Raw genomic sequence first — 57,671 nt, 5'->3', positions numbered from 1 at the left:
CGTTTCCAGTCTGCTCGTGCCGCGCGGAATATGCCGGCCGTGGCCGGGTGTGAGCCATCGTGCCAACGGCACGTGCGTCCAATACTTTCGTTTAGGATTTCCTGAGCGAAGGACTGGCCGGGCCGGCGATGATGCCATCATGGAAGGTTCTGGATTCCTCCAGATAACCGTTGGCCGCTGAGCTGGCATACGTCCCGGCATTGCGCACGGCGATCCCGAACTTCACCCGACCATACCTCGGCATAGGCACGTCTAGCTGTCGGTGTCGTAGTCGTCGTCTCCGCCAAGTGCGAGCTTCTGGAGCGGTTGTCTCGCGTGGCGCGGGGCAGGTTTTCCGCTCGGCGACGACCAATTGCGGGATTCAATCGGGTTCAGAAAAGGGAAAAGCGGTGAAACTCTACTACAGCCCTCTCGCCTGCAGCCTGGCGGACCACATCGCTCTGGAAGAGGCCGGTGTTTCCTTCGAGCGCGAAAGTGTGAACCTCAAGACCAAACGGACAGGCTCCGGGGATGATTTCACTACCGTCACGCGCAAGGGCTATGTTCCAGCCCTCGTGCTGGATAGCGGCGAAACGCTGACGGAAAATATCGCCGTCCTCGACTGGATTGCGTCGCAATACCCGCCACTGGCAGTGGCGGGGCCGTTGGGCCGTACCCGCCTTCTCGAAGCGCTGACCTACGTCTCAACTGAAATACACCGAAGCTTCAAGCCGATGTGGCACCAAAGCAGCGATGCCGAAAAGGCCAGGGCGAGCGCGACGATTACGAGCCAACTCGAGTTCTTCGCTGACGGGCTCGAGACCGACTATCTGTTCGGCGACAAACCCAGCGTCGCGGATTTTTATCTTTTCGTGATGCTGCTTTGGGCGGCCCGCTTCCAAGTCCCTGTTCCCGCGCCTTTGCAAGCCCTTCGCGTCCGAATGGCTGCCCGACCGGCCGTGCGCATCGCAATGGATCGTGAGGGCCTCGTCTGAAGCTGAGGGCGACTTCGAGCATAAGACCAGATGCAACATGTCCTCTCGCCCAAACAGAAGATCAGGAGTCATTCTCATGCTGCCGTTCCTGCGGATGCTACATCTACATCCAGCCGCTTCCAAGCGCGGGGACGGCCTAGGTCTCGAATTTCTGAGGAGGGAAATCGAGGAAACGCTTGACCTGACCGGCATTCAATCAGAGTTCGCCGCACTGCCTCCTGGCCGAGTGTTACAGTGGTTGGTCCGCCGCCCGCAGTCACCATCGAAATAGGCAACATTTCCTGTCGGCCGATGAGGCGGGCGGTCCGGTCGTTCCTGCTTGTTGGTCATTACAGAGGCTTCATCATGAATGCGAGTAAGGCTCCCGACACGGTCGATCATCGCCGCCGGCGCATTGTTGGTGCTGCAGCAATGACGTTCGCCGCCACCGAACTCGGCTTGAGCGAGCCGGCGGCCACTTGGACGGTCGAGGCGAGGGCATCTGCTACGCAAGCCACGCAGAAATCATTCGGCTCGCTCGGGCAGGTCAATGCCGGAAATCTGAGCGTCGGATATGCGGAGCTGGGGCCCGCCGAAGGTGCCCCAGTGATCCTGCTTCATGGCTGGCCTTATGACATTCACACCTACGCCGATGTCGCTCCCCTGCTTGCCGCAAAGGGGTACCGCGTGATTGTGCCCTACCTGCGCGGCTACGGCACTACGCGCTTCCTGTCGGACGAGACGATGCGCAACGGCCAGCAGTCGGCGCTCGCCGCGGATACGATCGCCCTGATGGATGCGCTGGGGATCGAAAAGGCCACGATCGCCGGCTGCGACTGGGGCGCTCGAACGGCCAATGTCGTTGCCGCGCTCTGGCCTGAGCGTTGCAAGGCGATCGTCTCGGTGAGCGGCTATCTCATCGGAAATCAGCAGGTCGGCATGGTGCCGCTGGCACCGGAGGCGGAGCTTCAATGGTGGTATCAGTATTACTTCGCCACCGATCGCGGCCGCGCCGGCTACGAGAAATACACGCGCGATTTCGCCAAACTCATCTGGCAACTCGCTTCGCCGCAGTGGAATTTCGACGATGACATCTTCCAGCGCAGCGCCGCAGCACTGGACAACCCGGATCACGTCAGCATCGTCATTCACAATTACCGCTGGAGGCTCGGCCTGGCACAGGGCGAGCCGGAATATGACGTTCTGGAAAACCGGCTGGCCGAAGCTCCCGTGATCACAATGCCGACCATTACCCTTGAGGGCGATGCCAATGGCGCACCCCATCCCGACAGCAGTTCCTACGCCAAGAAATTCTCGGGCAGATACACGCACCGGATCATCACCGGCGGTATCGGCCACAACTTGCCTCAAGAAGCCCCGCAAGCCTTTGCCCAGGCTGTCATCGACGTCGGCGAATACTGATCAAAATCCATGACGTGCCCCCGACCGTAAGGAATAAAACGGGAAGAGTCCTGGTTCTCGGCACAGCCTCCGGTCCGCTTAGGCGAGAACAGCTCTCCCGCCGACCCAGACCGACGCGATGTTGGCCCTGGAAGCGGAGTAGACGATCTTCTGAAGGATGCCGTCGCCGTCGTCGAGTTCGTCCCACAGGTGAATTGTGCCTCTGGGCGCGGCGGTGTCGACCAGGATCGCATCGAAATGGTAGCCAGGCGAGAATCGCCCCACAGGCAAGCCGAGTGCCGCGCCACCGCCTGCCGTCGCCAGGTGGAAGGACTCGCGAAAGTCGACGCGTGCTGTTCCGGCCGTGCCGCGCGTCTCGGCCGCTAGCGCCGGGTCGGTGCCGGTTTCCAGCATGCGCGACGACATGACCGTCGCGCGCATCGCATCGAACATCGAGGCGCTCGGTCCCCCGGAAATGTCGGTGCCGAGCCCGACCTTGACACCCTTCTCGAGGGCCGCCCTCAACGGGAACACGGCGCCTGCGAAGTAGGCGTTGGAGACGGCGCAGTGCGCCACGGCCGCCTTGCGCACGCGGATCGTCTCCATGTCGGCAAGCGTAATGAAATTGGCGTGCGCGAGCACGCTGCCGGCGCGCAGCAGGCCAAAGCGATCAAGACTAGACGTGTCGCTGATCCCGTGGCGCTGCAGCACGTAGCCATGCGCCCAGTCGCTCTCCGAGCAATGCGTCTGCACATGGCAGCCGCATTCCTGCGCAAGCGTGCCGAGCCCTTTGAGGGCGGCGTCGGTACAGGAGGGGATGAAGCGCGGCGTAATGACCGGCTTTACCCGTCCCGTGGCATTGTCCGGATGCCCATGCACGTAGTCGATCAGAGCGCGCGTGCCATCGATGGCCGCGTCCGCCGAGGTATCGCGATAGTAGGCCGGGCACTCGTCGGGATTGTCCATCGCCACTTTGCCGACCAGCGCACGTTGCCCCCGTTCGAGGCAAATGTCGACGAGCAGCCTTGTCGCGTCCTGGTGGATGGTTGCGAAGTAGAGCGCTGTGGTCGTGCCATTAGCGATCAGGTCGTCGACCAGCAGGCCGTAGCTGCGCCGCGCGAAGGCGAGATCGGCGTAGCGCGCCTCCAGGGGAAACGTGTGTTTGTGGAGCCAGGCCTCGAGCGGCACGTCCAGCGCCCGGCCGAGCTGCGGATATTGCGGCGCGTGCACGTGAAGATCGACGAAGCCGGGCAGCAGATAACTCTGCGCCGGCAAGGTCGCCAGCGAACCGGTCCGGCGCGCGGCCTCCAGCGCCTCGTCATAGCCGGCATCATGCGGATGCAGCACCGAGGCGATGATGCCTGATTGATCGACTGCGATCAGGGCATGGCGCAACTCTTCCACGAGCCCGCGCTCCGGCGCGTGAAAGCCGCTGGCCAGAAGCGTCTTGCCGCTCAGGTCGCTCACCTGTCCTCCGCCGAAGAACCGCTACGCACTGCCGTCGCGAAGCGCCAGAGCGCGATTGCCCGTCCGTCGATGCCGATGACAATATCGGAAGGGCTGCCGCTCATGCGGCTTGCGCCGTCGTGCCGTAGGTGATGCCCTTCTCCTTCAGCCAGCGGCGATAGGCGATCGACGAGCCGTCGGCCCGCGTCGGGATTTCCGCGCGCGGCTCGAGCGGCAACAGAAGTGGCCGCTGGTTCTCCAGGATGATGCGGTCCTGCAGGAAGATGAGCTGCTGGAACTGCACAAGTTCGGTCGTGGTCGATACGTCGTCGATCAGGAACATGACGGGGTGCGCGCGGCAGCGGTCCGGATCGAGGGGCTGCACGAACAAACAGATCACGTCCCACCGGGTAGCCGAGTTGGGGCAGGTCTTGTAGAGCATCACCGCGAAAGGATTGGCGACCCGGTACATGTATTGGGTCATGATGCCACCGGTCGCCGAGAGTGCTGCCTGCGGCTGGAAGAATTCGCAGTTGGTCGCCCACACCTCATCCACGTCGCGGCGGATTTCGGTTGTGTAATGCCGCACTTCCGTGTGCGGCTCGGCGCCCAATATGCCGGTATGGACGAAGGGGAAATGCGCCATGTCGAGGAAATTCTCGACGATGCGCAGGCCGGACGCCTTTACCGCGATCGCTCCGCAAACGACAGGCCGGCGGTCGTCCTCATAGGCCTCCGGGATCGACAGCACATCGCCGGCCGGCATGCCGAGCGTGATCCATAGATAGCCGTAGCGTTCCCTGGCCGGGACTTGGCTGCCGTCGCCGGCACGCGACACATTGACCGCGCCTGCCGTATCGCGGGCTACCAACAGATCGATGCCCAGAAGCCGGTTCGGCATCGTGCCGACCGGAATCTCGTTCAGCGCGTCAATGCAATACCATTGGTCGAGGGCCGCCTGCTCCGCAGCTCGCCTAATGGTCATTGTTGCGTCCTTCCTGTGCTATCTCACTGCCGATAGATGCGGTCCATCACGGCCCGGTGGTCGGCCATCGCCGCCTCGACATCGAAAGAGGCGAAGTCGCCTCTCGCGACAATCTGCCGGCCGTTGATGTAGGAATAGTCGACCTTGAAGGGTCCGCAAAGCACCAGCGCGGCGAGCGGGTCGCGCTCGGTGCCGGAAAGGCCGAGTTGGCTGCGTTTGACCGCGATGAAGTCGGCGCACATGCCGGGCGCGAGATGGCCGATGTCATTGCGGCCGAGCAGGGCAGCGCCGCCGCGCGTCGCCATTTCGAGGGCCTCGCGCGCGGACAGCGCCGTCGGCGTGCCGCCGAAACCGCCGCGGCCGCCGGGCTTTTCGGAGAGGTAGTGGTGCGGCGCGACACGCTGAAGCATCAGCGCCAGCCGCGCTTCCATGAACAGGTTCGACGTGTCGTTCGAGGCCGAGCCGTCGACGCCAAGGCCGACCTTCACGCCCTTGTCGAGCATCTCTCGGATCTTCGCGATGCCCTGGCCGCAGCGCATGTTAGCCGACGGGCAATGGGCGACCCCGGTGCCGGTTTCGGCGAAGCGGTCGATCTCGTCGCTGGTCATGAAAATCGAGTGGGCGAACCAGACGTCGTCACCGAGCCAGCCGACGGATTCGGCGAACTCGACCGGCCGTTTGCCATAGATTTCGAGGCAGTACTTCTCCTCGAAAAGCTCTTCGGCAAGGTGCGAATGCAGGTTCACGCCCTTGTGGCTGCGCGCCAGTGATGCCGCATCGCGCATCAACTCCGGAGTCACCGAGAACGGCGAGCAAGGAGCCAGGATGATTCGGCTCATTGAATGCCGCGACGCGTCGTGATAGCCGCCGATCAGCCGTTCGGCATCCTTCAGGATATCCTCTTCCTTTTCGACGCAGCGATCCGGCGGCAAGCCGCCCTGGCTTTCGCCGCGCGACATGGCTCCACGCGCAGCGTGGAAACGCAGACCGATATCGCGGGCCGCACCGATCGTCGCGTCGAGCGTGCAGTTGTTGGGCAAGATGTAGAGGTGATCGGAGCTGGTCGTGCAGCCCGAATGGATAAGCTCGGCCCTCGCTACGCGCGCCGAGACACCTATCGCATCGTCGTCGAGCTCGGCCCAGATCGGATAGAGCGTCTTCAGCCAGACAAGCAGTTCGTCGTTCTGAGCCATCACACGGGTGAGGTTCTGGTACATATGATGATGCGTGTTCACCATGCCCGGCATGACGACATGGCCCGATAGGTCGAGCACCTCGTCGGCACTGGAGGCACTGAGTTCCGCGGTGGTGCCGACCGCTTCGATGACGTTGTCGTCGATCATCAAGGCGCCGTCGGAAATCTCGCGGCGCGTATCATCGAAGGTGGCGAGCAGATCGATGTTCTTGACAAGCAGGCGGGGCATGACGGTCTCAACGCATGTCGCGGAAATAGGGTTCGCCGAGAGCAGCCGGCGCGGCCATTACCCGGCGCATGCGCTGCCAGGCAAGCACCGGCACGATGATCAGGGCGATCGTGCCGAGATAGGGCAGCATCGACAGGATCGGCGCCGCGATCGGCCAGTTGCGTGCTTGGCCGACGAAGCCGAGCGAGGTGATGAGACCGAACAGCAGAGCGGCCAGCACGGCGTTGAGGGGCCGGTAGCCTGCGAAGATGACGAGAGAGACGGCAATCCAGCCGCGGCCGGCCACGACGCCTTCCGACCAGGAGGGAACGAAGGCAAGCGTGAGGTAAGCGCCGGCGCCGGCCGCCAGCGCCGAGCCCGCGGCGACATACCAGAAGCGGATGCTTAGTACCGAAATGCCGGCGGCGTCGGCTGCCGCGGGGTTTTCGCCCACCGCGCGCATGTTCAGCCCGTGGCGCGTGCGGAACATGATGTAGTGCAGCACAACCGGCAGGACGATGTAGATCAGGTAGACAAGGATGTTCTGCGTGAAGATCGCGCGACCGAGCAGCGGGATGTCGCTAAGATAGGGAATAGCGATCGGCGCGAAGGTCGCCGGCGCCGGCATGCCGGAATAGGCGCGACCGATCGTTGCGGCCATGCCGGTGCCCATCAGCGTCAGCGCCAGGCCGCACAACACCTGGTTCGCTTTAATGACGACGGTGCCAAGAGCGAAGACGCAGCCAATGAGGAAACCGACGGCAAGCGCAAGGACGAAGCCGAGCATAGGGTGCGGCGTGGCGACGACGACCGCGATGCCAGTGATTGCACCGAGCGCCATAAGCCCTTCGACGCCAAGATTGACGACGCCGGCGCGCTCGGAGAGCGTCTCGCCCAGCGCCGCCAGCGCCAGCACGCCGCCGGCGAGAATGGAGGTCTGGATCAGTCCGGCGATCATGTCCATGGGTGTTTCCTCAGCTCGCGACCGGTTCGGTCCGCGTGATGCGGTAGTGAGCGAGTTCGTTGCCGATCGCCGTGAAGAACAGGATCAGTCCGGTGATGGCGAGCACGGCCGAGACGGTGATGCCTTGCGTCTGCAGGATGATGCCCGAATTCAGGATGACGCCCATCAAAGCCGCGCCTGCGAGCACGCCAAGTGAGGAACCGCGCGCCAGCACCGCGACCATGATGCCGAGATAGCCGAAATTGTTGGAAATGCCGCCCTGCAGGCGATGCACCGTGCCAGCTACTTCCAGCATACCGGCGATGCCGGCGATCGCTCCCGACATCAGCAGGACGACGATCAGGCGGCGGCGGAACGGCATGCCCGCATAAAGCGCCGCGCTCGGGTTCGACCCAGCGACCCGCACCTCGTAACCCCAGCGCGTGTAGTTGAGCAGTCCTGCGATGACAAAGGTGAGCAGGATCGCCAGCGGGAAACCGTAGTGCACGATACCCCAGAATTCAGGCACGTCATGCGGCAGACGTGCAGTGGTCGCGAGCGCATGGCCGCTCGGGTCGAGCCATGGTCCGGTGGCGACGTAGTAGACCATCAGCGTCGCCACGAAATTCAGAAGCAGGGTGGTGATGAGTTCGCTGACATCGGCGTAGGCGCGCGCCAGCGTCGGCACCAGTATCCAGAGCAGCCCGCCGAGCGCGCCAGCGATGAACATAACAGGCAGGATCAGCCAGGTCGGGCCGGGAATGAACAGCGCGACTGCCGTGGCGCTGAAGGCGCCGGCATAGAATTGGCCCTCCGCGCCGATGTTCCAGGCGCCGATTCTCAGCGCTACCCAGACCGACAGGCCGGTCAGGATCAGGGGAGTGACCAGAAGTCCGACATCTTCCAGCCCGAAGCTCGAGCCAAAAGTCGAGTTGAGCACCTCCCAGGCGAGTTCGACGGGAGCATTGCCGCGAGCGGCCAGAACCAGGCCGGCGACCCCCAGTGCCAGCACGATCGCCAGGGCACGTGCCGCAAAGGCAACGGAGGGCTGCGCGGATGGAACGCGCTGGAGCTTGATCGCCAAGGTCAGTGCTTCCCGGCAGCGGCCTGGGCGCCAGCACTGGACCGCATCTGCCCGCCCATCATCAGGCCGATTTCCTCGATGTCGGTGGAGGCAGTCTCCACCGCGCCCATGATCCTGCCATGGAACATTACGGCGATGCGATCCGACAGGTTGAACAGCTCTTCCAGCTCCTCGGAAATGAAGAGCACACCGACGCCGGCATCGCGCAATTCGACGAGATAGTGCATCATCGTGTTGATCGCGCCGACATCGAGGCCACGGCTCGGATAGGCGGCGATCAGAACCTTGCTTGCGATGCGCATCTCGCGGCGTGCGACGAGGCGCTGCTGATTACCGCCGGAAAGGTTGCGCATGGGCATGCCGAAATTGGGCACCGCAACGGATGCCGCTTCGGCGATCGTGCGCGCAAGAGCAGCCGCTAGGCGCGGTCGGAACGCGAAGCCCTTTGAAACAGGCGCCGACGCATATTCGCGGATTATGGCGTTGTCGGTGATTGAAAGCGCCGGCGCCAGACCGCTGTGCAGCCGGTCTTCGGGAATGTGGCCGACGCCGAACTTCGCGTAATCGACCGCGCCGGCGGTCGTGACGCCCTTTCCGCCGAGCAGTATCTGGCCCGAGTGGATCGGCCGCAAGCCGGTGACGACCTGGGTCAGCTCCTTCTGGCCGTTGCCGGCCACACCGGCGATGCCGAGAATCTCGCCGGCATGGATGTCGAGCGAAACCTCGTCGAGAAGGATGCCGCCCACGTCGTCACGCGCGACGACGGATTTGAGGCTGAGCACCGGCTCGGCGGAGATGCCGGCCGCGCCTGGCTGCCTGGCACGCAGATTGCTGAGCACGATCTCACGGCCAACCATCAGGCGCGCCAGCATCTTCTCGCCGCAGTCCGCGGTATTTTCGGTGGCCACCTTGCGGCCGCCGCGCAGCACGGTGATGCGGTCTGATATTTCCAGGACCTCGTCGAGCTTGTGGCTGATGAAGATCACCGCATTGCCCCGGGACACGAACTGCTTGAGCGCCTTGAAGAGCTCGCGCGCTTCCGCCGGAGTAAGCACTGCAGTCGGCTCGTCGAGGATCAGAACACGGGCATTGCGCGCGAGCACGCGTAGGATTTCCACGCGCTGCTGCTCGCCGGTCGAAAGATCGGCGACGCGCGCGGATGGCCGTACCGCGAGGTTCAGCTTCTCGGCCAGTGCGGCAGTCCGCGCCTCGAGCACCGACGAGCCAATACGCTTGGGCGTTTCGGACCAGCCGAGATGAATATTCTCGGCGACCGTGAAGGCGGTCACCAGCTTGAAATGCTGGTGGACCATGCCAATACCGGCGGAGATCGCATCGACTGGAGATGCGAAATGCTTGGCATAGCCGTCGACGACGATCTCACCGGCATCCGGCTGATAGATGCCGGTGAGGATGTTCATCAAGGTCGATTTGCCGGCGCCATTCTCGCCGAGCAAGGCGTGGATCTCCCCCGGCATCACGTCCAGGTCGACGTCCTGGTTGGCAACGACGCCGGGGAAATATTTGCTGATGCTCTTGAGCAGCACGAGCGGCGGTGCGCCGGAGCCAGGCTCGTAACGTCCCGGGGAGGTGGACGGCACCTCCATGCCGCCGTAGCGGTGCTCGCTCGAAGCATGATGAACTGGAACAAAATCATTCATCCCGCTTAGCTCTTTGCCTTCTGCCGCATAGTCTATCCGAAAACTCTGCAATCTTTCAGGATTACGCTTGGAGGCCGCTGACGCCTTCGATCGACCAATCCCAGTTGTAGAGTTCCGCTTCGGTCATGCGATGGCCGGCAGCCACCTTGACGTTGCCCTTGGTGTCCTTGATCTCGCCCTCGAACGGGCTCCAGCCGCCGAGAATCTTGTCGCGCACGGCATCGGCCTGCTTTGCGACCTCGGTGGGCACCGTCTCGCCCCAGGCATCGCGGTCGATACCGCCGCCCATCGGCAGGATGGTCTGCGATGGCGTCCACTTGCCTTCGAGGCGCAGGCGCACCTGGTCGACATAGAATTTCTTGAAGTCGATGGCGATCGAGGAGACGTAGGCCTTCGGCCCGTAGCGGCGGATGTCGGTATTCCACATCACGGCCTTCGCGCCGCGCTGCTCGGCCACCTGCAGATAGCCTGCTTCGTCCATGATGCCGAACAGAAGGTCGGCGCCGTTGTCGATGAGCGCGGTGCCGGCCTGGGTGGCAGCCTGCGGATCGAACCACGAGTTGATGACGATGGTCTGCATCGTGGCGTTGGGATTGACCGAACGGGCGCCCATCAGGAAGGCATTGGTGCCGGAAAAGACCGACGGAACAGGGAAGGAGGCGACGTAGCCGAGCTTGCCGCTCTTGCTCATCAGGCCCGCGGCGACACCGGTGACGTAGGTTGGGTACCAGTGGGCGAGATAGTAGGTCGAGAGATTTTCGAGCGGGTTGCGGCCATCGCATTCATAGAAGGCGACGTCCGGCGAACGCTTGGCCACGTCGTAGAGGAAGTCGCCATAGTTGGAGGTGGCAAACACCATGTTGGCACCTTCCGAGACGAACTGGCGGAAGGTGCGGGTCGCGTCGGCCGAATAGGGGATGCTTTCGACGAACAGCGTCGTCAGCTTCGGGAACGCTTCCTGCACGGCCTTCATGCCCTGGTCGTGGCTCCAGGTCCAGCCTTCATCGGTCACCGGACCGGTGTGGCCGAAGGCGATGACCGCGTTTTCCTCGGCGACGGCGGCGAGCGGCGTCTGTGCATTGGCGGGCGTGATAAGGCCGGATTTCGGCAGGAGCAGCGAGGCGCCGGCCGCGGCGCCCATGTTGAGGAAGCCTCGGCGGGAGAGATTGCGCAGGTCGATCATGCTTCGGTCCTTTGTTCCGTGTCGTGTTCAGTTCGGGAGAGACAGTTCGGTTTCCATGAGGCGGTCGATTTCTGCCGACCAGTCGGCCGACCATGCCTGCTTGATGTCGTCATCGAGCCATGCTGCGGACAGGCCAGCCAGCGCGATCCGCTTCAGTGCCGACGGCCCGAGCGCAAAATTTTCGGCGATCAGCGCGTATTCGCGGTCGAGCGTCGTGGCGAACATGGGCGGATCGTCGGAGTGGATCGTCACGGTAAGCCCGGCCTCGATCATGCGGCGGATCGCGTGGTCGGGCGCGGTGAGGTCACGCCAGACGGTGGTGGCCAGCGTCGTGCTCGGACAGCAGGTGAAGACGATGCCCATCTCCTTGCACTGCTCCATCAGCGCCGGATCGTCGACGACATGGTAGCCGTGGTCGACCCGTCTCAGGCCGAGGACGTCGACGGTATCGCGGACATAGTCCGCCGGGCCATCCTCGCCCGCATGGTTGGTGACATTGAGCCCGGCAGCCCGCGCTCGCTCGACGATGCGCGCAAACATCGGCGGCGGGTTCGGGCGTTCGTCGTAATCGAAGCCGATGCCGATCACCTCAGCCGGGCGCTCGGCCAGAACCATGTCCAGGAAGCGCTCGCCACCTGCCGCGCCGAGCGGCTTCGCATGCGCCGGTATCAGCTTTGCCATAAGCCCATAGCGCTCCTTTGCGCGGTGAAAGCCGTCGAGGATGCCTTCGAGCATAGTCGAATAGGCCACGCCATGAGCCAGATGCGCATGCGGGCTGAAGAACAGTTCGACGTAGCGCGCACCGGCTTTAGCGCAGCGCTCCAGTGCCTCGAAGGTGATGCGAGAGAAATCGTCCGCAGTCCTGATCGAGGCGCAAACCAGATCGTAAATCTTCAGGAAATCCAGCAGGTTGCCGTAGCTGTAGAGCTCCGATGTCAGTCTGCCGTCCGGCAGCGGCACCGCGTTCAGCGCCGCCAGCTCGGCGAATGTCTCCGCGGATACGGCGCCCTCGAGGTGCAAGTGCAACTCGACCTTCGGCATGAGCTGAATGAAACTTGACAACGACATCGACGCTCACTCGCCCGGATCGGCAACCCCAAAGCCGTACCTGGTTTTCTTGGGCGACGGACGGCTGCCGAGTTGTTCGATAATCGCGGCTTTTTCCAACTGTCCGATCACCTGATACGCAACAGATGTCAGGGAAACGGGGCTTGCACAAGCCAAAAAATGATGCCTAACTAGACACATTCTAAAACTGCTTAAAAAATGTGCAGGCCGGGAGAAATATAGGCATGAAGCACCTACGGGAAGCGCAGAACCCTGCGCCTCCGCCTCAAACAACGCGCCTGCGCTTCATCGGCCGACTGGTGTCGTCGAGCTTTGGCGAGTTCGCCGACAGGCGTGCCGCTCGGCTCAATCTCGATCTGCTGGTGCACGAAGCCGCGGACGATTTTTTTGTCGTCCAGGTTTCGGGCCAGCCCGATCTCATCGATGCCTTCGAGATGGCATGTAGCTTGGGGCCAATCGACTGTCTGGTGATGGACTGCGAACGGGCCGAAATTTGGGAATATTCCAGAGGGAAAGACGCAGAATGACGATACAGGCTGGATGGCACCCAGTGGCGCTGTCGGGATCGATCGAGCCGGGCAGTTCGGCCGGAATCCGCCTTGGCGGAAACGAGCTGGTGGTCTGGCGCGACAACAGTGGCGCAGCGCATGTGTGGGAGGATCGCTGCCCGCATCGCGGTATGAAGCTGAGCTTCGGTTTTGTCCGCGGCGATCATATTGCCTGTCTTTATCACGGCTGGCAGTACGATGCGGCCGGCCAGTGCCGATACATTCCGGCCCACCCCGATCTCAGGGTGCCGGCGTCCATTACCGTGTCTGCCCACAGATCGGCCGAGGCGGCTGGGATAGTCTGGACGGCACTGGATCCGGCAGCAGCATTGCCCGAATTGCCTGCCTTGGCAGAGGAGGTGGTGCCGGTCCGCAGCCTGCATCTCGACAGTCCCGCCGCAATGGTGATCGATGTCGTGAGGGCCATGCCGCCCAGGCCCTTCTCCCGCGGATCCGGGCTCGCTGAGCTGAAGGCGCTGAGCGGGATGCTGTTCAGCCTGACGGTCGGCGAAGACACGCTGCTTCTTGGCCTGCAGGAACTGACCGACAAACGATCGGCCCTACACATCGTGATTGACGGACCGGCAGCCAAGTATGCCGGCAAGGGGCAGAAGCATTTCTTCGCTTGGACGAGCGAGCTGCGTCATCATCTCGAGACCGGGCGTACCGGCGCGACCTCGACGACGCGGGCTGCATGATGGCGAGGATCACGCTCTACAACTACGAGCTGGACGAAAACTGCTACAAGGTGCGGCTGGCGCTTTCCATGCTCGGCCTGGAATGGCAGACCGTTGCAGTCGATGCATTTCCGGGGGCGGAGCAGAAGACGCCGCCATTCCTGGCCATGAACCCGGCGGGCAGCCTGCCCATTCTCCGCGACGACGAGGTGACGATGTTCGGCGCCGAGTCCATCATCGTCCATCTGGCGCGCAGCCACGATTCAACGGGTGCATGGCTGCCGGCGGATGGTTCGGATTTCGCCAAGGTGATGCAGTGGCTTTTCTTCGCGGCCGGCGATCTCGGCGTTGCCAGCGCCGCGCGCCGCCATGCCATGTTCGGCGCCGGCGGCGACGAGGCTGCGCTGCGGGCCGGTGCCGCGCACGCACTCCGCGCCATGGACGACCATATGACCGCGCGGGGTTTCGAGAAGAAAGAATGGTTCGCTGCGGACCGCCCGACCATCGCCGACATCGCGCTTTTTCCGGCGTTTGCGCTGAGCCGCGATTTCGGCGTCGACCATGACGAGTATCCGGCGCTGCGCCGCTGGGTGCGTCGCTTCCGCGCGCTTCCGGGCTTCACGACCATGCCGGGCATCCCCGATTACCATTGACGCCCAACATTCGACGAGAACGAGGCAAGCAACAGAATGACCTCTCTCACGCGCTTTTCCGTCCAGCCGCTCTCGTCCATGACCCGGCGGCTGGCCGGCGTCGCTTCCGGGCGAGCCGATCCCGATCTGGTCATTGCCGGCGCACGCGTGTTGTCGACCTATTCGGAGCGCGTGCTTCCAGGCCGCGAGATCTGGTTGTCGGGAGGGCGGATCGCCGCTGTGAAGCCGGCCGGCACTTATAAGGGTGGCAGCGCCAGGATATATGACGCCAGGGGCGGCATCGTCGCCCCCGGCCTGGTCGATCCGCACATCCACATCGAATCCTCGATGGTGACGGCCTGCGCCTATGCCGAGGCGGCGCTGCTCAACGGCACCACGACCCTCTTCTGCGACAGCCACGAGATCGGCAACGTCATGGACGTTGCTGGCATCGAGGCGATGCTGGAGGACGCGCGCCTGGCGCCGTTGTCCATTTTCCTGACGGTTCCGAGCACCGTCCCGGCAACTTCGCCGTTGCTGGAAACGGCCGGTGGCGACCTGACAGCCGAGAAGATCGGCGCATTGTTCGACAAATGGCCGGAAGCCGTGGCGCTAGGCGAGAAGATGGATTTCGTGCCAGTGGCTATGGGCGATGAACGCAGCCATGCCATCCTCGCTGCGGCGCTGAGACGCGGCCGCCCGGTGTCGGGACACGTCTATGGACGCGAATTCGTGTCGGCCTATGCGGCCTCCGGCGTCACCGACACCCATGAGGCGATCGACCGCGAGATCGCCGACGACATGCTCGAGGCCGGCATCTGGCTGTTCCTGCGTGGCGGCCCGCCGACGACACCGTGGCACAGCCTGCCCGCAGCGATCAAGACGATTACGGAACTCGGAGCCTCGCATAAGCGCATCGCGGTCTGCACCGACGACCGCGATGCTGACGACCTGATGCTCTTCGGCCTGGACTGGGTGACGCGCGAGGCGATGAAGGCCGGCATGACGCCGGAGCAGGCCTGGTCGATGGGCTCGCTGCATGGCGCGACGCGCTTTGCAATGGAAGGCGAAATCGGAGGCCTCGGTGGTGGCCGCCGTGCCGACCTGGTGCTGCTCGACGACGGCTTCGATCCCGTTAGCACGTGGTATGGCGGCGAACTCGTCGTCGATGACGGCAAGATCATGCCGCTGCTCGACCAGGCCCTCTCGACCCGCTACCGCTATCCGGACACGGCCTACCACACAGTGAAGCTGCCGAAGCAGATCAAGCTGACGCCGGAGCTGCCAACCGGCAAGGTGGTGGCGCATACCATCCGCACCGAACTGCCGGGGATCACGCTCGGCCACCAGAAGATCACGCTCGATCCGTCCAACGATTGGCAGAACCATTTCGACCGCCACGGCCTGTGCTTCGTCACTGTGGTCGAGCGCCATGGCAAGTCGGACGGCAATGTCGCCTACGGGCTGCTCAGCAATTTCACGCTGCGACGCGGCGCCGTCGCATCGTCTGTCGGTCACGACAGCCACAACATCATCATCGCCGGCCTCAACGAGGCCGACATGCAGGTGGCGCTGCGGGCGATCGAGGAAACGCAAGGCGGCGTCTGTGTCGTCGTCGACGGCAAAGTGACTGCCATGGTTGAACTGCCGATCGCCGGCCTTTTGTCCGACAAGCGCGTCACTGAGGTCGCGGAGGAGGTGAAGATCCTCAAACGGGAATGGGAGGCGGCCGGCTGCTGCATTCCCTATATGGGCTTCAACCTCATCCCGCTCTCGGTCATCCCCGAAATCCGTATCACCGACAAAGGTCTCGTGCTGGTGCCGGAAATGGAGATCGTCCCCGCCTTTGAGGCCGCCTGAGTGGATCCCTTCCGACTTGGGCTGGTCTCACCGCGCATCCATTATTTCCAAATGGTCGCGCGGCTGGGCTCGGTTCGCCAGACCGCGCAGGCGCTCAACGTGGCGCCATCCTCCATCAGCCGCGTCATCAAGGGCCTGGAGGACGAACTGGGCACGCCGCTCTTCGAGCGTGTGCGCCAGCGACTGAAACTGACCAGCGCAGGCGAGCTTCTGCTCTACCACGCGCGTCAGAGCATCACCGAGTTGGCGCGCGCCTCGTCCGAGATCAATGATCTCAGTGGCCTCAACCGCGGCTCGTTGTCCGTGGCGATCGTGGAGAGCGCGGCGCGCGGGCTCGTGCCGAACGCGCTGAAGGAATTCTGGAAGCGCCACCCGCAGATATCGGTCGACGTGCATGTCGCCGGGTCGCAGCGCGCCTGCGATGCGGTTGCCGACGGCGAATGCGATCTGGCGCTTGCTTTCGACGTGCGCGTGCCGCGCAACGTGCGCAAGATCGCGAGCACGCCTCTGCCGCTGGGCGTCGTCGCTCATCCGGGCAGCCGCCTTGCCGGCCGCAAGGAAGTGAAGCTGTTCGATCTTGCCGGCGAACAGGTCATCGTCTCGGACAACAGCCTTGCTTTGGGCATTTCGATCGACGATGCGATCGGGCGCTCCATGATCGACATCACGCGACGGTCACGGACCAACTCGATCGGACTGATGACCGAGATGGTGCGCCTCAACCTCGGCGTGGTGCTTCGCACCAAGCTCGGCATCGAGCCGGAAGTGGCTGACGGATCGCTCGTTTTCGTGCCGTTGCGCGATTCTCGCATGAACCCGCACCGGCTGATGCTGCTCGCCCGGCTTGAACGCGAAATGTCGGATGCGGCCTCCGCATTCGCGGCGCTGCTGGCCCGCATGGTCGAGGCGTTGCATGATTAGTTGTTGCATTTTGCGCATCGATAAAGAGAGTAATTTGTCCCTATCTCGAACAACTGAGCTTTGCGAGACTTCCCGGCCGAAGGGGATGTCATGAAGCAGAGTGCGGTCGACGCGGTCATTCGGGGGCTTAAGCGGGCGGGAGTGAGCATCGTCTGCTATCTGCCCGATTCGTTGTTCAAGGAGCTCTACCCGGCCCTTGATGCCGATCCGGATATCCGCACGATCCGCGTCACCAACGAGGGTGAGGGCGCGGCGATATGTGGCGGGGTCTTCCTGTCGGGCAAGCGCGCGGCGCTGGTCATGGAAAATTCCGGCTTGCGCGCCTCGGTCGAGCCGCTGGCCCGCATGGGCCTTGGAGCCGGCATCCCGGTCATGATGCTGATGAGCTATCGCGGCGAGCTCGGCGAGAACAACTGGTGGGCAGTCCCGCATGGCATCACCATGGAGCCGGTGCTGAACGCGCTGCGCGTGCCGTACCGGATCGTCACGGAGGAGGCGAAGATCGAGCGCGCCATCCTTGACGCCTATTCCTGGTCCTATGCGTCCTATTACCATTCGGCTGTGGCGCTCGGCGGCGAGGTGGTGCGGTGAGACGCTTCGACTGCATGAAGGCGCTCGCCGCGCGGCTGAAGGATGAGCTGGTGGTCCTTTCGCTCGGCGGCAGCGTCGACGAGTGGTACAACGCCGCGCCGCATATGCGCGAGGCGAGCCTGTTCCAGCAGCAACTCGGCTGCGTCACGCCGCAGGCCTTCGGGCTCGCCGCCGGCCTGCCGCACCGCCGCGTCATTTCGCTCGATACGGATGGCGGCCTGCTCTTCAACCTGGGCATCCTGGCCACGCTCGGAAACGAGCAGCCGAAGAACCTCTTCGTCGTGGTCTGGGACAATGAGTGCTACCAGTCGATCGGCGGCCCGCCGACCCATACGGCGCTGGGCCGCGTCGACCTTGCCGCGATCGCGCGCGGCGCCGGCCTCGAGAACGCCCATACGGCGCGCACGGTGGAGGAGTTCGACGCACATTGTGCAAGGGGGCTCGCTGTGGATGCGCCCTATATCGTGGTCGCCAAGGTCTCGGGAACGGTCCAGCCGGACATCAAGCGCAAACACAGCGACGGCCGCGAGGACAAGTATATCTTCGTCCGCCATGTCGAGGCGAGCGAAGGCATCGTCATCATGGGCCCGAGCGAGCACAACTGACGAGATCATGGGCACCCTCGGACCTGTCGTCCCCCGACGCGCACTGAAACGCAGCTACGATTACGTGGTGGTCGGCTCGGGTTCCGGTGGCTGTGCGGTGACGCGGCGACTGGTCGATGCCGGCGCCGACGTCCTCCTGATCGAGGCCGGCCCGACGGGTCTTGGGTTCGAAGAGATCGAGGACCCCGGCAAGTGGGTGCCGCTTGGCCGCAGCACCTATGACTGGGGCTATGATTATGCTCCGACACTGAGGGTGAATGGGCGTACCATCGGCATCCCGCGCGGGCGCCTGCTTGGCGGCTCAAGCGCCATCAACGCGATGATGTGGTATCGCGGCCATCCGCAAGATTACGATGCCTGGGAGGCTGGCGGCGCCAAGGGCTGGAGCTTCGCCGACGTGCTGCCCTATTTCCGGCGCTGCGAGGACTGGCGCGACGGTGCAAGCGAGTTTCGCGGGGCGGGCGGTCCGCTCCACATCGAGCGGCCGGCGGCACTGCACCCGGTCGCGCATGCGCTGATCGATGGCGCGGCCGAGATCGGCATCCCCGTAATCGACGATCCGAACGGCCCCAGCAACGAGGGGGCGGCGGCCGCGAATTTCAACATCTGCGACGGCAAGCGCTGGAGTTCGGCGACGGGCTATCTCGTGCCGATCCTGGATCACCCGATGCTGACGGTGCTGACCGGATCCGCGGCCATCGGCCTGACGGTCGAAGGCAGCCGATGCGTCGCGGTCAAGCACCTCGTCGGCGGCGAAATCTGCGAAACGCGCGCGCAAGAGAGCATCGTGCTCGCGGCCGGGGCCATCGACACGCCACGCCTGCTGATGCTGTCGGGCATCGGCGATCCGATCGAACTGCAGCGCCTTGGCATTGCGCTCGTTCGCGCCCTGCCGGGTGTCGGCAGGAATCTTCAGGACCATCCGCTGGCGCAGGCCTGCGTCTTCCGCGCGAAACGACCGATCGGACCGATAGTGGGCAATGGCGGTGGCTCGATGGTCAACTGGAAGTCGCGGCCGGACCTGCCGCAGCCCGACCTGCATGCCTTCCCCGTCCAGGGCAACAGCGCCGAACCGGCGATCCGCGCGCGCTACGATCTATCCGGCGATGTCTTTTCCTTCGGTGCGGGCCTGATGCGCTCGAAGAGCGTCGGGCACTTGAAGTTGCTCGACGGCAAGCCCGGCGGGCCGCTCGAAATCCAACCGAACTTTCTGGCGGAACCGGAAGACCTCGACGCCATGGTCACTGCGATCGAGATGGTGATGGAGATGGCGGCTGCAAGGGCGAACGCCGGTGTCTTCCGCAACTTTGCCGCACCTGACCGCCGACTGACCCGCACCGAGACAATCGCCTTCATCCGCGAGGCGTGCACGACGTTCTTCCACACCTGCGGAACAGCCAAGATGGGCGAGGACGCGATGGCCGTCGTCGACAGCCGTCTCGCCGTGCACGGGCTGGACGGTCTGCACGTTGCCGATGCCTCGGTGATCCCAACGATCCCGACCTGCAATACCCACGCGCCCGCCACGATGATCGGCGAGCGCGCCGCCGATTTCCTGCTCGCGGCGGCAGCTTGAGGATGTCATGACCGACGGACCGCACACGGAGTACCCGCGATGACCCAAAGCCTCATCCTTGCTGCCGACACGCTGCTCACCATGGATGAAGATAACCACGCGTTGCCTGATGGCGCCGTGCTGGTCGAGGATGGTCGTATCGCCGCGGTCAGCGCACTCGCAGCATTGCGCGCTGCGTATCCGGCCGTGGCCGTGAAGAAACTCGACAATGCGGTGCTTTTGCCTGGGCTGGTCAATGCGCATGCGCATTCCGGTTTTTTGCGCGGCACGGCGGAGCACCTGCCGGTTTGGGACTGGCTGACGCTCCATATCAATCCGATGCATCGCGTGCTGCAGCCGCACGAGGCCGAGGCGGCATCGTGGCTCTGCTACGCGGAATCCGTGCTCGGCGGCACGACCACCGTCGTCGACATGTGGCGGTTCATGGAAGGCAGCGCCAGGGCGGCCGAGGCGATCGGCAACCGCCTGGTCGCCGTGCCTTACGTCGGCGAGCATCCCGACTACAACTACTTCGACACGCTCGACATGAACGAGGCGATGATCGAGGGCTGGCATCGCAAGGCGGGCGGCCGTATCAATGTGTGGGTCGGGCTGGAGCATCTGTTTTATGCCGACGAAACCGGCCAACGCCGGGCGATCGAACTCGCAAGGAAACACGACACCGGCTTCCACACGCATTGCAGCGAGGCCGAGATCGAGATCGCGGAATTTAAGCGGCGCTACGGCAAACGCCCGATGTTCGCGCTGGACGACCTTGGCTTCTTCGAAACGCCGCGCGCCATGATCGCCCACGCCGTCTGGCTCGATCGGGAAGAGATCGAGCTTATTTCCAAGCGCCGCGTTTCGGTGGCCCACAATCCTGTTTCCAACATGAAGCTGGCAAGCGGCATCGCGTTGGTGGCCGAGATGCTGAAGGCCGGCGTGCCTGTCGGGATCGGCACCGACGGCGAGAAGGAGAACAACAATTTCGATATGTTCGAAGAGATGAAGGTGACTTCGCTGCTGGGCAAGCTGAAGGACTTCGACGCCGCCGCCATGGATAGCTGGCAGGTGCTGCGCATGGCCACCATTCTCGGCGCCAGGGCGATCGGTCTCGACCACGAGATCGGCTCGATTGAAGTCGGCAAGCGCGCCGACATCATCGCGGTCCGCACCGATACGCCGCGCATGACGCCGGTCTTCCGCGACGGACCTTATTTCAACTTCCATCACAATCTTGTCCACGCCGTGCGCGGCAGCGACGTGTCTTTGACGATGGTCGATGGCGAGATCCTGGCCGAGGACGGCGCGCTGCGCACCGGCGACCTGCGCGAGATCATCGCCGAAATCCATCGCGTCGCGCCTGGCCTGTTCGCCCGGCGCGCCGCTTTCCTTGCCCAGAATTCCGGCGGCAGCCTGCAATGGACTCAATAAGGCGAGCCCCGGTCATGAAGACGACGGACAGGGCGGCACTGGACGATTGGTACGCGGTGGAGACGGTCGCCGACCTGGATGGCGCGCCGAGCCATACGCGGCTGCTCGGCCAGGACATCGAACTGGTCCGTGACATCACGGGCGAAATCACGGTTCGGGAGGTCCTGGACGACGGCAACCGCGGCCCCGCGCTGCCCGTCCGGCAGCGCTACGGCTGCGTCTGGACGACGCTGGGCCTGCCCGGGAAGGAAATCTTCGAGATCGCCGAGGCATCGGAACCCGACCGCCGCTACGTGCCCTGCGGCTGGGTGACGATGCGGGCGTCGGGTTTGCGTGTCGTAGAGAACTTCCTCGACATGGCGCATTTCCCCTTCGTGCATACCGACATTCTCGGCTCGGAGCCGCACACGGAAGTACCGGCCTATCTGAGCGAGATACGTCGCGAAGTAGACGAGGTCTGGGCGACCAACTGCACGTTTTTCCAGCCGCGCATTACCGCCACGGAAAGCTCCGGCGCGTTCGTGCATCTGACCTATCGCGTGCCGAGCCCATTCGTGGTGATGCTCTATCGCGTGTGCCCCGTGGCGCCGGACCGGCTCGACGCAATCGCGCTGTTCATCCAGCCCATCGAGGAAGACCGCTGCCGCGCCCAGCCGGTCATGTATCTCGTCGACTCGGCTTCGACGCAGACGGCGTTGCTCAACTTCGAACAGGTCATCTTCCTGCAAGACCGGATCATCGTGGAGAACCAGCGGCCGCTGCGCCTTCCACTCGAGCCGCGGATGGAAATCCCGACCCGCGCCGACGGGTCCTCCATCGCCTACCGCCGCTGGCTGAAGGAAAAAGGCATCCGTTTCGGCACGGCCGCGAGAGCCACATGACCGAGTCGGGTCTCCAGGTGCTTCGCCCGACCTCCGTTGCCGAGGCGCTGTCATTGGCAGGCGAGGGCGCGTCGCAACTGGTCGCCGGGGGCACGGCGCTGCAGCTCGGCTGGGCGAAGGGCCTGCCAAAGCCGCGGCGCCTCATCGACATCGGCCGTATCGCCTGCCTGAAGGGCATCCAACCGGCCGACGACGGGTTTCGCATCGGCGCACTGACGACACTGGGTGCCTTGGAGCGTGACCGGGCGATAGGCGAGACTTTGCCTCTGCTCGCAGCCGCAGTCCGCGCCACGGCGGGACCCGCCGTCCGCAATCTCGCAACGCTGGGCGGCAACGTCGCGGGGCGCACGGGTTGCCTTCTGCCGGCCCTGCTCGCGATCGATGCGAAGCTGGAGATCGTCTCACCGGCTGGTCGCGCCGTCGTGCCGCTCGCGCAATGGTTGGCCGACGCACCGTCAGCGGGCCTCATTGAGACGGTCATCGTTCCACCGCAGCCAACTGCCGCTCGCTGGACCCATCGCAAAGTCGGCCTGCGCGCCGCATTCACCCCAAGCGTGGCCGGTGTCGCCGGGCTGGTCGAGACAGCGTATGATCGCATCACCGTCGCGCGGCTCGCGGCCGGCGGAGGCGGGCAAGCGGCCCGGCTCAGTCGCGCTGAAGCACTGCTTGTCGGCCGCCGCCTGCAGGAGATCGATTGGGCCGAGCTGCACGCCGCAATTCTCAAAGAGGCGCCGGCGATCGATGATGCATGGCGGTCCGACCGCTATCGGCGCAGTGTCGTGGCGAATGCGCTGGTCTTCGGGCTTGGCGGAAAGTTGTCCCAAGGAGCACATTCGCCGCGCCGGCGGACCGTGCCGTCCGGAAATCCACCTGCCGAAATTCTCGTGTCGCGATCGGAGATCGGCGCACGCTGGCACCAGCGGCCGGACGTTGCACCGAAAATCGCAGGCAGGCTCGAATACCTGACCGACCGTCGCGAGCCCGCCATGCTGGTCGGGCGCATTCGGCGTGCCGGCATTCCCCATGCAAGGATCGTTTCCATCGATACGAGCGCGGCCGAGGCGCTGCCAGGAGTCGCGGCGGTTGTAACGCACCGCGACATTGCCGGCAGCAATGCCTTCGGCATTGTCGTGCAGGATCAGCCGGCACTGTGCTTCGACAAGGTCCGCTATTTCGGCGACGCTGTTGCTGCCGTTGCCGCTGTTGACACACGGACGGCCGAACGCGCGCTTGCTCTCGTCAGAGTCGAATACGAGCCGCTGCCAATTGTGAGCGATCCCCAACAGGCACTCGCCGCTGGGGCCGAGCCGGTCCACGCCTCAGGCAATCTGCAGTGCAGCTTCGAGTTCACGCGTGGCGATGCCGCCGCGGCTTTTGCCAAGGCAGCTCATATCGTCGAGGCTGTCTACGAAACGCCGAGCCAGATGCACGGCTTTATGGAGACGGAGGGCGGCTACGCTTTCGTCGGCACGGATGGTACCCTGAACGTCTTTGCCGGTGGGCAGCATGGCCGCCGCGACCGCATGCAGCTCTCGCGCATCCTCGGTATGCCGCAAGAGCGGATACGGGTGGTCACCAGCCCGACTGGCGGCGCCTTCGGCGGCAAGGACGAGCTGACCGTGCAGCCGGCCCTGGCCCTGCTGGCGCTGAAGACCGGACGCGCCGTGCGGCTGCATCTCGACCGGGCGGAATCCGTCATCGCGGGTACCAAGCGCAATGCCATGCACATCCATATGCGCACCGCCTGCGACGCCGAGGGTCGTCTGCTCGCCCAACAGGTGGATGTGATCGCGGATGCCGGCGCCTACGCGTCGCTCGGTCCGGGCGTGCTTGAGACGGCGCTCGAACACGCCTGCGGGCCATATGTCGTTCCCAACGTCCTCAGCTCGGGCAGGCTCGCCTATACCAATAACGGCGTCTGCGGCGCGTTTCGTGGCTTCGGTGCCAACCAGATGGCCTTCGCGGTAGAGTGCCAGCTGGACCGGCTGGCCGAAGCCGCCGACATCGACATTATCGAGATACGGCGCCGCAATTTGCGCGAGCCTGGCACGCGAGGCCATCTCGGCCAGCAGGTCGCGCCGTCCGAACGTCTGGCCGAGATGCTGCAAGCCGCCGCTGCTGACCCGATCTGGGCCAAGCCGCGTGGTCCGTCGTTCGACGGCTCTGAGACGATCGGCGTCGGGATGGCGATGAACTATCAAGGCAATGGACTAGGCACGCTGCCGCCGGACCCGGCCGGAGGCGCGTTGCGCTTGGCTCCGGATGGCATGATCGAAGCGCTCTATGGCCTGGACGAGATGGGACAAGGCCTGCTCACCTCGGTGAAGGCCGCGGTCGCCGGAGCGCTCGGCTGCGGCCGCGACGATGTCCGGCCGGTCACCGGTGATACGGCGGCGACGCCCGAATCCGGCTCCTCCACCGCCTCGCGCGGCACTCACGTGGTTTGGCGGGTCGCAGCAGTCGCCGCACCACCTTTTACGCGCGACCTCCTGGCAGCAGCGGGCCAGCTGCTTTGCCGCGAAGCCGGGACGCTGGCGCTGGCACCCGGCGGTATCGTCGAGCGACATTCCAACAGCGGGTCACTGCTCTTGAGTTTCGCCGAGCTTGCCGAGGCGTTGCCTCCCGACCGGCTGCCAGCTGCTGCCGTCAGCTTCGAGTTTCCGAAATCGGACTATCTGGAAGGCAATGCACGCCTGATCTTCGCCTTCGGCGCGACACTGGCGCGCGTTGCCGTGAGCCGCATCACTGGGCAGGTACGCGTGCTCGAGCTCCATCAGCACACCGCGGCCGGACCGATGCTCGATGCTGCCGCCTATCTTGGCCAGATCGAAGGCGGCGGCGTCCAGGGGCTGGGCTTCACCCTCGCTGAGGACGCGGCTATGCGGGATGGCCGGTATCTTGCCGGCAACCTCGATTTCTACATGCTGCCAGGCATTGCCGACACGCCGGAAAGCTTCGCGACCTTCGCGTTGGAGGATCTGGACGAGGACGACCCGTTCGGCCCGCGCGGAGTTGGTGAGCTTGGCATTGGCGCCGTGACGCCAGCCGTCGTCAACGCGATTGCGGACGCCACAGGGGCTTGGCCCGAGCGCCTCCCGGTCGATCCTGAATGGGTACTCGACGCCCTGCAGAGGAGTGCAGCGTGAGTGCCGAGATCGCGATTACCTTTAACCTAAACGGCTGCCGCCAGGCGCTGGCCGTGCCCGCCGAGTTGCGCCTGATCGACCTGCTGCGCGATCATTTCGGCATGACTGCCGCCAAGATGGCTTGCGGCATCGGCCGCTGCGGCGCTTGTTCCGTGCTGATGGACGATCGCGCGGTCAATGGCTGTCTGCTCATGTCGTGGCAACTCGACGGGGCCACCATCATCACGCCGGAGGGTTTCGACGACCTTCCCGAAGCCATTGTCCTGCGCCAGGCTCTGGCGGCCGAAAACGCCTTCCAGTGCGGCTACTGCGCACCCGGCATCACTGTTGCGCTGACCGCTCTGCTGCTGGAGAATCCGGCTCCAGACGAGTCTCAGATCCGCACTGCGCTCGAAGGCAATATCTGCCGCTGTACCGGCTATCATTCCATCATCCGCGGTGCCCTCGCGGCGGTCGAGGCGTTCGCTTGCGGGGTACGGACATGACGGTCATCATTCGAAACGGTGCAGCCAGGCACGCAGGCGTCGAGGCGTTCCTGGCCAAACCCAGAATGCGGCACCTGATCGGCGGCGGCTGGTGCGACGCCAGCGATGGCGCAACCTTGCCCGCGACCGATCCTGCGAATGGCGACACGCTCGCGCTGCTGGCGCAAGGCACAGCCGATGACGCCGGGCGCGCCGTTGCTGCGGCGCGTGCTGCTTTCGAAGGCGAGAGCTGGCGCGACATGACACCGTCGGCACGCGGCAAGCTGCTATGGCGCATCGCCGACCTGATTGAACGCCATGCCGATGAGCTTGCAGAACTCGAGACGCTTGACCAAGGAAAGTCGCTGAAGACCTCGCGCTTCGCCGAGATTCCCGCCTCGGCCGAGCAGTTCCGCTATTTTGCCGGTTTTGCCACGAAAATCCTCGGCACGACCATCCCCACCTCCATCAGCTACCAACCGGTGGGCAGCAAGATTTTCGCCTACACGGTGCGAGAGCCGATCGGTGTCGTGGCTGCCATAACGCCATGGAATTCGCCGCTGCTTATGGCCTCGATGAAGCTCGCCCCGGCGCTTGCCGCCGGCTGTACGATCGTGCTCAAGCCAGCTGAGGAAACGTCGCTCACCGCGCTCAGGCTCGGCGAACTGATGATCGAAGCCGGCTTGCCGGACGGCGTCGTCAATATCGTGACCGGTCTCGGCGAAACCGTGGGCGCAGCATTGGCTGCAGATTCCGATGTCGATAAGGTCGCCTTCACCGGCTCGACGGAAGTCGGAAAGATGATCGTCTCCGCAGCGCGCGGCAATCTGAAGAAGCTGACGCTCGAGCTGGGCGGCAAGTCGCCGGCCATCATCATGCCCGATGCGGACATGGGGCTCGCAATCCCCGGAGTGGCTCGGGGGATCTTCGCCAATGCCGGCCAGGTCTGCGTCGCCGGCTCGCGTGTCTATGCGCATCGCTCGATCTACGACCGTCTGGCGGAGGGGCTGGCGGAAGAGGCGCGAAAGCTGCGTCTCGGACACGGGCTTGACCCGGATACCGACCTTGGTCCGCTGGTCAACGGAACCCAGGCTGCGCGCGTCGCCTTCTACGTCGGCGATGGTGCTTCCAGCGGCGCCGAGATCATCGCCGGCGGCCGGCGCTTCGACAACTTCTTCGAGCCGACCGTGGTTACCGGCGTGCGCCCGGACATGCGCATGATGCGCGAGGAAATCTTCGGCCCGGTCGTTGCCGTGACACCGTTCGACGATGTCGCGGAGGCGATAAGCCTTGCGAACGACTCGCCCTACGGCCTCGCCGCAAGCGTCTGGACCCGCGACCTATCCACTGCGCATCGCCTTGCCGCACGTATCAGGTCGGGCACCGTCTGGATCAATTGCCATTCCTACTTCTCGCCGGAACTGCCGAAGGGCGGCCACAAGCAATCCGGTTGGGGCTGTGAGAACGGCGCACCGGGTCTGGAGAACTATCTCGAGACGAAAACGGTCTGCGCGGTGATTTAGCCGCGCCTTTTCCGCGATGTTCGCGGATCGGAGGCTGACAGCCCTTCCATCGGCGGACAAGGATTGATCGAAAATTGCTCGGATCCTCCTGAGGACCAGTTCCTTGGCGGCGCTGGTCCACATCGACGTTGCACTTGACTCGTCCATATTATCCGTAATAAATCATACATATTGCCATCGAAAAAAGGCGGCAGGTCTGGGAGGACCGATGAAAATCACGGCCATCAAGGCGCGCGTCTGCAATGCGGAAATGCGCAACTGGGTCTTCGTCCGGGTCGAAACCGACGAGGCCGGGCTGTTTGGCTGGGGTGAGGCAACGCTGGAATGGAAGACCCGAGCCGTCGTTGGGGCGCTTCAGGACCTTGAGGCCCTGCTCATCGGGCAGGATCCGCGCAACGTGGAGCAGTGCTACCAGATACTTACGCGCCACGGATTTTGGCGTCTTGGCGTCGAGGGAATGTCTGCCGTCAGCGGCATCGAGATCGCGCTCTGGGACATCCTGGGCAAGTCATTGGGCGTCCCCGTCTGGCGCCTTCTGGGCGGACAGGTTCGCGACTATCTGCGCACCTATACGCATCTCGGCCTCGGAGACATGAAGGCGGTCTATGAGACCGGATCCGCGGACGCGATCGTGGAACGCGGACGCATCGTGACGCAGGCAGGCTACGATGCGGTCAAGGTCGTCTGCATTCCCTACACCCACTACGCATCGCCTGCGAAAGCCGTTGATTCTGTCGCCAACATGGTTGGCTCACTTCGCGAGGCCATAGGTCCGGACATCGACATCATGGTCGATTTCCATGGACGCCCTGCATCCGTTAACGCTGCGATGGACTACCTCAGAGCAATCGAGCCGGCCCGCATCATGTTCGCGGAAGAACCCGTGCCGCCCGAAGATGTTGCCGGACTGGCGCATATCACGGCGCGATCGGCCGTGCCGATCGCTTCCGGCGAGCGGCTGATCGGGCGTCGCGAATTCACGCACTCGATCGCAGCCCGTGCCTTCAACATTGCCCAGCCTGATATTTGCCACACTGGCGGTCTGCTGGAGACAAAGAAGATCGCGGCCATGGCGGAAACGGCAGGCATCGGCCTTGCGCCGCACAACCCGCTCGGTCCGATCGCTGGCGTCGCTGCTCTTCACTTCGGCATATCGACGCCAAACGTCGTCATTCAGGAGGAGATGTCCGGTGCCGTCGCCTGGTACGACGACGTCGTTACCTGGCCAATTCGGCGTAAACCAGGCCGCTGGGACCTGCCCGATCTGCCGGGCCTTGGCGTCACCGTCAATGAGGACGTCATCGCGCGTCACCCCTTCAAGCAGGAAGTGCTGCATGCCCGCAATGCCGTCATGCCGGACGGCACCGTGGTCGACTGGTGAATGCAATGGCAGGCCGGCTGCAAGGAAAGATCGCAATCATCACGGGCGCCGGCCAAGGCATCGGTGCCGCCACCGCCCGGGCTTTTGCAACACATAGGGCAAAGACCGTCATTGCCGAACTGAATGCGGCAAGCGGCAAAGCGGTCGCCGACGAATTGCGTGCCGGAGGCGCCGACGTATTGTTCGTCGAGACGGATGTCACGGACACATCCGCGGTCGCGGACATGGTCGCCGGCACGATCACGGCCTATGGCGGCGTCGACATTCTGGTCAACAATGCCGGTGCCAACGTGTTCTACGAACCATTGCTGATGCCGGATGAGGAATGGGAGCGCTGCCTCAAGCTCGACCTCCAGGCCGCGTGGTTCTGCGCCAAGGCGGTTTTGCCGACGATGCTGGCGAAGGGCTCGGGGTCCATCGTCAACATAGCGAGTTGTCACGCCTTCCAGATCGTTCCCCATACGTTCCCGTATCCGGTCGCCAAGCATGCACTTTTGGGCCTGACCCGTTCGCTGGCCATCGAATATGCCGCACGCGGTATCCGGGTGAACGCGATAGCACCCGGCTACATCGAGACGCCGATCGCGGAAGCCTATTGGAACACATTCCCGAACCCCGCCGAGGAGAAGCGGCGAGCCTACGACCTCCATCCGCCCAAGCGAATTGGCCGGCCGGACGAGGTTGCAATGACGGCGGTTTTCCTCGCTTCGGACGAAGCGCCGTTCATAAATGCCGAGACGATCACCATCGATGGTGGGCGCTCGGTTCTCTACCACGACTAGCAACCACCATTGAGCTCAGGGAGGATCTTCATGAAAACCACAACAAAGGCTTTGGCGACATTTGCGGTACTGGCTGCCGGACTGATGAGTGGCACGGCAAGCGCAGACGACATCAAGATCGGCTACATCAACAAGATGGGAGACCACCCATGGTTCGTCGCCGAAGTCGGCGGCGCCAAGAAAGCGGCTGAGGCGGCAGGGGCCGCGTTCGTGTCGCAGGACGTTCAGTTCGACGCCAATTTGACGATCACGACCTTCGATACGATGGTCGGCGATGGCGTGAAAGGCATCGCCATCGTTGTCCCCGACAAGGCACTGGGACCGGTCATCGCGGAGAAAGCAAAGGCCGCAAAAATTCCCTTGGTGGCGGTGGACGACGATATCTACTACCAGGATGGCACCCAGGTCCCCTATGTCGGCATGAATGCTTACAATATCGGTGCGCGGGTGGGCGAAGAGCTTGCCAAGCTCTACAAGGCTGAAGGCTGGGCGGGCAAAGAAGTGCGCATCGCCTCGATCGAGGACCGCAAGGCCGATACCTGCATGCAGCGCAACAAGGGCGCGGAAGAAGCGTTCCTGAAGGCGGTGCCCGATTTCAAGCCGGGCAACATCGTTCGCGTCCCCTACGACAACACGATGGTCAACGCCATCGACGTGATGACCACCACACTGACGGCCAATCCCAGCGTCACGAACTGGATATTCTATTCATGCAACGATGACGGCGTGCTGGGTGGTGCGCGAGCACTGGAGAATGCTGGCTATTCCGCAGACCAGGGCATGGGGATCGGCATCGACGGGAGCCGCGCCTGCGATGCCTTCGGATCCGGAAAGCCCTCGGCGTTCCGTGGTACGATGTGGCTCAATTCGGAAAATCATGGCGCGCTGGCGGTGAAGATTCTCTTGGCCTCCATCAAGGACGGAACCAAGCTTCCCGTTCAATCCTTCACTGACCCGGAATACATCACCGCCGACAATTTTGCGTCGGACTACAAAGCCAAGCTCTGCCACTGAACCAGATATGCGTCATGCGCCGCAGTGCGCATGACGCTCTTTGGGCCGGCAGTTCGTCGACGGGCACACGGGATCGATCCTCGGGAGTGAGCTTTTGACGCAATCGGATTTCTTCTCGCTCGACAGGATATCGAAGCGCTTCGGCGTCGTGCAGGCGCTCGACAATGTCTCGATTGCCTTTCGGCCAGGAGAGGTGCTTGCCCTGGTTGGCGAGAATGGCGCCGGCAAGTCGACAATGATGCGAATTCTCGAGGGCGTGTTCGCACCGGACACCGGCACCGTGCTGCATGGCTCCACGCCGATCGTTTTCAGCGAACCGCGCGACAGCCACAGAGCCGGAATACGCGTCATCCATCAGGAGCCGGAGATCGTTCCGAACCTGACCGTGGCCGAGAACATTTTCGTCGGCGAACTGCCGCGGCTGGCAGGCGTCCTGCTCGACTGGCACAGGCTCGAGGACCAGACCGATAAGGTGCTTGCGACCTTCGGCATGCAGCAGGATATGCTGCCGCGTCAACTCTGCAGCACACTCGGTCCGGCACAGCGCCAGATGATCGAAATCATGCGCGCCATACGTGCCGGCGGCCGGCTGATCGCATTCGATGAGCCGACCTCGTCACTGACCGACGACGAAGCGCGCCGTCTGTTTTCAGTAATTCGCCGGCTGCGCGGCGAGGGCACTTCGATCGTCTACATCTCTCACAGGCTGAACGAGGTCATCGACCTTGCGGATCGCATTGTCGTGTTGCGGGACGGCCGGCTGGTCGATGATTCCCCCGCTGCCGGTGCCAGCGAGCAGACCATAGCCAAGCTCATGGTGGGCCGCGACATAGCCGATCTGTTTACGCGCGAGACGTGGCAATCGGGGCAACCGTTGCTGGAGGTGGCGGGCCTGACCACCGACCACGTCACCGATGTGAGCCTCAAGGTCCGCCGTGGCGAGGTGCTCGGCATTGCCGGCCTTATGGGTGCGGGTCGATCCGAACTGGCAAAGGCGATTGTCGGCTATGATAGGCGCCTCGACGGAACCATAACGATGAATGGTGTGCCCGTTGGCCCCAACAGTCCGCATGCAGCGATCGTGGCGGGCATCGGCTTTGCCCCAGAAGACCGCAAGCACGAGGCGCTGCTGTTGTTCCGAAGCATTCTTGATAACGCCTCGCTTTGCGTGCCCGACAGAACGTCGACCTTCGGCTTCTTCAACCGGCGCAAGGCACTGGAGATCGTCTCACCGCTTGCAGCAAAGATGTCGATCAAGGCGCCTAACCTCGACGAACAGGTTTCGAAATTATCGGGTGGCAACCAACAGAAGGTCGTTCTCGCGCGCTGGCTTGCGCGGCAGCCGATGCTTCTCATCCTCGACGAGCCGACCCGCGGCATCGACATCGGCGCCAAGGCGGAAATCTATCGCCTGATCGACGAACTCGCCGCCAGCGGCATCGGCATAATCCTGATTTCCTCGGAAATGCCGGAACTGATCGGGCTGGCCGACAGGGTGCTTGTTATGGCTGGAGGCCGGATCACGGCCGAACTTTCCCGCCCTGACATCGACGAGGCCACGATCCTGAGACATGCCATGCCTCAGTCTGCAGCATCGCTTGGAGGACAAATTCAGTGAACAGCCTTGAGCTCAGGACAGCAACAACGCAAACCGGCAAAAGGCGCGCTTCCTTGCGCATCGCAGAGCGCATCGGCATTCACAACATAAGCCTTCTTGTTGCTCTCGCCATTCTCGTGCTCATTTTCGGCACCCTGAGAGGCGACGTGTTCTTCTCCAGCCGAAACCTGCTGAACATCGGTCTAGGCATTACCATCCTGGGCGTTCTGGCGATGAGCCAGACCGTGGTTATTGTCGCCGGAGGGCTCGATATTGCCGTCGGCGCAATTGTCGGTCTGACCACAGTATCGACGGCAATGGCCATCCAGGCCACCGGATCACCCGCCGCGGGCATTCTTGCCGGCCTGGTCCTGGGCGGTCTTGCCGGCCTCGTGAACGGCATCATCATCACCTATGGGCGGGTCAACGCTGTCATCGCGACTCTCGGTACGATGGCGATCTTCCGCGGCATCGCGTTCATTATGTCCGACGGGCAATCGATCGCGATTTTCAGCGAGACTTTCCGCTTCATCGGGATCGGACGAATCCTCGGCCTGCCTCTGCTGATCTGGATTCTCTTGCTGACCGCGATCGTGTTCCATCTCTTCCTTGCCCGCTCGATCGTTGGCCGCAACATCTATGCCCTGGGCGGCAATCCCGTTGTCGCACGCTTCTCCGGCATCGACATCAACCGCTACCGCGTCGGCATCTACATCATGAGTGGAGTGGCGGCCGGATTGGCCGGGATTCTGTTGGCTGCCCGTACCGGCTCCGGGCAGCCCGTATCCGGATCCCAAGGCCTGGAACTCGAGGCCATCACAGCGGCCGTTCTTGGTGGCTGCGCCTTGCAGGGCGGCAAGGGCACGATCGTCGGCGCACTGCTGGGCGTCGCCATCATTGGCGTCCTCAACAACGGAATGATACTGACGTCCGTGCCAACCTTCTATCAGTTGCTTGCCAAGGGCTCGCTGCTGATACTTGCTGTGGTAATTGCCGAGTACCACTTGAACAGGACATGATGATGGACGCGGCGATCGCTTCGACTGGCCAAGGCAAGCAGGACATTCCTGCCGCAGATGGCACCACGTCATCGCTCAAGGATCGCATCGCACGCGATCTCGGACAGCGCATCCTCGCCGGCTCCTACGCCCAGCACTCCGTCCTGCCGACGGAAGCCGAGCTTTGCGTTATCTACGGGGCCAGCCGCACCGCGCTTCGCGATGCTCTTCTGACGCTTTCGGCGAAAGGATTGATCGAGGCGCGCAAGCGGGCCGGGACGCGTGTGCGCGTGTCGAGCGAATGGAACAGGCTGGATGCACAGGTTCTGGAATGGATGCGCGATATCGAGCCCGATCTCGATTTCGTCCGCGGATTGATCGAGGCGCGGCTGGTCATTGAACCCGCTGCCGCCCAACTTGCGGCCAAGATGGCGACGTCAGGCGATCTCGCGGTCATCGAAGCGGCCTATGAAGCCATGCGCATTGCTCCGCAGGATGATCTCGCTGCGTGTCTCGATGCCGACGTCAGGTTTCATACGGCCATCCTGCGTGCCAGCCGCAACCCGGTGTTCGCCAATCTCGGCAATATGCTTGCGGCCGCCCTCAGCTTCTCCTTCCGCTTGACCACATCGGCCACCGCTAATTATCAGCAGACGCTGAGCGCGCATGGCGACGTGCTGGAGGCAATCAGGATGCGGAGGGCCGACGATGCACACGATCAGATGAAGGCGCTCATCGGGATCGCGTCGAACGACCTTCTTGCAGTGGCTCGCAAAGGCCGCCATCAACAGCCGATCTCCGCTGCCAAGGCCAGTACCGTCTGAAGCGGATGGTCGGGACGATCAAGATCAGAAGCGGAGACCTGTCTGCTGAAATCGTCCCATCGCTTGGGGCAGGTCTTGCGAGACTGGACCATGGACGCGTGCCGCTCTTCAGGCCTTGGCCGAACGGCGGGAGCAGCAACCCGTTCGACCTTGCCTGCAACCTGCTTTTGCCATGGTCAAATCGCATCTCGGGCGGCGGGTTCACATTCGACTCCAAATTCCACGAACTGCCTGCCAATGTTGCACGCGAGCCATTTCCCATTCACGGCAATGGATTTTCGAGCGAGTGGGACGTCGACAGCGTAACGCAGGACAACGCAAAGCTGTCGCTCATCAGCAACGGGCCCGGCCCATACCGATATCGCGCCGAGGTGAGCTACGCGCTGGCCGGACAGGGGCTCGAGCTGAAACTTCGCATCGTCAATCGGGCCTCGATCAGATTGCCGTTCGGGCTTGGCATCCATCCATGGTTCCCGAGAACAGCGTTGACCACGCTTCACGCCGCGGCATCACAGGTTTGCCTCGAACGGCCCAACCATCTCCCTGAACGATATGTGGATGTCAAAACCCATCCTGACTGGGATTTCGGCGCCCCGGCCGCCTTGCCGAGCGGATGGATAAACAATGTGTTCGCTGGCTGGGATGGTGTCGCCTCCATATCTTGGCCAGAGCACAGTTGCAGCCTGCGGATTGAAGCTTCATCGCCCTTGAATTTCTACCTTCTCTATTCGCCATCGGACGAGAGCGACTTCTTCTGTTTTGAACCGGTCAGTCATGTTGTCGATGCTCATAATCGGGGTTCGATCGACAAATGGAATGGACTGTCGGTGCTTGGGCCCGGCGAGAGCCTGGCAGCCCGTTGCAGCTTTGACGTCAGTTAGGCGGACCTCTGCGGCGCCCTCGAATTGGCGGATGTCGGCCAGCATGTCCGGTGACAACGAAGCCGTCTTTTCGTCCAAACGGAGCTTGGGAAGAGGGAACTCCGGCGACCGGGAACCCGCGAGCCAGTTCGACGTTTGCCGGATGTCGCCGCGCAGCTCGTCTGCTTGACGGCCCACCAAATGTGCCTGGCAGGATTGATCAATGACGGATGTTGAACCAAAAGAATTCGTGCTCGCGGGCATCGTCATGAAGCGACTGGTCTCCGGCGAACAGACGGGAGGCTTGTTGAGTCTGTTCGAAAACAGAAGCGACGGGCACACCAAAACGCCAATCCATGTTCATGCGAATGACGACGAGACGGTCTACGTCATCGAAGGGCACTTGACCGCAATTGTGGACGGTGTGGTCCGAACGCTCTCGCCCGGCGAGAGCATGTTTTTGAAGCGGGGCATCCCGCACCAGCTTATGAATCCCGGCAACCAGCTCGTTCGCTATATCCTGATAGACACGCCAAGTGTGTTCGAGCAGTTTCTCGCCGAAGGTGGCCATGAACGCAGCAAGGGAGAGGTGGTCGGGCCGCCGACGCCTGCCGATATCGAGCGGCTCAAAGTAGCCGCGCCGAAGTTTGGGATTACGCTCCTGCAGGACTGGCCGGCAAGAGAGTAGATGGCTTCGTGATGGCGGCTTGGATCGCCGCTAAAGCCGGCCCTTGCCCGAGGAACCGGTATTGGCTAGCCGTCGGCAATCCAATCCGAGAGGCTTCGCGAAAAACTTCGCGGCACGATGAGTTCGCACGCGGTCTCGCCGGTGCGCAGGAAGAGCACGGGCACGTGATGGAAGGATGTTTGCACGGCGCGGCCCGGAGCGGCGGTCGGCGCGTGCCAGTTGACGGCAATGCAGCCGGACAGAAGCCTTGCGATACCAGGGCCGGCCATTTTCAAACGAACACGACCTTCCCCGAGGGGCACGGAACAGCCGAGATCGGGGTCGACGACAAGGGCTGGCGCTTCTGTGCCTTCGTCGAGAGCCAGCCAAAGGCGGCGAGGTGCAACGCGGATGGTCAAAAGGCCCTTGTGGCGAACCGTCTCTCCCACCGAAGCGGGAAGTTTCGTGTTGAGCGACGCCGAGACGCTCTTTTCGAATTGTCTCAGTGTCGCGTCCCAGCCCTCGATCTGGATAAGCGGACAATCCGCCACGGACAGACTGAAATCCCGAGAAGAGGTCAAGCTAGCCATGCAGCCGTTCTCCCTGCGGATCGATGAATACCGGCGAGACAACGCGGGCGCGAACCGTTTCGGCCTTCATCGGATAGACCGCCACGACCTCGCTTCCTTCTGCCGCGACATCACCGGCAAGCAGGGCCAATCCGACATAGCGGTCGAGTTCTGGGCTAAAGGTGATCGAGGTCACCCGGCCGCGGCCATGGCCCTCGATCTTGTCGTCGGGCAGGAACAGGATCGCCCCGCCGCGGAGGCGCTTGCCGTCTTCGGCGCATTCCAGTCCGACCAGCCGCTGGCGCTCAGGCGCCTGATAGGCCTGGCGGCGGCGCAGTACATCGCCGACGAAGCCGCTGCGCTTGCCGGCCATGCGGCCGAGGCCGAGATCGTCGAGCGTCGTGCGCCCATCGATCTCCGGTCCGGCGACATGGCCCTTTTCGACCCGCAGCGCGCCGAGCGCCTCGACACCGTAAGGCTTCAGGTCGAAGGGTCTGCCGGCTTCGAGCAAGCGGCTCCAGAGCTGTTCACCGGCAGTGGCGCCGACATAGACTTCGTAAGCGCGCTCGCCGGAATAACTGAGGCGCAGGATGCGGAGCCCACGGACCTGCCACTCGCTTTCGAGTAGCCCCATATGCGGAAGCGCCGCGTCGGAAACGTCGAGACCAGGAAAAGCAACACCGAGGATTGCGCGGCTGTTGGGCCCGGCAACCGACATCGCCGCCCATTCATCGCTGACCGAAGTAACGGCCACGCGCAAATCCGGCCAGGCCGTGTCGAGCAGGAATTCGAGACGCGACAGCACATCGGCGGCCTTGGCGGTCGAAGTGGTCATGAAGAACCGGTTTTCCGCTAGCCGCGTCGTGGTGCCGTCGTCGAAGACGATGCCGTCGTCGCGCAGCATGACGCCGTAGCGGGCGCGGCCTATCGCCAGTTTGGCAAAGCCGTTGGCATAGACGCGGTCGAGGAAGATTGCCGCATCCGGGCCCTGGACATCGATCTTACCGAGCGTGGAGATGTCCATCAGCCCCGCGGTCTGACGCACGGTACGCATTTCGGCAACATAGGCTTCGTTCACGTCGCGGCCCGACTGCCGGTAGAAATAGGGCCGCATCCAGAGCCCGACCTCGAGCATCTCGGCGCCATTCGCCATGTGCCAGTCGTGCATCGGCGTGCGGCGGATCGGCTTGAAATGATGGCCGACGGCGCGTCCGGCAAGCGCGCCGATCGCCACCGGCGTATAGGGCGGGCGGAAGGTCGTGGTGCCGGTCTCGGGAATCGTTGCGCCGCGCAGCGCTGCCATGGCGGCAAGTGCGGGAAAATTGCTGGTCTTGCCCTGATCGGTGCCCATGCCGAGCGTGGTGTAGCGCTTCAGATGCTCGACCGATTCATAGCCCTCACGATGGGCGAGCTCGATATCCCCGGTCGTCACGTCCATCTGGAAATCGACGAAGGCTTTTCCACGTCCGACCGAAGGGGCTTCGCGAAGTAGCGTCGTAGCGGTCTCGCCGAGATCGAGTTTCGATGGAGCGGGCACCGGCGCTGACTTGCCGCGGGAGGCTGCCGCTTCGATGCCGGCGCGATGGCCGTGCTCGACGGCAGCGGCGGTCGCATAAGCTCCTATCATTGCGCCGGCGCCGAACTGGCTGGCTGAAAAGACGCCCGGCACGAAGCCGTCAATGTCGTCGCGATAGACAGGTTTGACACCGAGGTGGGAGGTGAGATGCACGGTTGGCGACCAGCCGCCGGAGATGCAGACCAGGTCACAGGCGGCCGAGGATTGTCCCTCCGGTCCATTGAGCGTTACGCGCCTGACGGTATGGCCGCCGTGCAGGTCGACGATGCGCGTTGCGGCCCGCACCACCACGCCGAGCCGTGCGGCTTCCGCGGCAAGTGCTGCGGGCGGGACGGCGCGCAGATCAGCAACCGTCACCTCCGCGCCGGCTGCGGCGTAATCGAAGGCGGTGCGCCAGGCACCGTCATTGCTGGTGGCGACGATGATTTTCCTGCCCGGCAGGACGGCGAAACGGTTGAGGTAGGTCCGCGCGGCCGAGGCGAGCATGACGCCGGGCCGGTCGTTGTTCGAGAACACCATTGGTCGCTCGATGGCGCCGGTGGCGAAAACGATGGCGCGGGCGCGCAGCATGGTGACCGTTTGGCGTGTCTCGCCATTCGGCTGCGGATCGGTTGGATCGCGCTGTTCGACCAGTCCAAGCACATTGCCGTCATAGCTGCCGAAAGCGGTCGTCCGCTTCATCAGCGCGACGGTTTCGAAGCCCTCCAACTCGGCCTCGGCCTGCCTCAGCCATGCGGCCGCTGCGCTGTCGGACGGTTCCGCCAGAAGCTGGCCGCCAAGCAGGAAATCCTGCTCGATCAGCGCGACCCGCGCGCCGGCCGCGGCGGCCGCCCGCGCCGCCGACAATCCCGCCGGGCCGCCGCCGACGATGGCGACATCGGCGAAGGCATGATGAACCTCGTAGCGGTCGGGATCGGGGCCGGTGCCGGCTCTGCCCAGGCCGGCCGCCTTGCGGATGAAATGTTCGTAGAACATCCAGGCGCGGCGCGTCGGGCCCATGAAGGTCTTGTAGTAGAAGCCGGCGGACAGAAACGGCGCGAAAAGGCCGTTGACGCTTTGCACGTCGAAGGCAAGCGACGGCCAGCGGTTCTGACTCTCCACGACCATGCCGTCGGCGAGTTCCAGCGTCGTCGCCGGCAGGTTCGGCTCCCGCCTGCCGGCGCTCCCGAGCGTAACCAGCGCATTCGGCTCTTCGGGCCCGGCGGAAAAAATGCCGCGCGGGCGATGATATTTGAAGCTGCGCCCGACCAGAGTGACGCCATTGGCGAGCAGCGCGGAGGCGAGCGTGTCGCCGCGATACCCAATCAGCTTGCGGCCATCGAAGGTGAAATCTACCCGCACCTCGCGACTGATGCGACCACCCGCTGGCAGGCGTTTGCGGTTCGAACTCATGCCGGTTGTTTCCTGACAGTCGATTTCCTGGCGAAGTCGATGGATGCGATCGCGTGGTTGCGGGTGTCGCGTTCGACCACCAGCCATTGCCGGCAGCCGGTCACGTGCTGCCAGAATTCACGGTGCGGGCCGGCCGGGTTTGTCCTGATATAGACGTAGCGGTACCAGGCCTCCGGATCGGCATCGTCATGGGCCGGACGCGTGACCGAGGCATCGCCACCATAGCGGAACTCGTCATGGTCGCGCGGGCCGCAGCAGGGGCATTCGATGCGCAGCATTTTGTCCCGCCTCCTATTGCAGCCAGGCGGAAGGGCCGACGCCGGCCTCATCGAGCGTGTGGCCGGTGCGGAAACGATCGAGCCCGTAGGCCGCGATCAAGGGATGCGGCTTGCCGGTGGCGATCGTGTGGGCGAAGCACCAGCCGGAAGCCGGCGTCGCCTTGAAGCCGCCATAGCACCAGCCGCCATTGAGATAGAGGCCGTCGATCGGCGTCGGGCAGATGATCGGGCTGGCATCGGGAGTCATGTCCATGACGCCGCCCCAGTGGCGCAGCAGACGGACGCGCGAAATGCACGGCATCAAAGCAATCGCCGCCTCCGCCACCTCGCGCACGACGCCGAGATTGCCGCGCTGGGCGTATGAATTGTAGCCGTCGAGATTGCCGCCGAAGACCAACCCGCCCTTGTCGGACTGGCTGACGTAGAAATGGTCGGCGCCGTAAGCGACGACGTGATCTACCAGCGGCTTCAGCGGTTCGGTGACAAAGGCTTGCAGGACGTGGCTTTCGATCGGCAGGTCAAGGCCGGCCTTGGCACCGAGCACGGATGTATGACCGGCAACAGCGAGGCCGACCTTGCCGGCGCCGATCCGGCCTTTCGTCGTCTCGACGCCGACGATACTGTCGCGGTCGCTGAGGAAGCCTGTCACTTCGCAGTTCTGAATTACGTCGACGCCATGGCCGTCGGCGGCGCGCGCATAGCCCCAGGCGACGGCGTCGTGGCGCGCCGTGCCCGCCCGGCCCTGGAAGATGGCACCATGGATCGGAAAGCGGGCGCTGTCGGAAAAATCGAGATAGGGCACGAGACGGCGCACCTCGTCGCGGTCGAGGATATCGGCATCAATGCCATTCAGCCGCATGACATTGGCGCGGTGGCTGAAGCCGTCGAGCTGATCGGCCGAATGCGCCGTGACGAGCTGGCCGCGCTGCGAGAACATGACGTTGAAGTTCAGCGCCCGCGACATGCCCTCCCAGAGCTTCATCGAGAATTCGTAGAACTGGGTGTTGCCGTCGAGCAGGTAGTTGGAGCGGATGACGGTGGTGTTGCGGCCGACATTGCCGCCGCCGACATAGCCCTTTTCGAGTACGGCGACGTTACGGATGCCGTGGTTCTCGGCGAGGTAGAAGGCGGTGGCGAGGCCGTGTCCGCCGCCGCCGATGACGATCACATCATAAGACGGTTTTGGCTCCGCCGCACGCCAGGCGCGCTGCCAATTCTTCTGGCCGGCGAGCGCGTTGCGGAAAATCGAGAGTGCCGAGTAGCGCGCCATGCGTGCGGGCCTATCGAACGATCGGGCCGGCCGGCGTGCGGGTGAGCACTTCGGCGCCCGCGTCGGTCAAAAGTACCGTGTTGGAGACGAAGTCATTGCCGCGACCCGTTCCCATCAGCCATGACAGGATGTGGAAGCTCATCCCCGTTTCGATCTCGAGGTCGGAGTCGTGTCGCAAGCCGGTCACCGAATTGCCGCCGGTCCATGACGGCGGCTGGCCGGCGCCGACAAGGTAGCCGCAGTGATGGCGGCGATAGTGGGAAAGGCCGGCCTCGTCGGCGACGGCCTGCCAGGCGGCGTAAACATCGCGCGCCTTGGCGCCCGGCCGCAGCGCCTCGATGACCGCGTTGAAGGCCTTGGCGGTCACCTCCGCCATTGCGGCGTCTTCATCGCTGATGTGGCCGATGCGAACGAGCCGGCCGAGCGGGGCATGGTAGCGCGAGATGCACCCGGACAGTTCGACAAAGACCGGCTCGCCCTTGCGGTAGATTCCGTCGCCCCAGGTCGTGTGCTCTTCACCCAGGCGCGCGGCCGGGCGGATGAACGGTCCGAAGCCCGGCGCATGACCGCCGGCGCGGATCATTGCCGCAACACATTGGGCGGCGACCTCCTGTTCGGAAGTGCCATCGGAGATCGCGGCGATCGCGGCACCGGCGGCGGCGTCCGTCACCTTTGCGGCACGCCGCATCAGCGCCTGTTCTTCGGCGCTCTTCACCCGCCGCATCTTGTCGATCAGACCGGAGACATCGCTCCACTTTGCATCGGCTTGCGTCTGGAGCGCCACGGCAAGTCCATGGCTAAGGCCGGCCGTCCAGTATTCGAGGCCGATCCGCTTGCCCGACAGGCCGAGCTCCGCAAGCATCCGCGCGGCAAGGTCGGCCGCCGTTTCGCTGTCAGAGTGGCCACGGAATTCCGCTGCCTTCACCTGCTTCTCGATCGTCACCTTCTCCATCGAGCGGGTGACCAGGACGGGGTTTCCCCGGAGCGGAACGATCAGCAGGTGAGGGGCAAAATACCCCCAGTGATCAAGCCCGGTGAGATAGAAGACGTTCTCCGGCGAGGCAAACACCGCCGCGTCGAGCTCCCGCTCGATCAGTGCAGTACGGACCTTTGCCAGGCGGCCGGCGATTTCGGCTTCGGAAAACGGATTGCGGTCCATCGGGCGTCCTCGTGCTTGTTGCCGGCTTGCTGGCGGGCATGGTCTTTTCGGCAGCCGGTTTCCCGGCCGCCATGTCAGTCGATGACGATGAGTTCGCGCGCCACGTCGCAGAGGCGTTCGCCGCCGCGTTCCGTGACGACGAACGATTCCGAGATGGCGATGCCGAAATCGTCGAGCCAGACGCCGGCCATGAAATGGAAGCACATCCCGGACTGCATCTCGGTAGTATCGCCGGGACGAAGGCTTGCAGTGCGTTCACCCCAATCGGGCGGGTATGCGAGCCCGACCGGATAGCCGACCCGGCTTTCCTTCTTCAGCCCGTTCCGTCGCAGGACTGCCTGCCAGGCGGCTTCCACCTGTTCGGCGGTGTAGCCGGGGCGCGCCTTCTCGAGGCCGGCGTCGACACCCTCGACGATTGCCTTGGCCATGTCGAGGATGGCTAGCGGCGGCTTGCCGAAATGTATGGTCCGCGTCAGCGCCGCGTGATAGCGGCGCCTCACGCCGGCAATCTCCAGAATGGCGGGGCCGCTGTCCGGCAGCGGCGCGTCGGACCACGTCAGATGCGGCGTGCTGGTGCCCTCGCCAACGGGCATCAGCGGACAGATCGCGGCATAGTCGCCGCCCGCTCCGGGCACCCCCATGATCTGCGCGTGATAGATTTCCGCAATGACATGGTTCTGAGGCACACCGGGCCGCATTTTCCCGATGGCGCGGTTCATGGCATGCGTGCAGATCGCACCCGCCTCGCGGATCAGCACCAGCTCGGCTTCGGATTTGACCAGCCGCGCCCAGTTAACGAGATCGTGGTTGTTGGCGAAATGCGCGTCGGGCAGCCCCTCGACAAGGTGGGCGTGGCAGCGCGCAGTGTAATAATGCGCGTCCATCTCGACGCCGATACGGGCCTTTCCCCAGCCGCGCGACCGGATCAGTTGGGCGAGTTCGTCATAAGGGTGTTCGACCGGCTGCTGCACCAGCCGTTCCGAGAACGGCACGATGTTTGTCTCGGGCAGGCCGGTGGTCAGGCGTGCGCTCTTGGCATCCTGCGCCCTGCCGAACCAGATCGGCCGGTCCTCCTCCAGATGGACGAGCACGCACTGCGGAACGTAGAACGACCATCCGTCATAGCCGGTCAGCCAGCACATGTTGGCTGGATCCTGACAGACGATGAGATCGAAGCCGGCTTGTTGCATGCGTGTCTTCACGCCGGCGAGGCGCTGCCGATACTCCGCTTGCGTGAATGTCCCGAAGCCCTTCGCGGTCGCCACCGAAATCCTGCCTTCCAGTACGCCGCTTGCCCTTTGATAAAATATGGGCAAGCAGGCCCAAATTGTGCACAACTCGACGTCAATTTGTTGGCTAACTACGAATTATCGCCGAATTTCCATGGTTTCTATATCTCTGCTTGCGAAATGTCTAGGGCAGTTGTATACGTCTGATCAAGCAGGCGTCGACCTCGAAGAAGGCCGCGCCCTGGGAACCATCCACAGTTGTCCAATGGGAGAAAAGCATGTTCAATTCATCGATATCGCGCCGCATGGTCGTGAAAGCGGCTGCCTGCATCGCGCTCGCCGCGACGTCATTGACCTCGCTGTCCGCTCACGCGGAAACCACCCTCGAACGGGCCAAGAAGGACGGCTACATCCGCGTCGGTTTCGCCAACGAGGCGCCGTTCGGTTACGCCACGCCAGACGGCAAGCTGACCGGCGAGGCGCCGGAAGTCGCCAAGGCGGTGCTCGCCAAGATGGGCATACCGCAGGTCGACGGTGTTTTGACCGAATTCGGCTCGCTCATTCCAGGTCTCAAGGCCGGCCGCTTCGATATCATCGCCGCCGGCATGTTCATCACCCCGAAGCGCTGCGCCGAGATCAACTACTCCGAGCCGTCCTACGGCATCGGCGAGGCTATGCTGGTGGCAAAAGGCAATCCGAAAGGCATCAAGGATTTTTCCAGCATCAAGGACAATCCGGATCTCAAGCTTGCCGTGATGGCCGGCGCCGTCGAAGGCGGCTTCGCCAAGGAAGCGGGCGTTGCCGATGGGCAGATCGTCTCCTTGCCCGACCAGTCCAGCCTGGTCGCCGCCGTCCAGTCGGGCCGCGCCGATGCTGCCGCGCTTACCGCCCTTTCGATCGCCGACATGGCCAAGAAGGCCGACGGTGTCGAATCGACCAAGCCCTTCGGCGAGGTCGCCGGCAAGTCGGTGAAAGGCCATGGCGGCTTCGGCTTCCGCAAGGAAGACACCGACCTGCAGCAGGCTTTCAACACCGAGCTGAAGAAGTTCATCGGTTCGCCGGAGCATATCGCGCTGGTCGAGCCACTCGGCTTCGGCAAGGATTATCTGCCCAACAAGACCACCGCAGAGCTCTGCGCTGGCAAATAGGTTCCCAACTGCTGGCGGCGCGAAAGCGCCGCCCTTTTTTCCCGGGGGAATCGCATGGGAATCCGTACGCTCATTGCCATGCTGGTCATCGCGCTGGTCGTGATCGGCGCGTTGGCAACGCAGGAAAGCTATAGAGTGTTCATGCCGGGCCTGCTGCAAGGCGCTGTCCTGACGGTCGAGATCGCCGTCCTCGGCAGCCTGCTGGCAATTATCATGGGCGTGCTTGCAGCACTTGCAAGGATGTACGGCCCGACGCCGCTCAGATGGCTGGCCACGGTTTACGTCGAGATCTTCCGCGGAACGTCGGCACTGGTGCAATTGTTCTGGCTGTTTTTCGTGCTCCCGCAATTCGGCGTCACGATCAACGCATTCGTTGTGGCAGTGCTGGCGCTCGGCCTGAATGTCGGCGCCTACGGATCGGAGTGCGTGCGCGGCGCAATCCTGTCCGTCGCCCGCGGGCAGTGGGAAGCGTGTACGGCATTGAACATGAGCCGCCCACAGATGTTGCGCCGGATCATCCTGCCGCAGGCCTTTGTCGCGATGATCCCGCCCTGGGGCAATCTGTTCATCGAGCTTCTGAAATCGACGGCGCTGGTCTCGCTGATCACGCTTTCGGATCTCGCCTTCAAGGCGCAGCAAATGAACCAGAACACGTTCAAGACCATTCCGATCTTCACCCTCGTTCTTTTGATGTACCTGGCAATGTCGCTGGTTGTGACCATCGGCATGCGGCTTCTCGAAAGGCGGGCGTCGCTCGGACTGGCGCGGGGGAAGGCGGCATGATCTGGGATTGGGGATTTGCCCTGGAAATCCTGCCGGTGCTTGCTCGCGCCGCTGTCATTTCCATCGAAGCGACGCTGATCGGCTTTGCGCTTGCCGCCTCGCTCGGCCTGGTGCTGGCCGTTGTCCGCATCGCCGTGCCATGGACCAGCTGGACGATTTCGGTGCTGGTCGAGCTGATCCGCTCGACCCCGCTGCTCATCCAGATATTCTTTCTCTATTTCGTCTTTCCGAAATTCGGTGTCGTGCTCGACGCTTTCACCGCCGGGGTGCTGGCCATCGGCATCCACTACGCCGCCTATTGCTCCGAGGTCTATCGCGCCGGTTTCGACAACATCCATCGCGGCCAGTGGGAAGCTTCGATCGCGCTCAATCTCTCGTCCTGGACGACGTTCCGCGACATCATCATTCCGCAGGCGATCCCGCCGATCGTTCCGGCGCTCGGCAATTATCTGGTGGCCTTGTTCAAGGAAACGCCGTTGCTTTCCGCAATCGCCGTGATGGAACTGATGCAGACCGCCAAGATCATCGGCTCCGAAACGTTCCGCTACACCGAGCCGATCACGCTGGTCGGCCTGTTTTTCCTTGCCATGAGCCTGGTTTCGGCGGCGCTCATCCGCTCCCTCGAAGGGCTGCTCAACCGGAGGACCACGCGATGACTGAACAACCGATGGTCCGCTTCGACAATGTATCGAAACGCTACGGCACGTTAACCGTTCTCGACGGGCTCAATCTCGAAATAGCGCGCGGCGAAAAAGTCTCCGTCATCGGTCCGTCGGGTTCGGGCAAGACGACGGTGCTGCGCATGCTGATGACGCTGGAGACGATCAATGACGGCGTCATCTGGGTCGAAGGCGAGCCGCTGACCCATATGGAGAGGAACGGCAAGCTTGTTCCCGCCGATCTCGCCCACATCCGCAAGATCCGCGCCAAGATCGGCATGGTGTTCCAGTCGTTCAACCTGTTTCCGCATATGACGGCGATGCAGAACTGCATCGAGGCGCCGATAACGGTGCTCGGCATGAAGCGGGCGGACGCCGAGGCAAGAGCGGCCGAACTGCTGGAGCTGGTCGGTCTGGCCCAGAAGAAGGACCACTATCCGTCACAGCTTTCCGGCGGCCAGCAGCAGCGCGTCGCCATCGCCAGGGCGCTGGCAATGCGGCCCAAGATCATGCTGTTCGACGAGGTGACGTCGGCGCTCGACCCGGAGCTTGTCGGCGAAGTGCTGCAGGTGATAAGGCAAATCGGGCGCGAGCATGATCTCACCATGCTGATGGTCACCCATCAGATGGGCTTCGCCAAGGAGTTTTCCGACCGCGTTTGTTTCTTCTATCAAGGCAAGATCTGCGAGCAGGGACCGCCAAGCGAACTGTTTGGTGCTCCCAAGAACGAGCGGACACGGCAATTCCTGCACGCTGTCCTGGAGGCTGGGTGACGATCGAGACAGAGGCCAAGCCGCCCACGACGGTGACCGCCGCGCCGCCGCGCCCGCTCTCCGCGCGGGAGCGGTTCGAGCGCATCTACCGGATATTGCGCGACCGCATCTGCCTGCTCGATTATGCGCCGGGAAGCCACCTGTCCGAGGAAGAACTTGCCCAGGAATTCGAGATCAGCCGCACGCCGGTCCGGCGCGTCCTGGCGCGCCTTGAATCCGAGGGTCTGGTTCAATCCGTCCACGGCGTCGGCACGATCGTCACCGACGTCGACATCGAGGAATTGCAGCAGGTCTATCATCTGCGCCTGGAACTGGCGCTCCTCGTCGGCAAGCTTTCGCCGATTCCGCGCACGGCGGACGATCTTGACCGGATACGGGCGCTCATCGCGCGCTGCGATGCCGATATACTCAATCCCGACCAGCGCGCTTTCCTGCGCCTCAACATGGATTTTTTCTACGAGCTCACGGCGATGACCGGCAACCAGCCACTGCGCGAGATCAGCGAGCGCCTGTATTTTCAGGTCGCGCGCGTCGTCCTGAAGCTGATGCCGCAGTTGGGCCTTGTCGAGGAATTCACCGCATTCCGCCGCGAAATGGAAGAGGTCCTTGCCGCCGCCGAAATCGGCGACTGGGAGTCCATCGGGCACATAAGGCGGGCGCATATCTCAATGAGCTTCCGCCGCATGATGCGCCATGCAGGCGTGGCGAATCTGGATAGAGCTACATAATCAGCCCCCGTAAGATTGTGCTAGTGGCCTGCCGTCGAACTGGCTTCGTTTGCCAGGGAAAGCAGGCCGCCCGCCCCGATGCCGATAGAATTTGCCAGCACCGGGAATGACCGGAACGGCCCGATCCTACAGGGCCATACCTGCCCTCAGAGAGCGTCCTCATTCGGTATGTTGGCGGGGTTCCAGACGACCTCCCACAGGTGTCCGTTCGGATCGCGGAAGTATCCGGCATATCCGCCAAAGAACGTGTCCCGGGCAGGCTTGATGATCTCGGCTCCGGCGCGAGCGGCCTCATCCATCACTTGATCGACTTCTTCGCGGCGCACAACGTTGTGTCCGACTGTGAACGAGGTCGAGCTGATCGGCGCCTTGGGCAGGCCAGTGTCGTAGGCGAGGTCGTCCTGCGCCCAGATCGCGAGCTTCAACCCGCCGGACAGCGTGAAGAACGCGACGGCGCCATGCTCGAACTCGCGGCCAATGATCCCTTCCGTCGGCAAGCCGAGACCGTCGCGGTAGAACGCCAGAGAACTCTCGAGGTTGGCGACAGCGATAGTCAAAACCGAAATGCACGGTTTCATGGCGATCTCCTCTGGTTGTCGGAGACACCAGGATAAAGTCGGGCGACAGTGACGAATTGAACAAAACGGCCAATGAAGAGCGCGACGTGGTTTCACCCGTTCTGCAGCAGGTGATGAATCTGTCGCGGGGTGCTTCCCGTCAGGCGTCGGCTCTCGCGGACAAGATGCGCCTGATCGGAATAGCCCGCCTCGGCTGCCAGGATGGCCGTAGCGCTGTTTGATTGGCTCGAAAGCCGCAGAAAGCGCTGGTAGCGGAGGATACGGTCAAGCGTCTTGGGGCCATAGCCGAAGCTCTCGTCGAAGCGCCGGCGCAACGTCCTTTCGCTCATCTCGAGTGCGCGCATCAACCAAGGGACGAGCGGCGCGTCGGGTGGCGGCCCGCGCTCGATCAGGCGATATGCCGCCTGCATGGGAACGTCTGGCGCGCGGGAGGCCGCCTCCTCGGCGACGACCTGTTCGAGCGAACAGGCCAGATCTTCGAGATTGTCGCCAGCGCGCACGCGGCTGGCGAGGCGCCGGGCTCGCGCGCCCCATAAATCGTCGAGCAACAGCCTCTGGCCGACAAGCTCGATTTGTGGCACGCCGAGCCATGCCGCCGCCGTGGCAGGATGAAAGCGCAAGCCGATCACGATCTCGGCTGCCGCCAGAACCTCGGTCTGCGGCTCCTTGTCGGGGCCGGCAATTCGGAAGCTGCCTCCGATCCATTGCAGGTCGATCGTTGCATCGGGCATGACGACGATTGGCGGTGCGCCCGCCGGGTCCATTCGATGCGCCCACACCGAAGCAAAGCTCCCGTGAAGCCGCGCCGACGCTGGACGTTGCTGAAATGAACCCGTTGCCTGCGCTGGGACGGGATCGCTCATCTCGCTCCTCTTCGGATTACCGGCGGTGAACCTACGACGCAGTGGCTGCGCCCGCCGTCGCTCGAGACAACAATCTGCACGACCGACAACGTCTGCCAATCGAAAACGGTTGCAAGAATCGGTTGTTTCTTCCGGCCGGAAGGAAGAGGGCAGGTGAATAATCATGTCAGATGCATCGCCTCGGCGGCGCCGTGTGAAGCCATACGTCGATGGCCGTTTTGTTCAATCCGGCAGGCGAGATGCGTGCTTATCTTTCGCCGTCGTACATCACACGAGAGGTATGCATCATGAGCAACAACAACGATCAACGGATCGACTACGTCGAATTCAACGTGAAAGACATTCAGCGGTCACGCGACTTCTACGGAAAGGCCTTCGGCTGGACCTTCACTGACTACGGCACGCAATATTGCGAGTTCAACGACGGGCGCTTGTCAGGTGGCTTCGCCGCTGGCCCAGCGAGGTCCGGAGGAGGCCCGCTCGTCATTCTCTATGCCGATGATTTGCCGGCAACGGTCAAGCGGGTCGAGGAAGCGGGAGGCACGATCGTCAGGCCGATTTATGGGTTCCCCGGCGGCCGGCGCTTTCATTTCGCGGATCCGGATGGTTACGAGCTAGCGGTTTACACCGAGGACGGCAGCAAGGAATGATCGCGTTCCTCCACCACCTTGGATTGGTTTTGCTCGGCGGCGTCTTTATCTGGGCGGGCGCCGAGCATTTCCTCAGATTCCGGGCAGTTACAGCGTCCCTGGCCGAGCGGGGCTTTCCTGCTCCCAGGCCTCTTCTCGCGGCCGGATCGGTGCTGGAGATCGCAGGCGGCTTTTGCCTAGCAGCGGGCCTTGGTGGACCCTTTCCCGCCGCGACCTTGGCCGTATTCACCATTGCGGCGTCGTTCATGGCGCTCAACTTCTGGCGCTACAGCGGCGATGAACGCGAAGCGCTTCGTACCGGCTTCACCATCAATGTCGCCGTCTTGGGCGGGTTGATTGTCGCCGCGACCACTAGCCTGTGATCATCGTTTCGAGGCGGCGGGCCACTGGACCACGACAGAGCCATTCCACGACGCTGCGCTGCTTGGGCATTTCGTTGATGGCTTCCGCAAGGCCGATCTTCCGGCGTGACCTCCTAAACGGCCAGCTTTGAACGCGGCGCTCTGTACAAAGCCTGCGTCAGGATCGCGACGATGAATCCCATCCCCTGCGATCCTCCTCTAAGGTCCGGCGCCTTGGCTGTCACGGGTCGCCTTAGGCGCTCACGAATGCCCATGGGGCAATGTGGATGAAGGCAGCGCACCTTGTAAGCATGCAAGTTCACATTTTAGCGGCGTGAGCAGGCGGCCTGTGAAAATCCATGTTCTGATGTCGTTGCCTCCTCGGCACCGTTCCTGCGACCTATTCCTCAAAGCGACCCGTGGCGTCACGATCGCGCTCGTACCGTCTGGTGAGCGGAAACGGCGGCAACCAGGACTCGCGTCGGATGATCCAGCTTTCGTAGGTTGGCATCAGCTGGTCAGGCGCATCCAGGGACCCCAGGTTTACTTCGATTTCGTCTGCGGTGCGTCCGAAAACGGAGGAGCCGCAGCGGGGACAGAAAAACCGCCCGGCGTAGTCGCGTGTTTCGCCGTCGATCGTCACCGCATCCTCAGGAAAAATCGCGGAAGCGTGAAAAAGGGCGCCATGATGCTTGCGGCAGTCGAGACAGTGACAAAGGCCGACCCGGTATGGGCGCCCTGACGCGACAATTCGGACGTTGCCGCACAGGCAACCGCCGGTGAATCGGTCCATGCTGCGTCTCCTCCAATATCAAGCGGCCGGAATGGTTACAACGACCGGCACTGTTGTTTCAATCGCCGCGCCGCGGGCGGGGACACGTCGTTCTTCCGTGGCGATGACATTGCAGCCGCCTCTCTATGTCTTGCGCGAGCTTGCCGCCGAAAATAGGCTTTGGTTTGTCATATGGAACGAAACGGCGCGTTCCATTGAGCCGCCAACTCGGCGGCCGAGGCGATCTTGACGCCGCAGTCGGCGAGTATGCGTGCGACGGTCGCTACCAGTTCGGCGTTGGACGAGGCTATGCTGCCGTCCGGAAGGAAAAGATTGTTTTCGAAGCCGACCCGGACATGGCCGCCAAGCAACGCGGCGGCGGTCACGCACGCCGCTTCGTTGCGGCCGAAGGCGCAGACGCTCCAATGGTCGAAGCGCGGCATGTTCGCCGCGAGGAATGGCAGGAGATCGGCAGGATCGGACGCCTGTCCCGGCGTGTATCGGCCCAGCACGTAGAGAACCGGTATGCTTGCCCAGGGGATCAGTCCGCGCTGCTGCATGTCCGAAAGCCTGACGGCCTCCTCGGGCGAATAGAGGATGATCTGCGGCGCAACCCCCTCGGTGTGCAGCCAGGCCATGAAGCGCACACAGGCGAGTTCCGATCCGGCATCAGGAACGATTTCGCGAAGCGCCAGCGAGACAGCTTGCGGCTTCACATCTTGTACGACGGCCATCTGTTGGGCCGGCGAATAGATACCGAGCGCTTCGGAGGTGATCTGAATTATCAAGCGGTCGCCGGCAGCACCGCGGATGGCGGCGATCGTCTGGCGGTAGGCGTCGGCGTCGAGCAGATGATTGCCGCTTCTGTCGCGGACATGGACGTGGATCATAGCCGCACCGGCATCGGCGCATTCCGCGGCCGTCCTCGCAAGTTCGGCTGGTGTCAGCGGAATCGCCGGATGGTCGGCCTTGCTGCGACGTCCCCCGTTCGGGGCGACGGCTATGGCGATGCGGTCGAGACCATGGGCCGGCTTCATGGGGATGTTCTGTGCGTGACAAGATTCATATGAATCAATCTTTGATCACACTGAAACAGACGTTGCAATCGCTGGGCTGGCGAGCTAGCAATATCCATGGACCAGGGAGAGCTTGCTGGACAGATCGTCACTGCCTTCGACGGCATGTCGGCGCAGCTTCGGTCCGCTGCGCGCTATGTCCTTGACAAGCCGTATGATGTCGCGCTGTTGTCCATGCGCGAGCAGGCCCGGCACGCAGGAGTGCAGCCGGCGACGATGACGCGGCTGGCCCAGCATCTCGGCCTTGATGGCTACGAGGCGGTACGCGATATCTACGCCGCCGCGATCCGGGACGGCGAAATCGGTTTCGCCGGCAAGGCGGGCCTTCAGGTGGCCAGCCAAAAGCTCAAGGGCGACCACGCGCTGGCGGCCGATATTCTGGATTCGATTTCTAGCCAGCTTGCCCATCTGGCCGAAAGCAGGTCGATCGACCGTCTGGTCGACACGGCCAGGGCGCTGAGTGCGGCAAGGCGCGTCTATTGCCTCGGCCTGCGCTCGAGCCACGCAGTCGCCTGGCATCTGCATTACATCCTGTCGCTGATCGGCGAGAAGTCGGTGCTGCTGCACGGCATCGGCGGAACCGATGGCGACGCTCTGGCCCATGCGACCAAGGACGACGTGCTGATCGCCGCCAGCGTCCTGCCCTACACGCGCTTCACCATCGAGCTTGTCGAGTATGCTGCCGGCCGCGGCGTACCGGTCATTGCGATCACCGACAGCGGGGTAGCCCCCTTGGCGCTGGTTGCCGATCACCTGGTCGTCGTGCCGACCGGCAGCCCGTCCTTTTTCCACACTATGACGCCAGCTTTCATCGTTGCTGAGATCCTCGGTGCTCTTGTCGCAGGGCAGGCAGGCGAGGGCGCCGTTGAGTCGCTGCGACGTTTCGATGAGCAGGGCGCCGCTCTCAAGACCCATCTGAACCAACGTCCGCCGAAGAAAATGCCCGTGAGGGACCGTCGATGACACACATTCTTCATCGAACCATCCACTCGACGCTGCCGGTCGCCGCTCGCGGCCAAGGCATCGAACTGTTCGATGCCGAGGGCAAGTCCTATATCGATGCGTCGGGCGGCGCCGCCGTGTCCTGTCTCGGCCACGGCCATCCCGACGTGATCGCTGCACTGCACACCCAGCTTGACCGCATCGCCTACGCCCACACCAGCTTCTTCACCACCGAGGTGGCGGAGCGCTTGGCGGATCGGCTGGTCGAGGACGCGCCGAAAGGCTTGGACCACGTCTATCTGGTCAGCGGCGGCTCGGAGGCGGTCGAGGCCGCGCTCAAGATGGCCAGGCAATATTTTGTCGAGAAAGGCGAGCCGCAACGGCGCCATCTCATCGCACGCCGGCAGAGCTATCACGGCAATACGCTCGGCGCTCTCGCCACCGGCGGCAACGAATGGCGGCGCGCCCAGTTCAGGCCGTTGCTGATCGAGACCCACCATATCGACCCCTGTTACGCCTATCGCTATCAAAAGCATGGCGAAAGCGACGAAGCCTATGCGGCGCGCGCCGCCCAGCAGCTCGAAGACAAGATCCTTGAACTAGGCCCGGACGAGGTCATCGCCTTTGTCGCCGAGCCGGTGGTGGGTGCCACGCTCGGCGCGGTGCCGCCGGTCGCGGATTACTTCAAGCACATTCGCGCGATTTGCGACCGCTACGGCGTGCTGCTCATTCTCGACGAGGTGATGTGCGGCATGGGCCGTACCGGCACGCTGCATGCGTGCGAGCAGGACGGCATCGCTCCCGACCTGCTGACCATCGCCAAGGGACTCGGCGGTGGCTACCAGCCGATTGGCGCGGTGCTGCTCGGCCGGCATATCTTCGATGCCTTTGTCCAAGGCTCGGGCTTCTTCCAGCATGGGCATACCTATATGGGCCATCCAATGGCAGCGGCGGCGGGCCTTGCCGTGCAGGAGGTCATCCGGCGCGACCGTCTGCTCGACAATGTCGGCGCAATGGGCGCGCAGCTGGACGAACGCCTGCATCAACGCTTCGATAACCACCATCATGTCGGCGACATTCGCGGGCGGGGTCTATTCAGGGGAATCGAGCTGGTGGTTGATCGCGCCAGCAAGGAACCATTCGACCAGAGGCTTGAACTCAACGCCCGCATCAAGCGCGAAGCAATGGCCCGCGGCCTGATGATTTATCCGATGGCCGGGACGATTGATGGTGTGCGGGGCGTTCATGTGCTTGTGGCGCCGCCATTCATCATTTCCAAACGGGATATCGATCGGATCGTCGAACGGCTCGCTGAGGCAATCGACGCTGCGATCGCTTCAGCGGCCTGACCCGCACGACGCTGACCGCCTCAACCAGTTCCAACGCGTCATCGGCGACGGGCCGGGACACCCACCAGAGAGGTAGCAACCATGTACAGTTCAATGAGAACCCTGATCGGCGCGGCGGCCTGCATGCTGCTGGCGCTGCCATCCGTCGCTGCCGAGCAGCGCTTCGTCACGGTCGGCACCGGCGGGGTCACCGGCGTCTACTACGCCGTCGGCGGCGCCATTTGCCGACTGATGAACAAGGACCGGCAGAAAACCGGCATCCGATGCTCGACGGAGTCGACCGGCGGTTCGGTCTTCAACGTCAACTCCATCCAGACCGGCGACCTCGATTTCGGCTTGACCCAATCGGACGTTCAGTACCAGGCCTATGAGGGGACCGGAAATTTCGACGGCAAGCCGTTCAAGGATCTGCGGGCCGTGTTCTCTGTCCATCCCGAGCCGTTTACCGTGCTGGCGCGGCCAGACGCCGGCGTCACCAAATTCGAGGACTTCAAAGGCAAACGCTTCAACGTCGGCAATCCCGGGTCAGGCACCCGCTCGTCCATGGAGGAGTTGCTCAAGCAGATGGGCTGGACGCTCGGCGATTTCTCGCTTGCCGCGGAGCTGAAGGCGGACGAGCAGGGCAGCGCGCTGTGCGACAACAAGATCGACGGTTTCTTCTACGGCGTTGGCCATCCTTCCGCCGCGATCCAGGATCCGACCACGGCCTGTGGCGCCAAACTCATCCCGCTGACCGGTCCGGCAGTGGACGCGCTGTTGGCAGCTCATCCGTACTATTCAGTCGCCACCATCAAGGGCGGCATGTACGCCAACAATCCGGACGACGTGACGACATTCGGCGTCCGCGCGACAGTGGTGACGAATGCCAGCACGCCCGATGAGGTGGTCTACGAACTGGTGAAGTCGGTCTTCGAAAATTTCGACGACTTCAAGAAACTGCATCCGGCTTTCGCCAATCTCGATCCCAAGGAGATGATCAAGACCGGTCTGTCGGCGCCAATGCATCCGGGCGCGGAGCGCTATTACAAGGAGAAGGGCTGGCTCTGAGGCCTTCAATGCGAGGCGCCACAGGCGCCTCGCATCGCAAATAATTGTGGGGAACGATGACAGATCAAAGCCAGCGGGCGGCAGGGCCTGACCAACCCGTTATCGACATTGACAAGCTTAGCGAGATCGTCGCCGAGGCCGACACCGGTGGGCGCAAGCCGACCGGCCGCACCGCGAAGCTGATCCTCGGCGTATCGCTGGCATGGTCGCTGTTCCAGCTCTGGTATGCCTCGCCCCTTCCGTTCATGCTCAATTTTGGTGTCATCAGCGATGGCATCGCCCGCTCCATCCATCTGGCCTTCGCCCTGTTTCTGGCGATGCTGACGTTTCCGGCCTTCAAGACCTCGTCGCGCAGCCGGGTGCCGCTGCCCGACTGGGTGCTAGGCATCGCCGGGGCGGCGTCCGCCCTCTATCTGTTGGTCTTTTACAGCGATATCGCCCATCGGCCGGGCCTTCCTACTACGGCTGACCTGGTCGTCTCGATCGCCGGCGTCCTCATCCTGCTCGAGGCCGCCCGTCGCGCCGTCGGGCCTGCCATCACCGTCATCGCGGCGATCATGCTGATCTATATCTTCGCCGGGCCTCACCTACCTGGCCTGCTCGGCCACAAAGGCGCGACGTTATCGCGCGCAGCCTCGCAGATGTGGCTGACGTCGGAGGGGGTCTTCGGTGTTGCCCTTGGTGTGTCCACCAACGTCGTCTTCATGTTCGTTCTGTTCGGAACATTGCTGGAGCGCGCCGGAGCCGGCGGCTTTTTCATCCAGCTTGCCTTCTCGCTGCTCGGCAAATACCGCGGCGGTCCGGCCAAGGCCGGTGTTGTGGCTTCCGGCCTGACCGGCATGATTTCCGGGTCGTCGATCGCTAATGTCGTGACCACCGGAACCTTCACCATCCCGCTGATGCGCCGGGTCGGATATTCTGCGGTGAAGGCGGGCGCCATCGAATGCGCGGCCGGCGTCAATGGTCAGCTGATGCCTCCGGTGATGGGCGCCGCCGCGTTCTTGATCGCGGAATATGTCGGCATCTCCTATGCCGAGGTGGTCAAGCACGCCTTCTATCCGGCGCTGCTGACCTACGGCTCGTTGTTCTACATCGTCGATATCGAGGCGATGAAGACGGGGATGAAGGGCCTGCCGTCACGCAGCACGCACTCCGCATTTCAGGGCGCGCTGCGCGGGCTGATTGGCATATGCGGTTTCATCATCCTCGCAGGGCTTGTCTATTACGGCATTGGCTGGACGAAGATCGTTTTCGGCGCGGCCGCGACCTGGATGATCACTGCCGCGCTGATCGCCGTTTACATCGGCCTTGTCGCCTACCGGGCGCGTTATCCCGACCTGCCGCTGGAGGATCTGGAGGGCGAGATCGTCAGGATTCCCCACTTCGGCGAGACGGCACGCACCGGCCTGCATTTTCTGCTGCCTGTGATCCTGTTGATCTGGTGCCTGATGGTGGAGGAGTTGTCGCCCGGCCTGTCGGCATTCTGGGGCGCTGTCGCCCTTATGGCGCTGATCGTCACGCAGCGGCCGCTCACCGCCTTTTTCCGCAAGGACCGCGCGCTGGCGCAGCATTGGCTTCGCGGTTTCGACGATCTGGTCGGTGGGCTGTCCGCCGCCGCACGCAACATGACGACGGTCGGCATTGCCACTGCGACGGCCGGCATCATCGTCGGCACGGTTCTGCTCACGGGCATCGGGCTGGTAATGACCGAGCTGGTCGAATTCATCTCGGGCGGCAGCTTCATCGTCATGCTTTTGTTCACCGCGGTGATCTGCATCATTCTCGGCATGGGCATGCCGACCACTGCAAGCTATGTCGTCGTCGCCACCTTGATGGCGCCGGTCATCGTCGATTTGGCGGCGCAGAACGATCTTGCCGTGCCGCTGGTCGCCGTCCACATGTTCGTTTTCTATTTCGGGCTGATGGCGGACGTGACGCCGCCAGTGGGTCTGGCAGCTTATGCTGCTGCGGCAATTTCCGGCGCCGATCCGGTGAAGACCGGCATTCAGGGCTTCAAGTACGAGATCCGTACCGGCCTGCTGCCGTTCATCTTCATCTTCAACACCGGACTGCTGATGATCGATCTCGAAGGTCCGTTCGATTTCGTCGCGATGGTGGCGACATCGACGCTGGCCATGGTCTCGTTTGTAGCAGCGACGCAGAATTGGATGCTCGTGCGCAACCGCTGGTACGAGACGATTGCGTTGCTTGTGGCCTGTTTCATCTTGTTCAGGCCGGGATTGTTGCTCGATCAGGTGAGTGAACCGTATCGGGCAGTACCCGCCACCGAACTCAGCCGTATCGTCGACGAGACGGCCGAGGGAGGCGCGGTTCGCTTGCGCCTGACGACACTGAACCTCAACGGCGATGAGATATCGAAGCTGGTTCGGCTGCAGCTCGGGCCTGCAAATTCATCGGCCGAACGCCTGAAGGCTGCGGGCCTGGACGTCAGTGCGCTTGGCGATAGCGTGACGGTCGGCGTCGTGCGACTGGGCAGCCAGGCGGCCAAATTCGGCCTGCAGCCCGGCGACGAAATCAACCAGGTGCTAGTCCCTGCGGAACGGCCATCGCGCTATTGGTTTACCATCCCGGCCCTGTTGTTGGTCGGTCTCGTCTTCTGGGTTCAGAAGCGGCGAAGGCGGACAATCGGTCTGTAAGCGTCTTGTGAGCGGAAGCGTCTCGGCCAGCATGTCAGTAACAAGAGAACCAAACGGCGCCGCGGAACCGACTAATGCGGAAATGCGCATGACGACGCGCGACCGCCCCTTCGAACCCGTCGACTACGGGCTTTACGCGCTGACGGTCATTGCCTGGAGCGCATCGTGGTTCGCGATCGAACTTCAGGTCGGCAGCGGTGTGTCGAACGAGGTCAATCTGGTCTGGCGCTTCGCCATCGCCACGCTGCTGATGTTTGCCTGGGCGGGCTTTTCCGGTCGGCGGCTCCGCTTTCCGATCACCGATCATTTGCGCTTTGCTGTGCTCGGCATCCTCATCTTCTCGTCGAACTTCCTGTTTTTCTATTACGGCGCCGGCTATCTCGTCAGCGGCTTGCTCTCGGTCGTCTTCTCGCTCGCCTCGGTCATCAACATGCTGCTCGGTGCCCTGGTCGTCGGCGAGCGCCCGGCGCCGCGCATTCTCGCCGGCGGCCTCATCGGCTTCGCCGGCATAGCGCTGATGTTCTTTCCCGAAATTGCCGCGAACGGGCTTTCCGGCGGCACGTTGGTGGGGCTTCTGCTGTGCCTCTGTGGCACGCTGAGCTTCTGCGCCGGTAATCTCGTCTCCGTCGCAAACCAGCGCCGCGGCCTGCCGCTCGTTTCAACGAGCGCCTGGGGCATGCTTTATGGCACTTTGTGGTCGGCGTTGTTGGCCTTCCTGCTTGGTGAGCCGTTCGTGTTCGCGACG

55 protein-coding genes (2 of these 55 only partly in view) are annotated in these 57,671 nt (G+C 63.3%); 35 read left to right on the top strand and 20 right to left on the bottom strand.

Annotation, left to right across the window (positions count from 1 at the left end; genetic code table 11):
• On the bottom strand, positions 1-30 hold the beginning of the coding sequence (petA, locus tag NKI08_RS19845; RefSeq protein WP_502895671.1) for a ubiquinol-cytochrome c reductase iron-sulfur subunit. It extends 552 nt beyond the left edge of the window; only the first 30 of its 582 coding nucleotides appear in the window; its start codon is at positions 28-30; the stop codon falls past the left edge of the window.
• Positions 31-91: 61 nt separating this feature from the next.
• A complete protein-coding gene (locus tag NKI08_RS19840) occupies positions 92-226 on the bottom strand; it encodes a hypothetical protein (protein ID WP_352771627.1) in 135 nt (44 codons plus the stop codon).
• Positions 227-389: 163 nt separating this feature from the next.
• On the opposite strand from NKI08_RS19840, the gene NKI08_RS19835 reads away from it, so the two are divergent.
• Positions 390-974, top strand: coding sequence for a glutathione binding-like protein (locus NKI08_RS19835; protein ID WP_352449827.1), 585 nt, complete (start codon positions 390-392; stop codon positions 972-974).
• A gap of 345 nt (positions 975-1,319) precedes the next feature.
• Positions 1,320-2,375, top strand: a complete 1,056-nt coding sequence (locus NKI08_RS19830; protein ID WP_352771625.1) for an alpha/beta fold hydrolase — start codon at positions 1,320-1,322, stop codon at positions 2,373-2,375.
• A gap of 78 nt (positions 2,376-2,453) precedes the next feature.
• Here the strand turns inward: NKI08_RS19830 and guaD are convergent, their stop codons facing one another.
• From guaD to add, 8 genes are all read right to left on the bottom strand, one after another.
• Positions 2,454-3,821, bottom strand: a complete 1,368-nt coding sequence (gene guaD / locus NKI08_RS19825) for a guanine deaminase (RefSeq protein WP_352771623.1) — start codon at positions 3,819-3,821, stop codon at positions 2,454-2,456.
• 100 nt (positions 3,822-3,921) lie between these two features.
• The gene (locus NKI08_RS19820) at positions 3,922-4,785 is read right to left on the bottom strand and encodes an aromatic ring-hydroxylating dioxygenase subunit alpha (RefSeq protein WP_352771621.1); all 864 of its coding nucleotides are present in this window, start codon (positions 4,783-4,785) and stop codon (positions 3,922-3,924) included.
• A gap of 23 nt (positions 4,786-4,808) precedes the next feature.
• Positions 4,809-6,209 (bottom strand): 8-oxoguanine deaminase, encoded by a 1,401-nt coding sequence (locus tag NKI08_RS19815; RefSeq protein ID WP_352771620.1) that lies wholly within the window; start codon positions 6,207-6,209, stop codon positions 4,809-4,811.
• 7 nt (positions 6,210-6,216) lie between these two features.
• Positions 6,217-7,152: an ABC transporter permease gene (locus NKI08_RS19810; protein ID WP_352470597.1), complete on the bottom strand. Its 936-nt coding sequence runs from the start codon at positions 7,150-7,152 to the stop codon at positions 6,217-6,219.
• A gap of 10 nt (positions 7,153-7,162) precedes the next feature.
• Positions 7,163-8,215: an ABC transporter permease gene (locus NKI08_RS19805; RefSeq protein ID WP_502893731.1), complete on the bottom strand. Its 1,053-nt coding sequence runs from the start codon at positions 8,213-8,215 to the stop codon at positions 7,163-7,165.
• A gap of 2 nt (positions 8,216-8,217) precedes the next feature.
• A complete protein-coding gene (locus tag NKI08_RS19800; protein WP_352470700.1) occupies positions 8,218-9,822 on the bottom strand; it encodes an ABC transporter ATP-binding protein in 1,605 nt (534 codons plus the stop codon).
• A gap of 115 nt (positions 9,823-9,937) precedes the next feature.
• Positions 9,938-11,059 (bottom strand): BMP family ABC transporter substrate-binding protein, encoded by a 1,122-nt coding sequence (locus tag NKI08_RS19795; RefSeq protein ID WP_352771618.1) that lies wholly within the window; start codon positions 11,057-11,059, stop codon positions 9,938-9,940.
• 27 nt (positions 11,060-11,086) lie between these two features.
• Entirely contained in the window at positions 11,087-12,127 is a 1,041-nt protein-coding gene (gene add, locus NKI08_RS19790; RefSeq protein ID WP_352470595.1) for an adenosine deaminase, read from the bottom strand.
• Between the two features lie 299 nt (positions 12,128-12,426).
• Here add and NKI08_RS19785 point away from each other — a divergent pair, with 299 nt between their 5' ends.
• From NKI08_RS19785 to NKI08_RS19685, 21 genes are all read left to right on the top strand, one after another.
• Complete coding sequence (locus NKI08_RS19785; protein ID WP_352502545.1) at positions 12,427-12,654, top strand: hypothetical protein; 228 nt, start codon at positions 12,427-12,429, stop codon at positions 12,652-12,654.
• A complete protein-coding gene (locus NKI08_RS19780) occupies positions 12,651-13,373 on the top strand; it encodes a Rieske 2Fe-2S domain-containing protein (protein WP_352470593.1) in 723 nt (240 codons plus the stop codon). Before NKI08_RS19785 ends, NKI08_RS19780 begins: the two co-directional genes overlap by 4 nt.
• Entirely contained in the window at positions 13,370-14,005 is a 636-nt protein-coding gene (locus NKI08_RS19775) for a glutathione S-transferase family protein (protein ID WP_352470592.1), read from the top strand. Before NKI08_RS19780 ends, NKI08_RS19775 begins: the two co-directional genes overlap by 4 nt.
• A gap of 36 nt (positions 14,006-14,041) precedes the next feature.
• Positions 14,042-15,844 (top strand): adenine deaminase, encoded by a 1,803-nt coding sequence (locus NKI08_RS19770; protein WP_352470591.1) that lies wholly within the window; start codon positions 14,042-14,044, stop codon positions 15,842-15,844.
• The gene (locus NKI08_RS19765; RefSeq protein WP_352470590.1) at positions 15,845-16,765 is read left to right on the top strand and encodes a LysR family transcriptional regulator; all 921 of its coding nucleotides are present in this window, start codon (positions 15,845-15,847) and stop codon (positions 16,763-16,765) included.
• A gap of 90 nt (positions 16,766-16,855) precedes the next feature.
• Positions 16,856-17,356 (top strand): thiamine pyrophosphate-binding protein, encoded by a 501-nt coding sequence (locus tag NKI08_RS19760; RefSeq protein ID WP_352470589.1) that lies wholly within the window; start codon positions 16,856-16,858, stop codon positions 17,354-17,356.
• Positions 17,353-17,961 carry a thiamine pyrophosphate-dependent enzyme gene (locus tag NKI08_RS19755; protein ID WP_352470588.1) on the top strand — a complete coding sequence of 203 codons (609 nt, stop codon included), beginning with the start codon at positions 17,353-17,355 and terminating at the stop codon, positions 17,959-17,961. Before NKI08_RS19760 ends, NKI08_RS19755 begins: the two co-directional genes overlap by 4 nt.
• A 7-nt stretch (positions 17,962-17,968) precedes the next feature.
• Entirely contained in the window at positions 17,969-19,537 is a 1,569-nt protein-coding gene (locus tag NKI08_RS19750) for a GMC family oxidoreductase (protein WP_352470587.1), read from the top strand.
• A 39-nt stretch (positions 19,538-19,576) separates the two neighbouring features.
• A complete protein-coding gene (locus tag NKI08_RS19745) occupies positions 19,577-20,950 on the top strand; it encodes an amidohydrolase family protein (protein WP_352540083.1) in 1,374 nt (457 codons plus the stop codon).
• Positions 20,951-20,964: 14 nt separating this feature from the next.
• Positions 20,965-21,831, top strand: a complete 867-nt coding sequence (locus NKI08_RS19740) for an aromatic ring-hydroxylating dioxygenase subunit alpha (protein WP_352771613.1) — start codon at positions 20,965-20,967, stop codon at positions 21,829-21,831.
• The gene (locus NKI08_RS19735; RefSeq protein ID WP_352771611.1) at positions 21,828-24,977 is read left to right on the top strand and encodes a molybdopterin cofactor-binding domain-containing protein; all 3,150 of its coding nucleotides are present in this window, start codon (positions 21,828-21,830) and stop codon (positions 24,975-24,977) included. The genes NKI08_RS19740 and NKI08_RS19735 overlap by 4 nt, the downstream gene beginning before the upstream one ends.
• On the top strand, positions 24,974-25,462 hold the full coding sequence (locus NKI08_RS19730) for a (2Fe-2S)-binding protein (protein ID WP_352612510.1): 489 nt from the start codon (positions 24,974-24,976) through the stop codon (positions 25,460-25,462). The genes NKI08_RS19735 and NKI08_RS19730 overlap by 4 nt, the downstream gene beginning before the upstream one ends.
• Positions 25,459-26,964, top strand: a complete 1,506-nt coding sequence (locus NKI08_RS19725) for an aldehyde dehydrogenase family protein (RefSeq protein WP_352771608.1) — start codon at positions 25,459-25,461, stop codon at positions 26,962-26,964. Before NKI08_RS19730 ends, NKI08_RS19725 begins: the two co-directional genes overlap by 4 nt.
• Before the next feature lie 208 nt (positions 26,965-27,172).
• Complete coding sequence (gene dgoD, locus NKI08_RS19720; RefSeq protein WP_352771606.1) at positions 27,173-28,345, top strand: galactonate dehydratase; 1,173 nt, start codon at positions 27,173-27,175, stop codon at positions 28,343-28,345.
• Positions 28,346-28,350: 5 nt separating this feature from the next.
• Positions 28,351-29,127, top strand: coding sequence for an SDR family oxidoreductase (locus NKI08_RS19715; RefSeq protein ID WP_352771604.1), 777 nt, complete (start codon positions 28,351-28,353; stop codon positions 29,125-29,127).
• A 30-nt stretch (positions 29,128-29,157) separates the two neighbouring features.
• Positions 29,158-30,141, top strand: coding sequence for a substrate-binding domain-containing protein (locus NKI08_RS19710; protein WP_352612514.1), 984 nt, complete (start codon positions 29,158-29,160; stop codon positions 30,139-30,141).
• A 94-nt stretch (positions 30,142-30,235) separates the two neighbouring features.
• Positions 30,236-31,759 (top strand): sugar ABC transporter ATP-binding protein, encoded by a 1,524-nt coding sequence (locus NKI08_RS19705; protein ID WP_352768608.1) that lies wholly within the window; start codon positions 30,236-30,238, stop codon positions 31,757-31,759.
• A gap of 53 nt (positions 31,760-31,812) precedes the next feature.
• On the top strand, positions 31,813-32,757 hold the full coding sequence (locus NKI08_RS19700) for an ABC transporter permease (RefSeq protein WP_352540082.1): 945 nt from the start codon (positions 31,813-31,815) through the stop codon (positions 32,755-32,757).
• A gap of 2 nt (positions 32,758-32,759) precedes the next feature.
• Positions 32,760-33,560: a FadR/GntR family transcriptional regulator gene (locus tag NKI08_RS19695; protein ID WP_352771601.1), complete on the top strand. Its 801-nt coding sequence runs from the start codon at positions 32,760-32,762 to the stop codon at positions 33,558-33,560.
• A gap of 5 nt (positions 33,561-33,565) precedes the next feature.
• Positions 33,566-34,441, top strand: coding sequence for an aldose 1-epimerase (locus NKI08_RS19690; protein WP_352771600.1), 876 nt, complete (start codon positions 33,566-33,568; stop codon positions 34,439-34,441).
• Positions 34,442-34,643: 202 nt separating this feature from the next.
• Positions 34,644-35,108: a cupin domain-containing protein gene (locus NKI08_RS19685; RefSeq protein ID WP_352470574.1), complete on the top strand. Its 465-nt coding sequence runs from the start codon at positions 34,644-34,646 to the stop codon at positions 35,106-35,108.
• Between the two features lie 65 nt (positions 35,109-35,173).
• Here the strand turns inward: NKI08_RS19685 and NKI08_RS19680 are convergent, their stop codons facing one another.
• The 6 genes from NKI08_RS19680 to NKI08_RS19655 all read right to left on the bottom strand — a co-directional run bounded on the left by NKI08_RS19680 (position 35,174) and on the right by NKI08_RS19655 (position 42,596).
• The gene (locus tag NKI08_RS19680; RefSeq protein WP_352470573.1) at positions 35,174-35,677 is read right to left on the bottom strand and encodes a sarcosine oxidase subunit gamma; all 504 of its coding nucleotides are present in this window, start codon (positions 35,675-35,677) and stop codon (positions 35,174-35,176) included.
• A complete protein-coding gene (locus tag NKI08_RS19675; protein ID WP_352771597.1) occupies positions 35,670-38,624 on the bottom strand; it encodes a sarcosine oxidase subunit alpha family protein in 2,955 nt (984 codons plus the stop codon). Before NKI08_RS19675 ends, NKI08_RS19680 begins: the two co-directional genes overlap by 8 nt.
• On the bottom strand, positions 38,621-38,902 hold the full coding sequence (locus NKI08_RS19670) for a sarcosine oxidase subunit delta (RefSeq protein WP_352771595.1): 282 nt from the start codon (positions 38,900-38,902) through the stop codon (positions 38,621-38,623). The genes NKI08_RS19675 and NKI08_RS19670 overlap by 4 nt, the downstream gene beginning before the upstream one ends.
• 13 nt (positions 38,903-38,915) lie before the next feature.
• Positions 38,916-40,172: a sarcosine oxidase subunit beta family protein gene (locus tag NKI08_RS19665; RefSeq protein WP_352771593.1), complete on the bottom strand. Its 1,257-nt coding sequence runs from the start codon at positions 40,170-40,172 to the stop codon at positions 38,916-38,918.
• 10 nt (positions 40,173-40,182) lie between these two features.
• Positions 40,183-41,331 carry a M24 family metallopeptidase gene (locus tag NKI08_RS19660; RefSeq protein WP_352771592.1) on the bottom strand — a complete coding sequence of 383 codons (1,149 nt, stop codon included), beginning with the start codon at positions 41,329-41,331 and terminating at the stop codon, positions 40,183-40,185.
• A 74-nt stretch (positions 41,332-41,405) separates the two neighbouring features.
• Positions 41,406-42,596 carry a M24 family metallopeptidase gene (locus NKI08_RS19655; protein ID WP_352771590.1) on the bottom strand — a complete coding sequence of 397 codons (1,191 nt, stop codon included), beginning with the start codon at positions 42,594-42,596 and terminating at the stop codon, positions 41,406-41,408.
• Between the two features lie 242 nt (positions 42,597-42,838).
• Here NKI08_RS19655 and ehuB point away from each other — a divergent pair, with 242 nt between their 5' ends.
• From ehuB to NKI08_RS19630, 5 genes are read left to right on the top strand one after another with little or no spacing between them, the layout of a single operon-like run.
• Entirely contained in the window at positions 42,839-43,708 is an 870-nt protein-coding gene (gene ehuB / locus NKI08_RS19650) for an ectoine/hydroxyectoine ABC transporter substrate-binding protein EhuB (protein WP_352771588.1), read from the top strand.
• 54 nt (positions 43,709-43,762) lie between these two features.
• Complete coding sequence (ehuC, locus tag NKI08_RS19645) at positions 43,763-44,491, top strand: ectoine/hydroxyectoine ABC transporter permease subunit EhuC (protein ID WP_352771586.1); 729 nt, start codon at positions 43,763-43,765, stop codon at positions 44,489-44,491.
• Positions 44,488-45,147 (top strand): ectoine/hydroxyectoine ABC transporter permease subunit EhuD, encoded by a 660-nt coding sequence (gene ehuD / locus NKI08_RS19640; protein WP_023674259.1) that lies wholly within the window; start codon positions 44,488-44,490, stop codon positions 45,145-45,147. Before ehuC ends, ehuD begins: the two co-directional genes overlap by 4 nt.
• On the top strand, positions 45,144-45,923 hold the full coding sequence (ehuA, locus tag NKI08_RS19635; protein WP_023717024.1) for an ectoine/hydroxyectoine ABC transporter ATP-binding protein EhuA: 780 nt from the start codon (positions 45,144-45,146) through the stop codon (positions 45,921-45,923). Before ehuD ends, ehuA begins: the two co-directional genes overlap by 4 nt.
• Positions 45,920-46,651 (top strand): GntR family transcriptional regulator, encoded by a 732-nt coding sequence (locus tag NKI08_RS19630; protein WP_352768591.1) that lies wholly within the window; start codon positions 45,920-45,922, stop codon positions 46,649-46,651. Before ehuA ends, NKI08_RS19630 begins: the two co-directional genes overlap by 4 nt.
• Before the next feature lie 146 nt (positions 46,652-46,797).
• Here the strand turns inward: NKI08_RS19630 and NKI08_RS19625 are convergent, their stop codons facing one another.
• Both NKI08_RS19625 and NKI08_RS19620 read right to left on the bottom strand, forming a co-directional pair.
• Positions 46,798-47,229, bottom strand: a complete 432-nt coding sequence (locus NKI08_RS19625) for a VOC family protein (protein ID WP_352771584.1) — start codon at positions 47,227-47,229, stop codon at positions 46,798-46,800.
• A gap of 92 nt (positions 47,230-47,321) precedes the next feature.
• Complete coding sequence (locus tag NKI08_RS19620) at positions 47,322-47,993, bottom strand: helix-turn-helix domain-containing protein (protein ID WP_352771582.1); 672 nt, start codon at positions 47,991-47,993, stop codon at positions 47,322-47,324.
• A gap of 383 nt (positions 47,994-48,376) precedes the next feature.
• Between NKI08_RS19620 and NKI08_RS19615 the strand changes: the two genes are divergently transcribed.
• The gene (locus NKI08_RS19615; protein ID WP_352470699.1) at positions 48,377-48,742 is read left to right on the top strand and encodes a VOC family protein; all 366 of its coding nucleotides are present in this window, start codon (positions 48,377-48,379) and stop codon (positions 48,740-48,742) included.
• Entirely contained in the window at positions 48,739-49,104 is a 366-nt protein-coding gene (locus NKI08_RS19610; protein WP_352470562.1) for a DoxX family protein, read from the top strand. Before NKI08_RS19615 ends, NKI08_RS19610 begins: the two co-directional genes overlap by 4 nt.
• A 379-nt stretch (positions 49,105-49,483) precedes the next feature.
• Here the strand turns inward: NKI08_RS19610 and NKI08_RS19605 are convergent, their stop codons facing one another.
• Together NKI08_RS19605 and NKI08_RS19600 are read right to left on the bottom strand one after the other, a co-directional pair.
• A complete protein-coding gene (locus NKI08_RS19605) occupies positions 49,484-49,876 on the bottom strand; it encodes a GFA family protein (RefSeq protein WP_352452141.1) in 393 nt (130 codons plus the stop codon).
• A 167-nt stretch (positions 49,877-50,043) separates the two neighbouring features.
• Positions 50,044-50,892, bottom strand: a complete 849-nt coding sequence (locus NKI08_RS19600) for a beta-keto acid cleavage family enzyme (RefSeq protein ID WP_352771580.1) — start codon at positions 50,890-50,892, stop codon at positions 50,044-50,046.
• Positions 50,893-50,988: 96 nt separating this feature from the next.
• Between NKI08_RS19600 and NKI08_RS19595 the strand changes: the two genes are divergently transcribed.
• The 5 genes from NKI08_RS19595 to NKI08_RS19575 all read left to right on the top strand — a co-directional run.
• Positions 50,989-51,894, top strand: coding sequence for a MurR/RpiR family transcriptional regulator (locus NKI08_RS19595; protein WP_352771578.1), 906 nt, complete (start codon positions 50,989-50,991; stop codon positions 51,892-51,894).
• A complete protein-coding gene (locus NKI08_RS19590; protein ID WP_352771576.1) occupies positions 51,891-53,222 on the top strand; it encodes an aspartate aminotransferase family protein in 1,332 nt (443 codons plus the stop codon). The genes NKI08_RS19595 and NKI08_RS19590 overlap by 4 nt, the downstream gene beginning before the upstream one ends.
• Before the next feature lie 93 nt (positions 53,223-53,315).
• Positions 53,316-54,269, top strand: coding sequence for a TAXI family TRAP transporter solute-binding subunit (locus NKI08_RS19585; RefSeq protein ID WP_352771671.1), 954 nt, complete (start codon positions 53,316-53,318; stop codon positions 54,267-54,269).
• A gap of 56 nt (positions 54,270-54,325) precedes the next feature.
• Positions 54,326-56,926: a TRAP transporter permease gene (locus tag NKI08_RS19580; protein ID WP_352771574.1), complete on the top strand. Its 2,601-nt coding sequence runs from the start codon at positions 54,326-54,328 to the stop codon at positions 56,924-56,926.
• An 88-nt stretch (positions 56,927-57,014) separates the two neighbouring features.
• Positions 57,015-57,671, top strand: the 5' portion of a protein-coding gene (locus NKI08_RS19575; protein WP_352771572.1) for a DMT family transporter. 249 nt of this gene lie beyond the right edge of the window; only the first 657 of its 906 coding nucleotides appear in the window; its start codon is at positions 57,015-57,017; the stop codon falls past the right edge of the window.

The organism is Mesorhizobium sp. M0768, from assembly GCF_040320195.1.
Taxonomy (GTDB): domain Bacteria; phylum Pseudomonadota; class Alphaproteobacteria; order Rhizobiales; family Rhizobiaceae; genus Mesorhizobium.
This window is presented reverse-complemented; position numbering and strand designations above follow the sequence as displayed.

Bases quoted from the DNA above. Each gene is read 5' to 3' on its own strand.
- NKI08_RS19620 (WP_352771582.1), bottom strand. From the start codon at position 47,993: ATGGACCCGGCGGGCGCACCGCCAATCGTCGTCATGCCCGATGCAACG.
- NKI08_RS19660 (WP_352771592.1), bottom strand. From the start codon at position 41,331: ATGGACCGCAATCCGTTTTCCGAAGCCGAAATCGCCGGCCGCCTGGCA.
- NKI08_RS19745 (WP_352540083.1), top strand. From the start codon at position 19,577: ATGACCCAAAGCCTCATCCTTGCTGCCGACACGCTGCTCACCATGGAT.
- NKI08_RS19710 (WP_352612514.1), top strand. From the start codon at position 29,158: ATGAAAACCACAACAAAGGCTTTGGCGACATTTGCGGTACTGGCTGCC.
- NKI08_RS19685 (WP_352470574.1), top strand. From the start codon at position 34,644: ATGACGGATGTTGAACCAAAAGAATTCGTGCTCGCGGGCATCGTCATG.
- ehuD (WP_023674259.1), top strand. From the start codon at position 44,488: ATGATCTGGGATTGGGGATTTGCCCTGGAAATCCTGCCGGTGCTTGCT.
- ehuC (WP_352771586.1), top strand. From the start codon at position 43,763: ATGGGAATCCGTACGCTCATTGCCATGCTGGTCATCGCGCTGGTCGTG.
- NKI08_RS19795 (WP_352771618.1), bottom strand. From the start codon at position 11,059: ATGATCGACCTGCGCAATCTCTCCCGCCGAGGCTTCCTCAACATGGGC.
- NKI08_RS19675 (WP_352771597.1), bottom strand. From the start codon at position 38,624: ATGAGTTCGAACCGCAAACGCCTGCCAGCGGGTGGTCGCATCAGTCGC.
- NKI08_RS19800 (WP_352470700.1), bottom strand. From the start codon at position 9,822: ATGGAGGTGCCGTCCACCTCCCCGGGACGTTACGAGCCTGGCTCCGGC.
- NKI08_RS19760 (WP_352470589.1), top strand. From the start codon at position 16,856: ATGAAGCAGAGTGCGGTCGACGCGGTCATTCGGGGGCTTAAGCGGGCG.
- NKI08_RS19590 (WP_352771576.1), top strand. From the start codon at position 51,891: ATGACACACATTCTTCATCGAACCATCCACTCGACGCTGCCGGTCGCC.
- NKI08_RS19770 (WP_352470591.1), top strand. From the start codon at position 14,042: ATGACCTCTCTCACGCGCTTTTCCGTCCAGCCGCTCTCGTCCATGACC.
- NKI08_RS19670 (WP_352771595.1), bottom strand. From the start codon at position 38,902: ATGCTGCGCATCGAATGCCCCTGCTGCGGCCCGCGCGACCATGACGAG.
- NKI08_RS19820 (WP_352771621.1), bottom strand. From the start codon at position 4,785: ATGACCATTAGGCGAGCTGCGGAGCAGGCGGCCCTCGACCAATGGTAT.
- NKI08_RS19780 (WP_352470593.1), top strand. From the start codon at position 12,651: ATGACGATACAGGCTGGATGGCACCCAGTGGCGCTGTCGGGATCGATC.
- NKI08_RS19605 (WP_352452141.1), bottom strand. From the start codon at position 49,876: ATGGACCGATTCACCGGCGGTTGCCTGTGCGGCAACGTCCGAATTGTC.
- NKI08_RS19580 (WP_352771574.1), top strand. From the start codon at position 54,326: ATGACAGATCAAAGCCAGCGGGCGGCAGGGCCTGACCAACCCGTTATC.
- NKI08_RS19735 (WP_352771611.1), top strand. From the start codon at position 21,828: ATGACCGAGTCGGGTCTCCAGGTGCTTCGCCCGACCTCCGTTGCCGAG.
- add (WP_352470595.1), bottom strand. From the start codon at position 12,127: ATGTCGTTGTCAAGTTTCATTCAGCTCATGCCGAAGGTCGAGTTGCAC.
- NKI08_RS19695 (WP_352771601.1), top strand. From the start codon at position 32,760: ATGGACGCGGCGATCGCTTCGACTGGCCAAGGCAAGCAGGACATTCCT.
- NKI08_RS19810 (WP_352470597.1), bottom strand. From the start codon at position 7,152: ATGGACATGATCGCCGGACTGATCCAGACCTCCATTCTCGCCGGCGGC.
- ehuA (WP_023717024.1), top strand. From the start codon at position 45,144: ATGACTGAACAACCGATGGTCCGCTTCGACAATGTATCGAAACGCTAC.
- NKI08_RS19725 (WP_352771608.1), top strand. From the start codon at position 25,459: ATGACGGTCATCATTCGAAACGGTGCAGCCAGGCACGCAGGCGTCGAG.
- NKI08_RS19610 (WP_352470562.1), top strand. From the start codon at position 48,739: ATGATCGCGTTCCTCCACCACCTTGGATTGGTTTTGCTCGGCGGCGTC.
- NKI08_RS19600 (WP_352771580.1), bottom strand. From the start codon at position 50,892: ATGAAGCCGGCCCATGGTCTCGACCGCATCGCCATAGCCGTCGCCCCG.
- NKI08_RS19585 (WP_352771671.1), top strand. From the start codon at position 53,316: ATGAGAACCCTGATCGGCGCGGCGGCCTGCATGCTGCTGGCGCTGCCA.
- NKI08_RS19625 (WP_352771584.1), bottom strand. From the start codon at position 47,229: ATGAAACCGTGCATTTCGGTTTTGACTATCGCTGTCGCCAACCTCGAG.
- NKI08_RS19815 (WP_352771620.1), bottom strand. From the start codon at position 6,209: ATGCCCCGCCTGCTTGTCAAGAACATCGATCTGCTCGCCACCTTCGAT.
- NKI08_RS19680 (WP_352470573.1), bottom strand. From the start codon at position 35,677: ATGGCTAGCTTGACCTCTTCTCGGGATTTCAGTCTGTCCGTGGCGGAT.
- NKI08_RS19715 (WP_352771604.1), top strand. From the start codon at position 28,351: ATGGCAGGCCGGCTGCAAGGAAAGATCGCAATCATCACGGGCGCCGGC.
- NKI08_RS19740 (WP_352771613.1), top strand. From the start codon at position 20,965: ATGAAGACGACGGACAGGGCGGCACTGGACGATTGGTACGCGGTGGAG.
- NKI08_RS19665 (WP_352771593.1), bottom strand. From the start codon at position 40,172: ATGGCGCGCTACTCGGCACTCTCGATTTTCCGCAACGCGCTCGCCGGC.
- NKI08_RS19775 (WP_352470592.1), top strand. From the start codon at position 13,370: ATGATGGCGAGGATCACGCTCTACAACTACGAGCTGGACGAAAACTGC.
- dgoD (WP_352771606.1), top strand. From the start codon at position 27,173: ATGAAAATCACGGCCATCAAGGCGCGCGTCTGCAATGCGGAAATGCGC.
- ehuB (WP_352771588.1), top strand. From the start codon at position 42,839: ATGTTCAATTCATCGATATCGCGCCGCATGGTCGTGAAAGCGGCTGCC.
- NKI08_RS19595 (WP_352771578.1), top strand. From the start codon at position 50,989: ATGGACCAGGGAGAGCTTGCTGGACAGATCGTCACTGCCTTCGACGGC.
- NKI08_RS19750 (WP_352470587.1), top strand. From the start codon at position 17,969: ATGGGCACCCTCGGACCTGTCGTCCCCCGACGCGCACTGAAACGCAGC.
- NKI08_RS19830 (WP_352771625.1), top strand. From the start codon at position 1,320: ATGAATGCGAGTAAGGCTCCCGACACGGTCGATCATCGCCGCCGGCGC.
- NKI08_RS19690 (WP_352771600.1), top strand. From the start codon at position 33,566: ATGGTCGGGACGATCAAGATCAGAAGCGGAGACCTGTCTGCTGAAATC.